Below are 57,671 nucleotides of genomic sequence, written 5' to 3' on the forward strand. Positions count from 1 at the left end.
AAGAACGATGCTGCGCGTGTCGTGGCCGCAGGTATCGACCTGCGCCCCCTCGGCAACGGCGCGGGCCGCCAGCGCCTTGCGCTGGTAGGCGCCCAGGGCGGCCGGCGTCGCGAACACCTCCAGCGGACCGGAACGGTAGTCATGCAGCTCGATGTCGACGCGATACAAGGCCGCCGGCGTCGCATCGACGAAGGTCACCCGGATCAGCGACTCGTCGATTTTCTCGGAGACGGCGGTGACCACGCGATCATCATGGGTGAACGTGCGGCTGGCCTGCGCGCGCCGCTGCGCCGCTGCCAGCGCGCGATCGTGCTGGAACAGCAGGTGGCCGCGTGCCTGGATGTCCGCCCAGCTTGCCGCTGGCATGGCATGGCTCTCGCCGGCCTGGATGGAGGGCGCCGCCAGCGACGCTGTCGTGATCAGCAGGGCGGCCATACTGGACTGGATGCGATTCATGGGACGTGTACTCCGTCGTGTCCTTTGCGTTCACGTCAACCGTGGGCGGCGCGCACGTCCAGCGTGCGGTTCTCGCCAAGGTCCTGGGGTCCGTCGCCGGCGATTGCACGCACCAGCTTCAGTGCCTGGCCCACCAGTCCGCCGGTGCTGCGCCAGTATTCGGCGCTGTCGACCTCGACCCTGAGCAGCGCGAGGTCCGGATCATCCTTGCCACCGGGGAAGAAGATCTTCGACTGCGTGCTCCACAGGTCATCGATCTTCGCGCGGTCACGGATGACTTCGGCGCGCCCGGTGACGGAGACGTACAGGTGCTTGCCCGGACGGGCATAGCTCAGGTTGATCCGCGGATCCCCGGCGATGTCGTCGACCTTGCCGCTGCTGGCGTGGGTGAAGAACCAGAGGGCGCCGTCCGGATCCGCCTGCAGCGTCGCCAGCGGCCGGCTGACAAGACTTCCGTCCGGCGCGCGCGAAACAAGCATGGCCACCTCGATGTCCTCGATCAGTTCGGCGAGGGTCTGCACTTCGGCGTTCGCGTTGCGGGTATCGTTCTGCATGGCCGTTCCTTCCCTCATTCCGGATCAATGAATTCGAGCGCGGCGCCGGCGGAACGCGCCGAGGCATCGGCCTGGCGACGGACCAGGCTGGCCAGTTCGTCGTTGTCGTCGAACTCGACCAGCAGCTCGCCAACGCCGCCGTAATCGTTCTCCGCCAGGCCGGCCGAGCTTGAATCGGCGTCGTCCATGCGCGGCATCAGGTCGGCGACTTCGTCGACGCGCTGCACGCCCTCGATATCCATCAGGCTTTCGGAAACGCTTTCCAGCGCCTCTTCCGGTCCGGTAACCCGCAGTCGCAGCTGGGCCATGTCCTGATCCTCGATCCAGTTGTCCCGATGGGACGAATGGCCTCTTGCAGCATGCGGCGTGCCATACGGGTTCAGCGCGGATTTACGCCGATGAACGCCGGCCGGCGGCCGCAATCCGCCCGAACGGACGGACACGGTCATGCAAGATGCACGATCTGGCGAGGCGGAAGGTCGCGAAATCCCTGGCCCCGGAACTGGCAGCCCGCGTGCTTGGGGAGCTGGCGACCTCCATTGCCCGATCACTTGACCATGCCCATGCCCCGCCCACGTACCGCAGTGCTGGCCGTTCTCGTCATCGTCCTCGTCCTGCTGGCCTTGCGACTGGCCCTGCCGACCCTGATCGAGCGCTCGGTCAACGCCCGGCTCGCGGCGATGGCGAATTACAGCGGCCACGTCGCCGACGTGGACGTGGCCCTGTGGCGCGGCGCCTACGTACTTCGCGACCTGCGCATCGACAAGCGCGACAGCAACCTGCCCGTCCCCATGCTGGTGGCGCCACGGGTCGATATCGCGCTGGCCTGGCGCCACCTGTTCCGGGGCTCGATCGTCGCGCTTGTCGAATTCGAACAGCCGGTGCTGCATTTCGTTGACGGTCGCGGCCGTGACGACAGCCTGACCGGCGCCGGCGAGGACTGGCGCCAGCGCCTGGAGGAGCTGGTACCGATCCGCATTGACGAGGTGCTGGTGCGCGACGGCGAAGTGGTCTTCCACAACTTCGTGTCGGATCCGCCTGTCGACCTGCGTGCCGCCGCCGTCAACGCCCGCCTCGAAAACCTCACCAACGTACGCGACGAGGCCGGCGGGCGTGTCGCCGACCTGCAGGCCACCGCCCTGCTGTTCGACAGTGCCGACCTGGAAGCGCAGGCACGCTTCGATCCGATCGGCCGGATGGAAACCTTTTCACTGGCGTTGCGGGTGCTGTCCATCGACTTGACGCGCATCAACGACCTCGCCCGCGCCTACGCCAACATCGACTTCGAGTCCGGTAATGGCGAGTTCGTGCTTGAGCTGGAAGCCGAGGACGGCAGCCTTTCCGGTTACGCGAAACCGCTGTTCCAGAACCTGAAGATCTTCAGCTGGCGCAGTGACGTCGTCGAGTCTGAAAAAAATCCCTTCCGCATCGCCTGGGAAGCCGTGGTCCAGGGCGTGACCACCCTGTTCCGCAACCAGCCCGCCGACCAGTTCGGCACCCGCATCGAGATCAGCGGGCGCATCGACAATCCGGAACTGGGCGTGTTCGGCGCCGTGATCGGCGTGCTCCGCAACGCGTTCGTGCGCGCGCTGGAACCGTACTTCGAGGGCACGCATCTGCCGCTGCGCGACGACGGTTGAGCCGCTCCGCGGTATCTGGCACGGATCCTGCAATTCCCTTTCCGACTTCAACCGGACAAGGAGCCGAAGGATGAGCAGCAAGGAAAAACGACCCAACCCGCCGCAGTCGCAGGATCAACAGCCCGGCCACGAATCGGAAATGCGTCCGCGTCCGGTGTTCATCCGCGACGACTACCGCGGCAGCGGCAAGCTGGAGGGCCGGGTCGCGCTGATCAGCGGCGGCGACAGCGGCATCGGTCGTGCCGTGGCCGTGCACTTCGCCCGCGAAGGCGCGGATGTCGCCATCATCCACCTTGAGGAAAACGAGGACGCGCGCGAAACCCGACGGCTGGTGGAAGCCGAGGGCCGACGCTGCCATGTCATCCGTACCGACCTGTCCAAAGCCGGAAACGGCCGCAAGGCGGTCAGCGACACCGTGTCCGCCCTTGGCGCCCTGGACATCCTGGTCAACAACGCCGGCGAACAGCACGAATCCGACTCGCCTGCCGAACTGGACCGCGCGCAGATCGAGCAGACCTTCGCCACCAACCTGTTCGCCTGCTTCGAGCTGGTCGATGCAGCCCTCCCGCACCTGAAGAAGGGCAGCTCGATCATCAGCACCGGTTCGATCACCGGCGCCCGCGGCCACGAAACCCTGCTGGACTACGCGGCCACCAAGGGCGCCATCCACGCCATGACCTTCTCGTTCGCGCAGAGCCTCGCCAAGCGCGGCATCCGCGTCAACGCGGTGGCGCCTGGCCCGATCTGGACGCCGCTGATCCCGGCCAGCTTCGATGCCGACAAGGTCGCCAAGTTCGGCGCCGATACGCCGATGGGCCGGCCCGGCCAGCCGGCGGAAGTGGCTCCGGCCTATGTCCTGCTCGCCAGCGAGGACGGCGCCTACATCACCGGGCAGGTCATCCACATCAACGGCGGCGGCTACATGGGCGACTGAACGCCCCGCCCACTGCAGCAACGAGGACCGCACCATGCCTTACGACAAGCGCAGCGACCTGCCCGACAGCGTTCGCGACAACCTGCCGGCACATGCCCAGGACATCTACAAGGAAGCCTTCAACAGTGCCTGGGACCAGTACCGCGACCCGGACGAACGCCGGGACGACGCCTCCCGCGAGGAAGTCGCCCACCGCGTGGCCTGGGCAGCGGTGAAGCGCGACTACCACAAGGACAAGGACGGCCACTGGCGGCGTTCCTGAACCCGCCGGCGCCCGACTGGCGCCAGGCCCGGCCCGCACGACGGGCCGAAAGTTGCCGCTGAGCGCCGGCAGCGACTAGAATGCGCGACCCGCCGGACCTGCCGGCGGCAGGCGGACAGTCCGCCGAATTCGCACACGCATCGTCACCCTGGTGGGGTGCCCCGGCCGAAAAACGGGGTCGCCAGCGGCGGATGCGTGGAGGATGAACCCCGGAGCACGACCTGCCTGGCCAGGCGCCAGCGGCGTGTTCCCTGTTGCAAGGAACATTGAAAATGCCTCAGGTCACGATGCGCCAGATGCTCGAAGCTGGCGTCCACTTCGGCCACCAGACCCGTTACTGGGACCCGCGCATGTCGCCGTACATCTTCGGCGCCCGCGGCAAGATCCACATCATCAACCTCGAAAAGACCCTGCCGCTGTTCAGCGATGCGATGAACTTCATCAGCAAGCTGACCTCGCGCCGTGGCACCGTGCTGTTCGTCGGCACGAAGCGTTCGGCCCGTGAAGCGATGAAGGAAGAAGCAACACGTTGCGGCATGCCTTACGTGGCTTCGCGCTGGCTGGGCGGCATGCTGACCAACTTCCGTACCGTCAAGCAGTCGGTCGCGCGCCTCAAGGAACTCGAGGCGATGGAAGCCGACGGCAGCATCAACAAGTTCGTCAAGCACGAGATCCTGCAGCTGCGTCGCGAGCGCGAGAAGCTGGAAGCCTCGCTGGGCGGCATCAAGAACATGGGCGCGCTGCCGGACTGCCTGTTCGTGATCGACATCGGCCAGGAAAACATCGCCGTCGCCGAAGCCAAGAAGCTGGGCATCCCGGTGGTGGCCGTGGTTGACACCAACTACGACCCGAACCTGGTCGACTACGCGATTCCGGGCAACGACGACGCCATCCGCGCCGTGCAGCTGTACGCCCGCGCCGCCGCCGACGCCGTACTGGAAGGCAAGGCCACCGCGCCGACGTTCGCCGCCGACACCGAGTCCGAGTTCGTCGAGCTCGACGCCCAGGGCAAGCCGGTCGACAACCGTCGCCGCGCGCCGGGCAACAAGCCGGCCGGCAAGCCGGGCGCCAAGGCGCCGGCCAAGGCCGCTGCCAAGCGTCCTGCCGCCAAGCCGGCCGCCAAGGAAGAAGCGCCGGCCGCCGAGGCGCCGGCGGCTGAAGCTCCGGCTGCCGAGTAACAGGCGCAGCCCCGCGCCGGCCCTTTCCCGGGCCGGCGCACTTCCCCCCGTTTGACGCGCCGGCCGGACAGGCTGGCGCGACACTCCCAGATCACCCAGATTCCGAGGACTCCCATGACGATCACTGCCAACCAGGTGAAGGAGCTGCGCGAGCGGACCGGCGCCGGCATGATGGAATGCAAGAAGGCGCTGACCGAGAACAGCGGCGATATGGACGCGGCCATCGAGTGGCTGCGCAAGCAGGGCCTGGCCAAGGCCGACAAGAAGGCCGACCGCGTCACCGCCGAAGGCCGCATCGCGCTGGCCCAGGAAGGTGGCAAGGCCGTGCTGGTGGAAATCAATTCCGAAACCGACTTCGTGGCCAAGGACGAGAACTTCGTCGGCTTCTGCGAAACCGCAGCCAAGGCGGCGCTGGCCGCTGGCGCGACTGACGTCGAATCGCTGAAGGCGGCCAAGCTGGCCAGCGGCGAAACCGTCGAGGAAGCGCGCTCCGCGCTGATCCAGAAGGTCGGCGAGAACGTGCAGATCCGTCGCATGGCATCTATCGACAGCGCCAACACCGTCGCCGCCTACGTGCACGGCGGCCGTATCGGCGTGCTGGTCGAGGTCAAGGGCGGCGACGCCGACCTCGCCCGCGGCCTGGCCATGCACATTGCGGCAATGAACCCGCCGTACGTGCGCGCCAGCGACGTGCCGGCCGACTTCGTGGCCAAGGAAAAGGAGATCGAGCTGGCCAAGATGTCGGACAAGGACAAGGCCAAGCCGGCCGACATCCTGGACAAGATCATCAGCGGCAAGATCGCCAAGATCGTCAACGAAGTCACGCTGTACGGCCAGCCGTACGTGCTCGACACCAACCAGACCGTCGAAGCGGCCGTCAAGGCTGCCGGCGCCGACGTCGTCGGCTTCACCCGCCTGGTCGTGGGCGAAGGCATCGAGAAGGTCGTCGAGAACTACGCTGCCGAAGTGATGAAGCAGGCCGGCCTGGCCTGATCTTCGCGACATCGCTGCAGCGAAAAGGCCGCCTCCGGGCGGCCTTTTTCATGGCAGGATCAGGCGCCGGCGAGCAGTCGCGGCAGAATCTTTTCAGCGCTCAGGGGCGCCACCTTCACCGCGTGCGGAGCGCGAGGATCCACCCAGGCCAGCTCCTCGATCTCGGCGCATGCCTGCGGCTCACCGTCGATCTCGACGCGGAACACCTCGGCCTGGACGCTTCGCCCCGGCTCGTTGACGGCGACGTGTTCGAATTCGCCCAATCTCTTCGCGCTGCCGACGCGCAGGGTCACGCCCAGTTCCTCGTCCAGTTCGCGCGCCAGCGTCACCAGCGAAGCCTCGTCGGGTTCGCGCTTGCCGCCGGGCTGGATGAAGAACGTCGAGCCGCGTTTGCGCACCAGCAGCACGCGTCCCTGGCCGTCGACGATCACCGCGGCGACCGTGCGCACCCGTGCGTCCTGCCTGTTTGATCCGCTTTGCATTCGCGGATTCTCTCAAACGCCGCCGCATTCCTTCCATCAATCCGCCGCGGCGCTCCCCTATCCGCCGCCGCTCCGTTACAATGCGGCGGTTTTGTTTCCCCTGCCGGAGTATCGGGATGAGCCTGAAGTATTCGCGTGTCCTGCTGAAACTCTCCGGTGAAGCGCTGATGGGCGAAGCCGATTACGGCATCGACCCGCAGACGCTGGCCCGCATCGCCGGCGAGATCCACGACGTCGTCAACCTCGGCTGCCAGGTCGGCGTGGTCGTCGGCGGCGGCAACATCTTCCGCGGTGCCGGCCTTGCCGCCAAGGGCATGGATCGTGTCACCGGCGACAACATGGGCATGCTGGCGACGGTGATCAACGCGCTGGCGATGCAGGATGCGCTGGAACGCCGCGGCGCCGTCGCCCGCGTGATGAGCGCGATCAAGATCAACGAGGTCTGCGAGGACTTCATCCGCCGCCGCGCCATCCGCCACCTCGAGAAGCGCCGCGTCGTGATCTTCGCCGCCGGCACCGGCAATCCCTTCTTCACCACCGATTCGGCCGCCGCCCTGCGCGCTGCCGAGATCGGCGCCACGCTGCTGCTCAAGGCGACCAAGGTCGATGGCATCTACAACGTCGATCCGGCCCGGGACAGCAGCGCCGTGCGCTATGACAGCCTCAGCTACCAGCAGGTGATCGAGCTGGACCTGAAGGTCATGGATACGGCCGCCTTCGCCCTCTGCCGCGACCACCGCATCCCGATCCGCGTCTACGACCTCGAGCGCGAAGGCGCCCTGCGCCAGATCCTCGAAGGCCAGTCCATCGGCACGCTGGTGCAAGAGGCGCCACGCGCCGCCTGACCGGCGCCACCGCCCGGACAGCGCCGCGAAGGCCCACGTCCCAGGCTCCGGAAAGCTGCCCGCTCCGCCTTGCCGCGGGTCGGCAATGCCCGCGTCATGCCCCCTTGAGCTGCGCCGGACGGCCGGAGCGCTAACGCAAACTCAACACAGGCCCCGCGGCCATCCCGTTATACTTCGCGGTCACCTGTCGATCCCGAGGCCGGACATGATCAACGATATCAAGAGCGATGCGGACAGCCGCATGAAGAAGAGCGTGGAATCGCTGCGCCAGGACCTGACCCGCCTGCGTACCGGGCGCGCTTCCACGGCCCTGGTCGAGCATCTGAAGGTGAACTACTACGGTTCCGACATGCCGCTGACCCAGGTCGCGAGTGTCGCCGTCAGCGATGCCCGTTCGCTCACCATCACGCCGTGGGAAAAGACCATGGTCGGCCCGATCGAAAAGGCCATCCTCGCCTCGGACCTGGGCCTGACGCCGAACACCGCCGGCACCACGATCCGCATCAACCTGCCGCCGCTGACCGAGGAACGCCGCAAGGAGCTGTCGCGCCACGTCAGCCAGGAAGGCGAAGCGGCCAAGGTCGCGATCCGCAACATCCGGCGTGACGCCCTGCACCAGGTCAAGGAACTGCTGAAGGAAAAGATGATCTCGGAAGACGACGAGCGTCGCGCCGAGGACGACGTCCAGAAGCTGACCGACACCTGGGTCAAGGAGGTCGACAGCGTGGTCAAGGCCAAGGAAGAGGAGCTGATGGCGATCTGAGCGCAACCGCGCTGCGCGCCATGCATACCCACCTGGACATCGCGGCCGGCAACGGGACCGCGGACGCCGGCAACGCGCCCGCCGCCCTTCCGTCGCGGCTGCCGCGGCATGTCGCGATCATCATGGACGGCAACGGCCGCTGGGCCCAGCGACGCGGCAAGCCGCGCAGCTTCGGCCATCGCGCCGGCCAGAAGGCGGTACGCGCGACGGTCGAGTTCTGCCTGCGCGAGGGAATTCCGGCGCTGACGCTGTTCGCGTTTTCCAGCGAGAACTGGCGCCGGCCCGCCGACGAGATCGGCGTGCTCATGGAACTGTTCCTGCGTGCCCTCGACCGTGAGGTCAAGACGCTGCACAAGAACAACGTGCGCCTGCGCTTCATCGGTGACCTCGACGCCTTCCAGCCGCGACTGCGCGACCGCATGCGCCAGGGCGAGGCGCTCACCGCCGGCAACACCGCACTGGCCCTGAACATCGCCGTCGGTTATGGCGGCCGCTGGGACATCGCCCAGGCCGCGCGCGCGCTCGCCGAAGAGGTGAAGGCCGGCCGCCTGGAGCCGTCGCAGGTCGACGAAGCCGCCGTGCACGCACGCACCGCGCTGTCGGACCTGCCGGCGCCCGACCTGTTCATCCGCACCGGCGGCGAACAGCGGATCAGCAATTTCCTGCTGTGGCAGTGCGCCTACAGCGAACTGTATTTCACCGATGTGTTGTGGCCGGATGTCGACGCCGCCCTCCTGCGCGAGGCCTGTGACGATTACGCACGACGCGAACGCCGTTTCGGCTTGACCAGCGCCCAGGTGGCCTCATGAGTTCCGGATTGCGTACCCGACTGCTGACCTCGCTGGTGCTCGCGCCCTCGGTCGTCCTGGCGATCCTCTACCTGCCCCGATGGGGTTTCGCGATCCTGGTCAGCGTGATGATGCTGGCCGCGTTCTGGGAGTGGAGCCGCCTGTCCGGCGTGCCCGGCCGGCCATTGCGCGCGGTGTTGACCATCCTGCTTGGCCTGGCCTTCGTTGGGCTGGCAATGCAGCCGCATGAACGGCTGCTCTGGCCCGCCGCCGTCGCGGTCGCCTTCTGGGCGCTGGCGCTGTTCTGGCTGTTCGCACCGCAGTTCGCCGCCAGCGATACGCCGACCCACCGGATCCTGAAGACACTGGCCGGCATCATCCTGCTCTGCGGCGCCTGGGCCGGGGCCGTCCATATCCGCGACGGCCTGCCCGGCGGACCGACCTGGCTGATCGTCTGCCTGGCCGTCATCTATGGCGGCGATTCCTTCGCCTATTTCGTCGGCAGCCGCGTCGGCGGTCGCAAGCTGGCGCCACGGATCAGCCCGGGCAAGACCTGGGCCGGACTGTCCGGCGCCGTGGCCGGGGTGGCGCCGCTGGCGCTTGCCCTGGGCTGGCTGAAGGGCCTTGAAGGGCGCACGCTGGCGCTGTGGATGCTGCTGGCCATGGCCTGCCTGCTGCTGTCGGTGCTGGGCGACCTGGTCGAAAGCATCATGAAGCGGCACCGCCAGGTGAAGGATTCCGGCCGCCTCTTCCCCGGCCATGGCGGCGTGCTGGACCGGGGCGACAGCCTCTTTGCCGCGCTTCCCGCCTTCGCCCTCGGACTGGCCTGGCTGCTGTCGTGAAACGCATCGCGCTGCTCGGCGCCACCGGTTCCATCGGTACATCGGCCCTGGATGTCATCGCCCGGCACCCCGGGCGTTTCGCCGTGCAGGCGCTCACGGCGGGCACGCAGGTCGATGCGCTGGTTGAACTGTGCCGGCGCTTCCGTCCGCGCTACGCCGTGATCGCGGACGCCGCGCGCGCCGTCGACCTGGCCGCCGGCCTGGCCCGGCACGGCCTCGACACCGAGGCGCTCGCCGGTCCCGGGGCGCTGGATTTCGTCGCCGCCGACACCGGTGCGGATACGGTCATCGCGGCCATCGTCGGTGCCGCCGGCCTGTCCTCGACACTGGCCGCGGCCGAAGCCGGCAAGACCCTGCTGCTGGCCAACAAGGAAGCCGTCGTCATGGCCGGGCCGCTGCTGTTCGCGGCACTGGCCCGAGGTGGCGGCCGCCTGCTGCCGGTGGACAGCGAGCACAATGCGATCTTCCAGTGCCTGCCCAACGGCTATGACCGCGATCCTGGCGCCGCCGGCGTGCAGCGGCTGGTGCTCACTGCTTCCGGCGGTCCGTTCCGCGACTGGTCGGCCGGGCAGCTGGCGCAGGCGACACCGGAGCAGGCCTGCGCCCATCCGAACTGGCGCATGGGCCGGAAGATCTCGGTCGATTCGGCCACCCTGATGAACAAGGGCCTGGAGGTGATCGAGGCGCACTGGCTGTTCGGCATGCCGGCGGAAAGGATCGACGTGCTGGTGCATCCGCAGAGCCTGGTCCATTCGCTGGTCGAATACGTGGACGGCTCGCTGCTGGCCCAGCTGGGCAGCCCGGACATGCGCACCGTGCTGGCGCACGCCCTGGCCTGGCCCGAACGCATCGACGCCGGGGTCGAGCGCCTGGACCTGCTGAAGGCCGGACGCCTGGACTTCCAGGCCCCCGATCGCGCCCGGTTCCCCTGCCTGGACCTGGCCTATGCGGCGCTGCAGGCCGGCGGCGGCGCGAGCTGCGTGCTCAATGCCGCCAACGAAGTGGCGGTCGAGGTCTTTCTGGCAGGGCGGCTCTCCTTCCCCGACATCGCCGCCGTGGTCGCGGACACGCTGGCGGCCGTGGACGCTGGACCGATTCAGGACCTGCCCGCGATACTTGAACTGGACGCACGGGCGCGCAGGGTCGCCGAACGGGAAACCGCTCGACGGTCCGGCGTGCCGGCAACCGCTGCAATGGACCGGACGGCATGGGCGAGATAATCGGATCGATCTGGTGGCTGCTGGTCACCCTGGGCCTGCTGGTGACCTTCCACGAGTACGGCCACTACTGGGTCGGCCGCCGCTTCGGGGTGAAGGTCCTGCGCTTTTCCATCGGCTTCGGCAAGCCGCTGTGGACGCGCCGGAACGCAGACGGCACCGAATTCGCGCTGGCGGCCATTCCGCTGGGCGGCTACGTGAAGTTCCTGGACGAGCGCGAGGACACCGTCGCCCCCGAGGACCGGGCCGCCGCCTTCAACAACAAGCCGGTCCTGCAGCGCATGGCGATCGCCGCCGCCGGACCCGCCGCGAACCTGCTGTTCGCGCTGCTGGCGTTCTGGGCCATGTACCTGGTCGGCAAACAGGATTTCGAACCTCGCATCGGTCGCGCCGAAGGCATTGCCGCCGAGGCGGGCCTGCGCGCCGGCGACCGCATCGCCGCCGTCGATGGTGAACCGGTCGCCACCTGGACCCATGTCGCCCTGCGCCTGGTCACCGCCGGTGTCGATCGCCGGCCCCTCCACCTGACGGCGGTCGATGGCGACGGCACGCCCCGCGACCTGACCCTGGACCTGGGCGGTTTGCCCGATGGCACCCGCGAGGCGGCGATGCTGCGCACCGCCGGCCTGATGCCGCGGCACCTGGTCCTGCCCGCCGTGCTCGGCGAAGTCAGCGCCAGCAGTCCGGCCGCCCGTGCCGGCCTGCGCGCCGGCGACCGCATCATCGCCATCAATGAAACCGCGGTCGCCGACTGGACCGACGTGCCGGCGCTGATCCAGCGCGGCGCCGTGAACCAGGGCGAGCTGCGCTTCACCATCGACCGCGCCGGCGAACGCCAGCGCCTGCGTGTCCAGCCCGAGAGCGTCGTCGGCGACGACGGTGGCACGCAGTTCAAGGTCGGCATTGGCGTCAAGCGCGAGGTCTACGACTACGACGCCCTGCTGCGCTATGGCCCGCTTGACGCCATCGCCGCCTCCGGCCGGGAAGCCTGGACCATGACCAGCGCGACGCTGGGCATGCTCTGGCGCATGGTCGTCGGCCGCGCGTCGCTGGAAAACCTCTCCGGCCCGATCAGCATCTCGCAATACGCCAATGCCTCCGCGCGCAGCGGCCTCGGACATTTCCTGTGGTTCCTGGGCGTGATCTCGCTCAGCCTCTGCATCATCAACCTGTTACCGATCCCGATCTTGGACGGCGGTCACCTGCTGTATTACCTTATCGAGCTGGTCAAGGGCTCGCCCTTGAGCGAGCGGGCGATGATCGCCGGCCAGTACATCGGCCTGGCCGCCCTGGCCGGGCTGATGGGATTGGCCTTCTACAACGACATCGCGCGGCTGGTTTCCTAGCATCGCGCGCACCACGATTCCCGACTTGGATTGACGATGAAGAAAATCGCCGCCGCCGTTCTGCTTGCCCTCGCCACCCAGGCGCAGGCGCAGAGCCCCGACCAGTTCGTGATCCAGGACATCCGCATCGACGGACTCAGCCGCATCACCGAGGGCACGGTCTTCAACTACCTGCCGCTGGAGCGTGGTGACACCGTGGACCGGGCGCGCGTCGCCGAAGCCATCCGCATCCTCTACCAGACCGGGTTCTTCGATGACGTCGAGCTGTCGCGCCAAGGTGACATCCTGGTGGTCCAGGTCAAGGAGCGCCCGGCGATCGCCAGCCTGAAGCTGAGCGGCAACAAGGAAATCAAGGAAGACGACCTGCTCCGCGGCCTTGCCGACATCGGCCTGGCCGAGGGCGAGGTGTACAACCGGCTGGCCGTCGCGCGCGTCACCCAGGAACTCACGCGCCAGTACAACAACCGCGGCAAGTACAACGTCTCGATCACGCCGGTCGTCAACGAGCTGGATCGCAACCGCGTCGAGATCTCGATCGTGATCGCCGAGGGCAAGGCCGCGCGGATCCGCCATATCAACGTGATCGGCAACGAGACCTTCAGCCAGAAGGAAATCACCCGAAGCTTCGACCAGGAGCCGACCAACTGGACGTCCTGGTACAGCCGCGACGACCAGTACTCGCGCGAGAAATTCACCGGCGACCTGGAAAAACTGGTGTCGTATTACCAGGACCGCGGCTACCTGGACTTCGACATCGACAGCAACCAGGTCACGATCAGCCCGGACCGCCGCAACATCTACATCACCACCAGCATCCGCGAAGGCGAGATCTACACGGTCAAGGACGTGCGCCTGACCGGTGAACTGGTGCTGGAGAAGGAAACGCTGGAGGGCATGGTCCGCATCAAGCCCGGCGAGGTCTACTCGCGGGCCAAGATCGAGCGCACCTCCGACACGATCACCGCGGTGCTGGGCAACATCGGCTACGCCTTCGCCGAAGTCACGCCGATTCCCGACGTCAACCGCGACACGCGCGAAGTCGGCCTGACCTTCCTGGTCAGTCCCGGCAAGCGCGTGTATGTCCGCCGCGTCGTGTTCAAGGGGAACACCCGCACCCAGGACGAGGTGCTGCGCCGGGAGATGCGCCAGTTCGAGGGAGCATGGTTCTCCCAGGCCGCTGTCGACCGCTCCCGGATCCGCCTGCAGCGACTGGGCTACTTCGAGAACGTCGAGATCGAAACGCCGCGGGTCCCCGGCAGCGAGGATCTCATCGACGTCGAGGTGTCGGTGGAAGAGCGCCCGACAGGCGCCTTCCAGTTCGGCGTCGGCTACTCGCAGCTGCAGGGCATCATCACCAACCTGTCGGTCGAACAGAACAATTTCCTGGGCACGGGCAACCGCGCCGCGGTCAATCTGCAGAACAACCGCTACTACAAGCAGATGGACCTGAGCTACACCAATCCCTATGTCACCGACGACGGCCTGAGCATCGGTTACAACGCCAGCTACCGCGAACTGGATTTCGGCGAGCAGAACCTCGCCGCCTACAGTACCGACACGGCGGAATTCAATGTCTATTTCGGCCTGCCGCTGACCGAGACGGACACGGTGTCGATGTCGCTGGGCATCGACAGCACGCGCATCGATGCCATTCCGGGCCTGACGCCGGATTTCATGTTCGACTACCTGCTGCGCGTCGCCGCCGCCAACGACAACCTCGACCAGCGCACCTTCCATGCCTGGCGCCTCGAGGCCGGCTGGTCCCGCGACAGCCGCAATCGCTTCTTCAACCCGACGCGCGGCGGCTTCCAGCAGGTCGGCGCCGAAATCGTGCTGCCCGGTTCGACGCAGGAGTACTACAAGCTGTACTACCGCTTCGGCCGCTATTTCCCGGTCAACTCCTGGCTCACCCTGCTGGCGAGCGGCGACATCGGCTACGGCGACGGCTACGGCAATGCCGTGCCGATCCGCGACTGCACGCCGCTGATCGACGATCCGGGAACCGTCGGGCGCGAGGAACCCTGTTCCGAGGGCTCGCGACTGCCGTTCTTCGAGAACTTCTACGCCGGTGGCGTCCGCTCCATCCGCGGCTTCGAGGACAACTCGCTGGGTCCGCGCGATCCGCAGTATGGCCGCCCCATTGGCGGCGCTTTCCGCACGATCGGCACCGTCGAGGCGATCCTGCCGACGCCGTTCCGCCAGGCCGCCGACAGCACCCGAATCTCCTGGTTCGTGGACTTCGGCAATGTCTATCCTTCGGTCCGCGACTGGGAAGCCCGCGAGTTCCGCATATCGACCGGCCTGTCCTTCCAGTGGCGCGCGCCGGTCGGCCCGATTGTCCTGAACTTCTCCTACCCGATCCAGAAGGACCGGAACGACGAAGTCGAGCGGTTCCAGTTCACGTTCGGCTCGATGTTCTGAGGACGTCCGGCCCGGAACGACATGGTGCGCAATCAGCACGAAGACCACCACCCGGCAAGCCGCCGTCGCCGATGGCGCTGGCTGCTGGGCGTGGCGGTATTCGCGCTGGCCACGCAGGCCTCGGCGCAGACCCGTATCGGCTACATCGACCAGAAGCGCCTGCTCGACAATGCGCCACAGATGACGGCCGGCAGCGAGCGGCTGCGCATCGAATTCGCCGAGCGGGACCGGCAGCTCAAGGCCGACGAGGCGCGGCTGGCACAACTGCAGGAACGGCAGCGCAACGCCACGACGCTGGATGAGCCCCTGGGCGACGAGATCGAGGCGCTGGCGCGCAAGGTGCGGCGGACGCGGGAAACCCTGCGCGACGAGCTGGGCCGTCGCAGCCAGGAGGAAACCGCCGAGCGGTTCCGCGAGATCAACGAGGCGGTCGCCGCCTACGCGCGCGAAAACCGCTACGACCTCATCGTTTCCAGCCCGGTCTTCTACGCCAGTCCCGATATCGACATCACCGACCAGGTGCTGGCGCGTCTGCGCCAGCTCGCACGGCAGGACAGCGCAGGCAATGACAATGACGAATGAAGGCCACCGCCTGGCCGACCTGGCCGAACGGCATGGCCTGCAGCTGCAGGGTGATCCCGGGCAGCGCATCACTGGCGTGGCGCCGATCGGTCGCGCCGGCCCCGGTGAAATGGCCTTCCTTGCCAACCGGAAGTTGCGGGCGCAACTTGCCAGTACCCGGGCCGGCGCAGTGATCATGGACGCGAAGACGGCGGAAGGATTCGCCGGCAACGCGCTCATCGCCGCGAACCCGTCCGCCGCCTTCGCAAGGATCGCGGCGGAATTCGAGGACCGGCCGCTGCCGCCACCCGGCGTGCACCCGACCGCGGTGATAGCCGTGGACGCGGAAGTCGATCCCTCCGCCTCGATCGGGCCCTACGCCGTCATCGGCGCGCGCAGCCGCGTCGGGGCCGGCGCGGAGATCGGCCCGCATTGCGTCATCGGCCACGACTGCGTGGTCGGGCCGCATTCGCGCCTGGTGGCACGCGTCACGCTGGTCGAACGCGTCCGCCTGGGTGCACGGGTACTGGTCCATCCCGGCGCCGTGCTCGGCGCAGACGGTTTCGGCCTGGCTTTCGAGCAGGGCGCCTGGCTGAAGGTGCCGCAGCTGGGCGGCGTGCGCATCGGCGACGATTGCGAAATCGGCGCGAATACCACAATCGACCGCGGCGCCCTCGACGACACCGTGCTCGAAGAGGATGTCCGCCTCGACAACCAGATCCAGATCGCCCACAACGTCGTCATCGGCGCGCACTCGGCGATGGCCGGTTGTTCGGCGATCGCCGGATCGGCGAAGATTGGACGCTATTGCCTGATCGGGGGCGCCGCCGGGATCGCAGGCCACATCGAGTTGTGTGACCGGGTCACGGTGACGGCGATGAGCCTGGTCAGCCATTCGATCCGCGAGCCGGGCGAGTATTCGTCCGGCATCCCCGTACAGGAAAGCAGGCGCTGGCGCCGGAACGCCGCGCGCATCCATCGACTCGACCGGCTGGTGCGCCAGCTCGACAGCAAAGACAAGGACGATCCGACATGAGCGAAACCACCGCTCCCATCGCCGACATCGAAGCCATCCACCGGATGCTGCCGCACCGCTATCCGTTCCTGCTCGTGGATCGCGTCGTCAGTTTCGAACCCGGGCGCAGCATCCGCGCCCTGAAGAACGTCACCGGCAACGAGCATTTCTTCCAGGGCCACTTTCCCGGCCATCCGGTGATGCCCGGCGTGCTCATCATCGAGGCGCTGGCCCAGGCTGCCGGACTGCTGGCCAAGCTGTCCGCGGATGCGGCGCCGCCCGAAGAAGCCGGCAAGCAGGCGCTGTTCTACCTGGTCAAGATCGACAACGCCCGCTTCAGCAAGCTGGTTGTGCCCGGCGACCAGCTGTCACTGGAGGTCGAGCAGAAGCGCATCATCCGCGGCATGGGCCTGTACCACGGCGTGGCGAAGGTGGACGGCAATGAGGTCGCCTGTGCCGAAGTGCTGTGCGCGGGTCGCTCGGGATGAGCAGCCGGATCCACCCTACTGCCATCATCGATCCGGCGGCCAGGCTCGGTGTCGACGTCAGCGTGGGCGCGTATACGGTGATCGGCGCCGACGTCGAGATCGGCGACGGCTGCGTGATCGGCTCCCACGTCAGCATCCTCGGCCCGACCCGGATCGGACGCAACAACCGCATCCATTCGCACGCCGCCCTGGGTGACGATCCGCAGGACAAGAAGTTCAAGGGAGAACGCACCGAACTGGTGGTCGGCGACGACAACGTCATCCGAGAGTTCTGCACGCTCCACCGCGGCACCGGCACGGGCGGCGGCATCACCCGCATCGGCAACGACAACTGGCTTCTGGCCTATGTCCATGTCGCCCACGACTGCGTCGTCGGCAACCACTGCGTGTTCTCCAACAACTGCGCCCTGGCCGGCCACGTCATCGTCGGCGACTGGGTGGTGCTCGGCGGCTATACGCTGCTGCACCAGTTCTGCCGCGTCGGCGACCACGCCTTCACGGCGATGAATGCCAAGATCAACGCCGACGTGCCGCCCTACGTGCTCGTCGGTGGCAACTATGCCGTCCCGCGCGGGATCAACAGCGAAGGCCTCAAGCGCCGCGGCTTCGATGGCGACCGCGTGCGCGCGATCAAGCGCGCATACCGGGCGCTGTACGCCAGCGGCAAGAGCCTTGCCGATGCCAAGGCCGAGCTCGCCAGACTGGCCGAAGACGCCCCGGACATCGCGGCGATGCTGGCATTCATCGAAGGCTCGGAACGCTCGCTGCTGCGCTGAACGTTCCGTCACGACTGCGCCGGACGTCCAATCGCCGGCGCCTCTCGCGTACCATCGCACCATGGCCAGTTCCCCGACGTCTGTTCCACGGCAGGCACCCCGGCGTGTCGCGCTGATCGCCGGCGAAGCCAGCGGCGACCAGCTCGGCGCCAGCCTGGTCACCGCGCTGAAGGCGCGCTGGCCGGACGCGGTGTTCGCCGGTGTCGGCGGAACGCAGATGCGCGATGCCGGCATGGAACAGTGGTCGGATTACGCACCGCTCGCGGTGATGGGCATTGCCGAAGTCCTGCGCCACCTGCCGCGCCTGCTGCGCTTCCGGCGAAAACTTGTCCAGCGGCTGGCCGACTGGTCGCCCGACGTCGTCATCGGCATCGACGCACCGGACTTCAATCTCGGTGTCGAGAAGCGGCTGAAGCGTCGCGGCATCGCCACCGCGCACTATGTCAGCCCCTCGGTCTGGGCCTGGCGTCGCAAGCGCGCCCAACGCATGGGGCGGAGCGCCGATCGCGTCCTCTGCCTGTTTCCGATGGAACCGCCCATCTACGCCGGGTACGGCGTCGATGCGCGCTTCGTCGGCCACCCGCTCGCCGACCGTTTTCCCGATCGACCGGACCGCGATGGCGCGCGCAGGCAACTGGGCATCGGGGAGCGGGAGAGCGTCCTGGCCGTGCTCCCGGGGTCCCGGCTGGGCGAGATCGAGCGCCTGGCCGGCGCGTTCCTCGAAGCCGCGCGACGCGTCCAGCGGCAACGACCCGGCCTGCGCCTGATCGTCCCCGCCGCCAACGCCGCCTGCCGTCAGGCGCTGCAGGCGCATATCGATGCACTCGACGGTGGCGCCGACATCCAGCTGCTCGACGGCCAGGCCCACCAGGCGATGGTGGCCGCCGACGTGCTGCTGCTTGCCTCCGGTACCGCGGCACTGGAGGCGCTGCTGGCCAAGCGCCCGATGATCGTCGGCTACCGCATCGCGCCGCTCACCTATTTCCTGGTCAAGAAGCTGGGCATGCTGAAGATCGAGCGCTATTCGCTGCCGAACATCCTGCACGGTGGCGACCTGGTGCCCGAATTCATGCAGGACGACTGCACCGCCGATGCCATCGCGCCGGCGCTGCTGTCACTCCTGGATGACGAAGCGTTGCGTCAACGGCAGATCGCCGGCTTCGATGCCATCCACGCCTCGCTGCGCGCGCCGGGTGGGTCGGCCGTGGCTGCGGCCGGGGCCGTGGCCGGCCTGGTGGAGTCGCGCGCACCATGAGCTCCTGGCCGCCGCTGACCGCCGGTGTCGATGAAGCCGGACGTGGGCCCCTTGCCGGACCGGTGGTCGTTGCCGCGGTAATCCTGGATGCCCGGCGGCCCATAGAGGGACTGGCCGATTCAAAGAGACTCAGCGCCAGCCAGCGTGAAGCGCTGTACCCGCTGATCCTCGAACGCGCCCGCGCCTGGCATGTCGTCGTCGTGGACTGCGAACGCATCGACTGCCTCAACATCTTCCACGCCACCATGGCCGGCATGTGCGAAGCGGTCGCCGGACTGGCGCTGCGCGCGGAACTGGCCCTGATCGACGGCAACCGCCTGCCCAGGGCGCTGCCCTGCCCCGGCCACGCCGTGGTCGGCGGCGACGCCATCGAGCCGGCGATCAGCGCCGCATCCATCCTCGCAAAGGTCACGCGCGACCGGCACATGGTGGAACTCGACCGCATCCATCCCGGCTACGGATTCGCCGAGCACAAGGGTTACCCGACACCGGACCACCTCGATGCCCTGCGCAGGCTCGGGCCCTGCCGCGTCCACCGCCGCAGCTTCGCGCCGGTGCGCGCACTGATGCAGCAGGAACTGTTCGCCTGAGGGGAAGCGCGCGGTCAGCGCAGCGCGTCCAGCGCCGCAATCCGCCGAAGGGTCGGGCCGTGCTCGCTGAAATGCTTCGCGGCGATGTCGCGCGCGGCATCCAGCAGCGCGAAGGCCTCGCGGCGTTCACCCTCGTCACCCTCGACCAGGATCGACGCCAGCTCGATACCGAGGCTGGCGATGCGCGGATGCCCTTCGGGCATGGCCGACTGCAGGGCTGCGAGTGCCGCGCGGAATTCGGCGATCACGGCGCCGCGGTCGCCGCTGCGGACGGCGAACTCCGCGAACATGCGGTGCATGGCCACGCGCCGGTTCGGCGCCAGCGTCACCTGCGTGGCAAGGGTTTTCCAGGATGCCAGGTGCGATTGCGCGGCCACGTCGTTGCCCGATGCGTTCTCGATGCGGGCCAGCATGGCCAGTCCGTCCAGCCGTTCCACATGGTGGGCGGGCTCAAGTGCTCCACGCACCGTCCAGGCCTCTTCGGCGAGTACGCGCGCCTCGTCAACGCGTCCCGTCGCCAGCAGCAGGCGGGCGAGATTGTTCTGCGCGCGCGCAATCGCCCAGGGACCGCTTTCCCTGCTGATGCGCAGGGCCAGGCTGTGGCGGAACATGGCCTCGGCGTCGGCCAGGCGTTCCTGGTCCTCGTACAGTGACGCCAGGTTGTTGACCGGCACGGCATAACCCGGTTGCGAATCGCTGCCCAGGGCGGCATAGGTGTCCATGGCCGCCCGGTATTGCGCCTCGGCCTCTTCGTAGCGACCAAGGTCGTGCAATGCGCTGCCGAGGATGTTGCGGGTGTCCGCGACCGTGGTGTTGTCTTCTCCACGCAGCAGGATCGATCGGCGCAACAGCTCGGACAGCCGCTCCGCGGCCTGGCGTGGACGCCCGGTCGCCTGCTCCAGCTGGGCAACGACCTGCAGCGTGCGCAATGTCGAGGGATGGTTCGGCCCGAGCAGCTGTTCCTTTTCCGCCACCGTCTGCAGCAGGATCGGCTCGGCGTCCTCATAGCGCGTGATCATGTACATCGACCAGCCCTGGTTGTGCATGGACGAGAGGACGTTCTCGCGGTATTCCTCGCCGGCGGCTGAGAACAGCGCCTGCGCCGCGTGGAAATGTTCGAGTGCTTCGCGGTGGCGGCGAAGATGCTGCTTGGCGACGCCGAGGTTCATCAGCGTGTGGCCGATCTCCGGATGACCTGGCGGAAAGACCTTCGTGTTCAGTGCCAGTGCCTGCTCGGCAGCATGCAGGCCATCCTCGTGGCGGCTTGCATCCAGGTAGGCCAGCGCAAGCAGACGCAAGCCCTGGCCGAGTACGCGCGGATCGCCATCCGGGCTGCGCGCGCGTTGCACCGCCTTTTCCAGCAGTTCGATGGCGGCTTCGGCACGACCCAGGCTGATCTGGATGTCGGCGAGCGCCATCTCGAGGCGCGCCTTCACCTCCGGGCGGCTGAACTGGCGGACCTCCAGCGACTGTTCGGCCTGTTCGAGCAGGCCGCGCACGGTCAGCGTTTCGCCGCGTGTCGCTTCCGGCGCACTGCTTTTCAGCAGGTCGACCAGGAAGATCGCCGCCTGGTTCGCGCCCTCCGCTTCCAGCCGCGCCTGTGCCCGCTCTTCGACCAGGCGCAGCGACAGCACCGCAAGTGAGATCAGGCCGGCCAGCGAAGACGCGACCGCCACCGGATGCCGCGCGACGAACTTGCGCATGCGGTAGGCCCAGCCGTCTGCCGCGGCGGTCACAGGATGACCGGCGAACCAGGCCTGGATGTCCGCCGACAGCGCCGCCGCGCTCGCGTAGCGGCGGTAGGGATCGTCGTGCAGCGCCTTGCGCGCGATGTTGTCGAGGTCGCCGCGAAGCAGGCGCGCATCGGCGCGCAGCCAGTGCTCGCCGGTCTCGGCGACCCGACTGGGCGAACGCACGGAGGTCGTGCCGGAGACATGCCGCAACGGTTCGCCCGCCAGCAGTTCGAAAAGGATCAGGCCCAGGGCGTAGACGTCGCTCAGCGTCGAGGCCGCTTCGCCGCGCAACTGCTCCGGGCTGGCATAGGCCGGGGTGAACATGCGCGTGCGCGTCGCCTGCAATGCGGAATCGTCCTCGTCGAGCAGCTTGCCGACGCCGAAATCCAGCAGCACCGGCTGGTCGTCCTCGCGCACCAGGACGTTGCCGGGTTTCAGGTCGCGATGGATGATCAGCTTCTGGTGCGCATGCTGGACCGCCGAACACAAGGCCTGGAACAGGCGCAGGCGACGTTGCAGCGACGGTTTCTCGTTGCGGCACCAGTCGTCCAGCGGCTGGCCTTCGATGTACTCCATCGCCAGCCATGGCTGCCCGCCCATTGTCGTGCCGCCATCGAACAGCCGCGCGATGTTCGGATGGCGCAGGGTGGCCAGCAGCTCGCGCTCGCGTCGGAACCGTTCCAGCAGTTTCTCCGAGGGGAAACCGCGCACCAGCTTGATCGCCACCTGGTGCCGGAATTGCGCGTCCTCGCGTTCGGCCAGCACGACGCTGCCCATCCCACCGTGGCCGATCTCGCGCAGCAGCCGGTAACCGGGGATGTCCGGCCACGGTGAATGGTCGCTGCGACGCCGGGCCAGGCGCGCCGCCGACGGCAGTACACGATCGACGATGGCGCGTTCGGCCGACGGCGTGTCCTCGTCGTGGGCCAGCAGCGCCGCCAGTTCGACGGCAAGCGCCGGATCCCCGGCGCGCAGCCGTGTGAGGAATTCCTCGCGCGCTGGCGGCGCCAGGCCGACCGCTTCCTCGAACAGGGACTGCAGGCGCTGGATGCGCGCGGCGCCGCTCATCCGTCCAGCGCCTGCTTCAGCCAGGCCCGGCCGAAACGCAGCGCGCGATCCACGGTGGGCACCGAAATGGACAGCGCCTGCGCCACTTCGTCGCGCTGCAGTCCGCCGAAATACGTCAGTTCGACCACCCTCGCGGTACGCTCGTCCGCCTCCTGCAGCGCCGTAAGCGCGACGTCCAGCGCCAGCAGTTCGGCGTCGCCGGAGTCCGGGGCCTGCAGGTCTTCCGCCAGGGTCACCCGGACCTGGTCGCCGCCGCGCTTCCCGGCAAGCCGGGCGCGTGCATGATCGACCAGGATCGACCGCATGTGCAGCGCCGCGGTGGCGAAGAAATGGATGCGGTCGTTCAGCGACACGCCCCCCTGCACCAGGCGCAGGTAGGCCTCGTTGACCAGGGCCGTGGGCTGCAGGGTGTGGTCGCCGCGTTCACCGGCCAGGCGCTGGCGGGCCATCTCGCGCAGTTCCTGGTAGACCAGCGCGCCGAGCTGTTCGCCCGCCACGGCGTCGCCGCTGCCCCAGGCATGCAGCAGCATGGTGATGTCGTGTTCCCCGGGCACGCTTCGACCACTCCGGTTGTCGAATGCGGACAGTCTAGCCCAGCCGCGTCCACCCGAACCGGACCTGCCGCACAACTGCGGGCGACCTTTCGCCGAAGGGCGGCCGGGAGGCATCGGCTATCATCTGCCGACAATGCCGGCCCGCTTCGTTCATCTCAATACGCACAGCGAGTATTCGCTGGTGGACTCCACCATCCGCATGCCGGGCAAGCCACAGCTGGGCCTGCCGGCCAAGGCCGGCGACCGCCCGAATCTGGTCAGCCGCTGCGTCGAACTGGGCATGCCGGCACTCGCGCTGGCCGACCAGGACAATCTCTTCGGCTTGGTCAAGTTCTATCGCGCCTGCCAGACCGCCGGCGTGCAGCCGATCGCCGGCTGCGACCTGCGCATCGGTGCACGTCGCGAACACGAGGCGCCGACGCGCGCCTCGGTGCTCTGCCGCAACGGCAATGGCTACCGGTCCCTGTCGCACCTGCTGACGCGCGCGTGGATGGAAGCGCCGAGGCAGGACAACCGGCCGCTGCTGCCGCCGCAATGGCTGGCGGAACATGCCCAGGAGCTCTTCCTGCTGCTCGGCAGCCAGAGCGATGTCGCCGCCGCGCTGGCCGCCGGCCGCGACAGCGAGGCCGAACGGCTGCTGCAGCGCTGGCAGCAACACTTCGGCGACCGCCTGTACCTCACTCTGAGCCGCACCGGCCGTGCCCACGAGGCGGCGTGGGAGCCGGCTGCGCTCGCGCTGGCGCACCGGCTGGGCCTGCCCGTAGTGGCGCAGAATGACGTGCGCTTCCTCGACCGCGAGGACTACGAGGCGCACGAGGCGCGCGTCTGCATCGCCACCGGCCGCGTGCTCGGCGATCCCAAGCGCCCGCGCGAGTACAGCCCCGAGCAGTACATGAAATCACCGGCGCAGATGGCGGAGCTGTTCGCCGACCTGCCCGAGGCGCTGGACAACACGGTCGAGCTGGCGCGGCGCTGCACGCTGGAACTGCAACTGGGCACCTATTTCCTGCCGGCGTTCCCGGTCCCGGAACAGGAGACGCTGGACAGCTGGATCCGGCAGGAGGCCGAGCGCGGGCTCGAGCGCCGCCTTGCGCGCCAGGCGCTGGCGCCGGGCCGCAGCCGCGAAGACTACGCGGCGCGACTGCACCGCGAAGTCGATGTCATCGTGCAGATGGGCTTCCCGGGCTACTTCCTGATCGTCGCCGACTTCATCAACTGGGCGAAGAACAACGGCATTCCCGTCGGCCCCGGTCGTGGCTCGGGCGCCGGCTCGCTGGTCGCCTGGTCGCTGGGCATCACCGACCTGGACCCGCTGCCCTACGACCTGCTGTTCGAACGCTTCCTCAATCCGGAACGCGTGTCGATGCCGGACTTCGACATCGACTTCTGCATGGACCGCCGCGACGAGGTCATCGACTACGTCGCACGCAAGTATGGCCGCGACCAGGTCAGCCAGATCATCACCTACGGCACCATGGCGGCGAAGGCCGTCGTTCGCGACTGCGGCCGCGTGCTCGGCCATCCCTACGGCTTCGTCGATGGCGTCGCCAAGCTGATCCCGATGACACTCGGCGTCACGCTGGAGGACGCCCTCGGCCGTTCCGACAAGGCCCGGGCCGACAGTGAGCTGTCGTCACCGGAACTGATCCAGCGCTACAACGACGAGGACGAAGTCCGCGACCTGCTGGACCTGGCGCTGAAGCTGGAAAGCCTGGCCCGCAACGCCGGCAAGCACGCCGGCGGCGTGGTCATCGCGCCCAAGCCGCTCAGCGAGTTCTGCCCGATGTACGCCGAAGCCGGTGGCCTGAATCCGGTAACGCAATTCGACAAGGACGATGTCGAGTCGGTCGGCCTGGTGAAGTTCGACTTCCTCGGCCTGCGCACGCTGACCATCATCGACTGGGCGGTGAAGTCGATCAATGAACGGCTGCTGCTGGGCGGCGGTTCGCCCGTGGACCTGTCCACACTGCCCCTCGACGACCGCGCCAGCTACGAGCTGTTCGCGCGCGCCGACACCGTCGCCGTGTTCCAGTTCGAATCGACGGGCATGAGGCGCATGCTCAAGGACGCGAAGCCCGACCGCTTCGAAGACCTGATCGCGCTGGTGTCGCTGTACCGACCGGGCCCGATGGACCTGATCCCGGACTTCATCGAGCGCAAGCACGGGCGCCAGCGCGTCGAGTACCTCGATCCGCGCATGGAGCCGATCCTCGGTCCGACCTACGGCATCATGGTCTACCAGGAACAGGTCATGCAGATCGCCCAGGCACTGGGCGGCTACACGCTGGGCGGCGCCGACCTGCTGCGCCGCGCCATGGGCAAGAAGCAGCCCGAGGAGATGGCCAAGCAGCGCGAGATCTTCCGCGAGGGCGCGGCGAAGAACGGCATCGCACAGGCGGTTGCCGACGCCGTCTTCGACCAGATGGAGAAGTTCGCCGGTTACGGCTTCAACAAGTCACATGCCGCCGCCTACGCGCTGGTCGCCTACCACACCGCATGGCTGAAGGCGCACTACCCGGCCGACTTCATGGCAGCGGTGCTGTCCTCGGACATGGACAAGACCGACAAGCTGGTCGGTTTCATCGGCGAAGCACAGGCGATGCGGCTGGCGATCGAGCCGCCGCATGTGAACCGCTGCGACTACATGTTCAAGGCGCTGGATGCCAGGCGCATCGCCTATGGCCTCGGCGCCATCCGCGGCGTCGGCGAAAACGCGGTGCACGCGATCATCGAAGCGCGCGCGCGCGGCGGCGACTTCCGCGACCTGGCCGACCTGTGCCGGCGCGTCGACAGCGGCAAGCTCAACCGGCGCGTGCTGGAAACGCTGATCCAGTCCGGCGCCTGCGACGGTCTTGGCGGGAATCGCGCAACGCTGATGGCGCAACTGCCAGAGGCCATGCGCCTGGCCGAGCAGGACCATGCCAACGCGGCAGCCGGCCAGCACGACATGTTTGGCATGTTCCAGGCTGACAGCGTGCTCGGGACCGCCACGCTCAATGTGCCGGCGCAGCCGGAGTGGCCGCTGCGCCAGAAGCTCGCGGCGGAACGCGACACGCTGGGCTGGTACCTGAGCGGCCATCCGACGAGCGAATACCGGCCGCTGCTCGAGCAGCTCGTGGGCGTGCCGCTGGAACGCGCCGAAAGCCTGCTGCAGGGGAGCGGCGACAGCCGCGGCGACAACGGCCGCAGCGAGTACAGCCGGGGCGTCACCGTCGTCCTCGCCGGCATGGTCGTCGACGTGCGCCAGCGCGGCGCCAGCCAGGGGTTCGTCTCGATCGAGGACTGGAGCGGACGGGTCGAAGCGAGTTTCTACGCCGAAGGCTGGCTGGACAACGCGCCGCGGCTGTCGCGCGAGCGCATCGTCCTCGTCGAAGGCCAGCTGCGTCCGGACAACTTCAATGGCGGCGGCGTCAGCCTGCGTGGTCGTGGCGTACTCGATCTCGACGAGGCGCTGGCACGCTTCGCGGAGTCCCTGCACCTGACCATCGACGCCGAACGCTGCGACTTCCCTTCGCTGGCCGCCGAGCTGCGCGCCGCCCTGCCCGGCCGCTGCTCATTGCGCCTGCATCTGCGCACCGGATCGGCCCGGGGCGACCTCGTACCCGCTTTGGACTGGCGCCTTCGTCCCAGCCTCGACCTCCTCGACCGGCTGCGCACGCGGACCGGCATCGTCGAACTGGACCTGCGCCTGCGTCGCGCCAGTGCCCTGTCCACCGGGAACACGCCGCCGCCGGATACGCGCGACCACGACGAAGCACTGGCACTGCGCTACACAGCCGAAGCCTGAGCCACCGCGCCGCCAAGGTGTCGCAAGGCCAATCCCGGCACCAGACTCGGAAAATCAACCGGTTGCCGGATTGTTTGCGCAATCCCGGTGGAAGGCGACGTGGCGGCTTACACGCTGGAAAACGTCCCCCGATACAAGGGGGCACACTCCGGACCATCCAGACTACGAAAAAAATCTCGGTGGTTCAAAAACTTGCGTCCGGATCTGGCGCTTGAATATCCGGGCGCCGCGATCGTTTCGTGGCGCAGCACGCTGGCAGGCGGCAACATGATTGACGGATATCGCTGCAAACGTTCGCGAGATTGAGACTTGTGGCCGCTTGTTTGGTTAATATTCACGCGGCCCTGTCAGGTTGTGGCTCGTTCAGGCTAGGGGTGGGGCTCCACCGATTACAAGTTCTTAAGCCTTTTTTGGAGGGAAAAATGAAGCTGAGAAGATCCAAGCTCCACGAAGCGATCGTGGCGTCCTTCGCCTTGGGCCTGATGTCGCTCGCGTCCAGCGGCATTGCCGTCGCCCAGGATGAAGAGGCCGAACGCCTTGACGAGGTCACGGTCACCGGCACCCGCATCAAGAGCCAGACCATGACGGCCTCCGCGCCGATCACCGAAATCAGCACCGAAGAATTCAAGTACTACGGTGCGACGACGGTCGAGGATCTGGTCAACCAGTATCCGCAGGTCGACCTGTACTTCGACAACTTCCAGAACAACCCCTCCTACGGCCACTCGGTGGTGTCGCTGCGCTCGCTGGGTCCGGAGCGCACGCTGACCCTGGTGAATGGTCGTCGCCTGCCGGCCAGCCGCAACGAGCTGGCGGACACTTCGATTGTTCCGCCGGCGCTGATCAGCCGCGTGGACATCCTCACCGGTGGTGCTTCGGCCATTTATGGCGCCGACGCCGTCGCGGGCGTGGTCAATTTCATCCTCGACGACAAGTTCGAGGGTATCAGCGTGACCTACGGTTATTCCGCCTACCAGCACAACAACGACAACAAGGAAATGCAGCGCCTCAACGAAGAGGCGGGCTACGAGGCACCGACGGGTGATTCCGGTTTCGACGGCATCAGCCGCAGCGCCGACCTGATCGTCGGTGGCAGCTTCGGTGGTGACCGCGGTCACGCCGTCGGCTGGATCACCTGGCGCGAGAACGACGCGCTGTACCACGGCCAGCGCGACTACACGCACTGCTCGGTGTGGTACGACGAGCCGGTGTGCGGTGGTTCGGGCACGGCCGACCCGGGCCGTTTCACCGTGGCCGAAGTGGGCGGTGCCAACCTGGGCAACTTCATCTACAACGGTTCCGGCTATGAGCCGGGCATCCACCTCTACAACTACGCGCCGGTTAACTTCTTCCAGCGCCCCGACAAGCGCATCACCGCCGGCTTCAGCTCGAGCTACGAGATCAACGAGTACTTCACGCCGTATGTCGAAGCGATGTTCCTGGAGCGTCGTTCCGAAATGCAGATCGCCGAATCCGGCGCCTTCGGCGTGCCCGTCACCGTGGACTGCAACAACCCGCTGATCGGCAGCCTCTGCGCCGACGCCGGCGTCACCACGGAGCAGGCGCGCATCACGATGTGGAAGCGCAACGTCGAAGGCGGCCCGCGCCACCACGCCTCCGACGACAGCATGTACCGCCTCACCGCCGGTGTTAAGGGCGCGATCATGCCGGAGTCCACCTGGACCTACGACATCTACGCGTCGTCGGGTCGTTACAAGACCACCGACATCGGTGTCAACGACTTCCTGATCAGCCGCATCGCCGCTGCCGCGCTGGGCTGTGAGGATCCGGTGTACGGCACCTTCGGTGGCTGCCAGCTGTGGGACATCTGGAACGACAACATCTCGCCTGAATCCGCTGCCGCAATGGCCGGTACCAGCTTCGCCATCTACAAGAACAGCTTCACCTCGCTGTCCGGCGTGGCCAGCGGCGAACTGGGCTTCGGCTTCCCGTCCGCCGACGGTGAGCGTATCGGCCTGGCCGTCGGTGCGGAGCGTCGTTCGTATTCCTACTCCAGCGTCTACGACACCGATTCCTCCGCCGGCAACTTCGCCGGTGCCGGCGCCGCCGACCTGCCGGTGAATGCCAGCAACTCCGTGACCGACCTGTTCCTGGAAGCCGGCGTGCCGATCTACGTCGGCGACGGCGTGCTGAACCGCTTCGATGCCTCGCTGGGCTACCGCTATTCGGACGACGACACCTCGGGCTCGAACGACACCTACAAGTTCGGCCTGTCGGCCCTGTTCCTGGACAGCAAGCTGCTGCTGCGCGCCGGCTACAACCGCGCTGTCCGTGCGCCGAGCCTGAACGACATGTACTACCCGCAGCGCATCGCTCTGGGTGGCACGCGCGACTTCTGCGCCGGTCCGAACCCGGAGTACACCGCTGAGCAGTGCGCACGCACCGGCCTGCCGACCTCGGCCTACGGCAACGTTCCGGAAAACCCGGCCAACCAGTACAACGCCCTGACCGGCGGCAACCCCGACCTGCTCCCGGAAATCGCCGACACCTACACCGTCGGTTTCGCCCTGGAGCCGATCAGGAACCTGAACCTGGCGCTGGACTGGTACCGCATCAAGATCGAAGACGCGATCGGCGGCATCGGCTACAACAACATCCAGATCCTGTGCATGGAGCAGGGCCTGTACTGCGACCGCATCCATCGTGACGGCCGCTTCGGCGACTACGACCTGTGGATCGGCCTGGCCGCGGACCCGGGCACCGGCCACATCCGCAACCTCGCCGGCAACATCGGCATGGACGAGCGTGAAGGCCTCGACCTCAGCGCGAGCTACACCTGGAACCTCGGTCCGGGTCGCCTGAGCACCACCTTCGTCGGCAACTACATCCTGTCCGAGTACACGATGTCCCTGGCGAGCGATGCCAGCACGGCATACGAGTGCAAGGGCCTGGTCAATGACACGCAGGGCTGCCAGACGCCGAAGTGGCGCCACATCGCCCAGGCGCGTTATTCCTGGGACCGCTACGGCGTGGGTCTGCGCTGGCGCCATATCGGCAGCGTGGATTACAAGGACGCCGCGAACGGTTCGCAGCTGACCGACGTGATCTGGCTGGGTTCGGGCGTGAAGTCCTACAACTACCTCGACCTGACCGGAAGCGTGAGCTTCGGCGCTGCCACCGTGTCGCTGGGTATCAACAACATCTTCGACAAGGAACCGCCGTTCGTCGGTGACGCCGATGGTGGCTTCGGCTCGCACGCCAACTCGCTGGGTGGCTACGACCAGGCCGGTCGCTACATCTTCGGCAGCATCACCCTGACGTTCTGATTCGTCCAGGACGTTCACTGCAACACCTGGCGGCGGACTTCGGTCCGCCGCTTTTTTTACCTGGTGGATACCGCGCTTGCTGCGCCCTGCGTGACCTGGCGGGTGCCCGTCGGCGGTGGGCCGTGATTACACGCCGCCAGCCGTCCCGCGACGTGTCGACGGTTGCATGTCGAAGGCGATCGTGAGCCGCGGCTCCGTATCTTCAAAGGGCACGGTGCCGTGCCAGAGATACGAAGGAAACAGCGCCAGATGGCCCGGCCGGGGGCGGATCACGCGCCGGGGCGGCAGATCCAGGCCCAGGTCTTCCAGCGGTTGCCCGAACTGGATCCAGCCCGCGTGGCCCGGGTCGTCACCCGCGAACACGTGCCGGGGCAGTGCGACGTAGAACGCCGAGCTGGCCCAGCCACTGCTGTGGATGTGGTTGCTGTGGTGTCCCGAGGCGTTGAGCCTGACGGACCACGAGCCGACGAAACGTACGCCGCCCTGTTTGCGTGAAAGAAACGGATGCGAAGGATCGTCCGGCAGGACACTCAGCCAGCGCTCGACCGCCGCGCGCAAGGCGGACTCCGCTGCGCCGATCACCGCGACATCGCGGCCAAACAGGCGTCCGGCTGTCTGCGTGCCACCGCGGACACTCTGGCTTACCGGCTCCCGACTGGCGTTGTGCATGGGGTGCAGGGCTTCCGCCAGTTCCTGCAGAAAGTCTTCCAGGTCACCGAATCCGGGCGGCGGATCGATCGCCATGTAACCGACCAGCGTCTCGTAGTCGCACAACCAGTGCTCTTTCTCGTTTGCGGTCAGCCGCCACGCCAGCCCAAGCAGGCTCCATGCATCCTGGTCGTCCGGCGCTTGCGCAACGGCCTGCCCGGCACACCGTTGCGCCAGTTCGACATCCCCACAGCGGAACGCATGTCGCGCCCGCGCGTTGAGAAAGGCGGGCAAGGCGCCCAGTGACGTCCGGCTCGCGGCGGCATACAGGGCGCCAGCCTCTGCGTGGTGTCTCAATGCGTCCTGCGCATCGGCGGCAAACCAGGCCAGCACCGGATCGTCCGGATCGCGATGTCGCAAGGGCTTCAGCACCGCCAGCGCTTCCTCGGGCCGGCGGGTGGCCAGCAACATCCGCGTGAAGGCCAGTTGCAGCGCGCGGTTGCCCGGCTGCGCTGCCGCGGCGGTCCTGAATTCAGCGAGGGGATCTTCTCCTGGCGCCAGCTCGGCGCCGTTCTCCCACAGCAGATGGCTCAGGGTCTCATGGCCCGCGGCATGGGCGGGATGCGCGGCGACCAGCTTGCGTGCGCCGGCCAGTGCCTCGGCCGTGCGTCCGGCGTCGGCAAGCACGCCGTTGATTGCGTCCTGCACCTCCGGCAGGGGCTCACCGCGCTGTGCGGTCAGCAGCTCCGCATGCCGGTAGGCCTCGAGTGCTTCGTCGATCCGCCCCAGCGAGCGCAGCACCGTGCCCAGGTCGATCCATACGGACAACGGCGCCTCGCGCAAGGCCAGAGCCCTGCGCAGGACCTGCTCCGCCGACTCGAGCTCTCCCTGGACGCGAAGCGTCCTTCCGTAACGCGCGAGGAACACGCCATAGTTGCGGGCCAGCACCGGGTTGTCGGGCAACAGCGCCAAGGCGCGCTGGAAGGCGGAATCGGCCTCGCCGGGGCGATCGTTTGCAGCCAGGCACATCCCCAGGAGCTGCCATGCATCGGCAGCGCGTGGCACTTCCGAGCTGAGCGCTGCGGCAATGCGCAAGGCCTCGGCCGGCTGCCCAGCCTGCAGCAGTCGCTGTGCTTGCAGGAACCGGACGGCCTGCGTGGCGTCGAGTCGCTGGCCGGCCACGGGCCTGCGGACCCTCAGCGGACCCGCCGAACCCGCACGGCCACGCCATTGGCCGTCGTCATGATGTAATTGCCGACCATTCCCCGGCGTACGCTGACGGTGTCGCCGGGCCTGACCTGGGCATTGACCTTGGCATCCGTCTGCACCCAGACATGGCCGTTTTCGAGGGTGACACTGCGTGCGCCCCGCGCGTAGTCCACCGACGACACGCGACTCTCCACGCGTCCGGGTTCGACGGACTTCTCGAGGCCGAAGTCGCTGCGGGCGGCATCCGGGGCGCTCATGACCGCGCCCGGATCAGGCGGGAACGCCGCGTCATAGCATTCCAGGCGCGCCGAAGGGTCGGCAACCCTGGCGCAGGGATGACTGGAGGCCAGCGCCGGCAGCGGCGAAGCGAGCAGGCAGGTCAGCAGGATCGTGAACGGGCGCATCAGATACATGGCGTGAGTTGATGTGGGCAAAGCATACCTTGCGATGGCGTGCCACGCGGCCCTTGCGCAAAAGCCGGCCCGGCCCGTAACGCGGCCATCAAGCCGGCTCGGCGCGCCCACAGCGTGCATCAAGGCGTGAACCGGTCAGCCGGCCGAACGCCACTTGCTCATCGCGCCTGCGAGCGCCGAAGCCATCTCGCGCTCGGCCAGCGACAGCAGCGGATTCCAGACATCGAACATCAGGATCACGCGGGTCTGGCCGCTGTCGTTGCGCGCCTCGTGTTCGATGGTGTCATCGAACACCCAGCACTTCCCTTCCCGCCAGGGCTTCCAGTCATAGCCGACCCGAAACCTGCAGTCTTCGGGAACCACCAGCGGCAGGTGCGCGACCAGCCGCGCATTGGTTTCACCGGTATGCGGCGGGATGTGTGCGCCAGGTGCCAGGGCGGAGAACATCGCGTTCGGACACAGCCCAGGAATGTCCACCGCATCCACGAGCGCCAGCGCTTCGGCGGTGCGGGGGCACTCGGCGAGATGTTCCTCGACGGGTCTGCCATGCGCATACAGGTGGAACCCGCTCCAGTTGCGCGAGTGGTTGAGCTTGTCCCACTGGTTGACCGGATCGTCGGGACCGTACTGGATGTACGGAACGAATTCCTCGCCCCGCCGGGCGAGCATGTCCTGCAACTCGGCCTTGATCACCCCGGTGCGGGATTCCAGATCCTGCAACCAAGGGAACAGCGCCTCGTCGTAGAACGTGACTGCCGGCAGGCGCGGGACGTGCAGCTGGTTGCAGATGGATGGGAACGGCCTTGTCTTGCCGGCCAGGATCGAGATCGCCTCGTCCCACCGGCCGTCCTGCGCCGCTTCCACGCCAGACCGCTCGGCTGCGACCTCGTGTCTCAGAAAGTCGACCAGCTCCTCGCTGTCGCGTCGCACCGCTTCACGCGCATGTTCCAGGCGACGGCGCAGCGCCGGCGGCCAATGCGGCTCCTCCGGAGCGACCTTGAGTGCATTCCGGAATACGGTTGCGGCGACGCGTGGCTGGCCCTCGCTTTCGAGGAATTCGCCCTTTTCCAGCAGCCCGGGCAGGAAATACGGATCGATCGAAAGAGTGGCAATGATCGCGTTCCACTGCTCCTTGCCGCGACCGGCATCACGATGCACGCGCGCGATGCTGAGCGGGATCATCGGATCCTTCGGGGCACGCTGATGCGCCGCGTGCAGCAGCTCCAATGCGCCTTCACGATCACCGCGCTGGAATGCGTGGACACCCAGGCTGAAGAGTGCCTGGACGTTGTCGGGGTCGATCTGGCGAACCTGCTGCCAGAGTCGCTCGGCCTCCTGCCAGCGGCCCGCCGACATGGCTGCACCCGCCGACTGGATCAGTCCCCTCAGATCGCTCGTGCCCATCGGATCAGCCGCGCCGCCAACGTATTTCCGGGAGTATAGGCCAACCAGGTTGGCACCAGACAGCCCGTAAACGCCCTGGAAACAGCGTCGCGCGCCTGTTGCACGACGCGTGCACCCCGGATCCTGTCGAGCGGAGTCCCGTCGCGGGAACTGCCGGCCCGCGACCTGCGGATCGCCTGGAGCGGTCGCGGCGCGCTTCAAAGCGGCCGGCCCGCAGGCGGGATCCGGCCCAACGGCAAAACTTGCATATTTTGCATCGCAAAACATCTCCATTACCCTGATGCCGTAAAAAGGATCCCGACAGCACGGACAGGGGGTGGCTGGCGTGTCGACTTCAAACTGGTGGTTGGCGCTTGCACTTGCAATCGGATCGTCGGGCATCGCCTTGGCGGACGGCGCCGAATCCGCAGCGTCGCGCGTCCCGGAGCACCCGCTTTTCCGGCAGTTCGGCACCGCGCAAGGCCTCCCCTCGGCCACGGTCTTCAAGCTCGCGCAGTCCCGCGACGGCAGCCTCTGGATTGCCACGCTCGACGGCCTGGCGCGATACGACGGCGTCGGCTTCCACATCTGGCGGCACGATCCCGCCGATCCGCGAAGTGTTCCGGACAACGACATCGAATACGTGCTGGTGGACAGCGACGACCGCGTCTGGATTGCCGCGCAGAACGCCGGCATCGCCCGCTACGAGCCCGACACGGACAGCTTCCTCCGCTGGCAGCACGATCCCGCCGACCCGGACAGCCTGCCGGGCAATCGCGTCTGGGCACTGGCCGACGATGGCGACGGTGGCCTGTGGATCGGAGGCTTCCGCATCGGCCTGGTGCGCATGCATCGCGACGGCCGCTTCGAATCCCTGCGCGAGGCGATGACGGCCGGGCCGGACGGCTGCGACGACATCGTGCTGGCGATTGCCCGCGGCAGCGACGGCGTCGTCTGGGCCGGCACCAATGCCGGGCTCTGCCGCTGGCATCCGCAGGCCGGATTCAGCCGCGTGGATATCGATGACCTCAATCCGCGACAACGCGTCATCGCCCTCCGGCTTGCCGACGATCGTCCGTGGCTGGCCACGCAATCCGGGCTGCGCGGTGCCGCGGGCCTGGGCATGCCGACACCGCCGATCGACGACAGCCGCGGCAGCCTTTCCGTCGAGCTGGAACCGGACGGCTGGATCTGGCTGGGCACGCGAAATGGCGCCTGGCGCTGGCATCCGTCCTCCGGCGCCACAGCCGTCCATCGAGCCAGACCTGGGCACGTGATGAGCCTCCCGGCGCACAGCATCGAGGACATCCTCCGCGACCAGGAGGGAAGCCTCTGGTTCGCCACGCACGGTGGCATCGCGCAGCTGGTGCCGCACTGGCGCGCCATCCGGGTCTACATGAGCGAATCCTCGCACCAGGGCGGCCTGCCCGAAGGCCGACCCCGGTTCGTCACGGCCGGCGGTGATGGACAGCTGTGGGTCACTTCCGATACCAGCCGCGGCCTCAGCCAGCTCGATCCTGCCAGCGGCAAGGTGACTCGCCGGTTCGTCGAAGGCGATGGTGCAGCGGCGCCTGATTCGAACATGCGTGCGGTGCGGGTCGACCGACGCGGACAGCTGTGGCTGGGCCATCGCGCAGCGGTGTCGCGTGTGCTTCCGGACGGAAAGGGATACCGACGTTTCGACCGCGACATGGATGGACAGCCCCTGCCGCAGACGCTGGTGCGCGTCTTCGCCGAGGTGGACGACGGGCTGGTGCTTGCCGGCTTCGGCGGCGGCGGCGTTGCCTGGATCGATGACGACGCGGGTACGCTGCAGTTCGATCCGCTGGGCGTGGCCGCCGGCCTGCCGTGTGCGCAGGCCGCAGACCTCCATGTCGACGAAAGTGGCGGCGTGTGGCTGGCCTGCGAACAGGGCCTGCTGCGCGCGCAGGCCGGCCAGCGCCGGTTCCGCGCCGTTTCCGGGGCACCGGCGCAGTCGGTGCATGGCTTCGCCTTCAGCCGCGACGGATCGATCTGGCTGCACACGCTCGGACACCTGGGTCGCTACCGGCTGGTCGATGGCGCCGTCCAGATGCTCGACAGCGTCGGTGCGAGCGATGGCTGGCCCGTCGTGGATGCGGGCGGCGTCGCCATCGACCCGGCCGGCCTGGTCTGGGTGAACACCCGGCGCGGACTGCTGGTTTTCGATCCGCAGACACGGCGCATCTCGTCGTATGGCGAGGCGCATGGCCTGCCCTCGTCTGAATTCATCTCGGTGCCACCGGCGTGGCTGGCACCGGGACTGCTGGCGGCCGGCACCACGGCCGGTGTCGTGGTGGTTGACACCTCCCGTATCCGCGCCCACCTGCCCCAGTCCACTTTGCGATGGCGCGACGGCAGTGTGTCGCGGCGGGGAACACTCCACCCACTCCGGCCGGGTGACGGGCAGGCCTGGCAGCTGGCGTATGATGACCGCGACCTGCGCGTGTCGGTGCGACTGGGCAGCCTGCTGCAACCGGATGCCCACCGCTACCGCTTCCGTCTCGACGACGAGCCCTGGCAGGAACAGGCCGGTCAACCCGAACGGATCATCGACCGCCTGCCCAGCGGTCGCCATGTCCTCGAGGTCGACGCCTTCGGCAGCGACGGACAACCGGCGGCCAATCGCCTGCGCCAGGTGATCGAAGTCGGGCAGCCGCCGTGGCGACAGCCCTGGGCACTCCTGCTTTATCTGCTTGCATCGATAGCAGCCATGCTGCTGGGTCAGCGGCTCTATCGTCGTCGCCTGGAGCGGCGCCATGCCCTGGTGCTGGCCGACGAACGACGGCAATGGGCGGAACAGGCCAGCGCCGCAAAGACGCGCTTCCTCGCGGCGGTCGGCCACGAACTGCGCACGCCGATGGCCGGGCTGCTGGGCATGAACGAACTGCTGTCGGCGACGGATCTGGATGCACGGCAGCGACATTTCTCCGCGTCGATCCAGCGCGCCGGCGGCCACATGCTGACGCTGGTCAACGATCTGCTCGACCTTTCACGCATCGAATCCGGACAACTCACGCTTGAGCCGCGCGACCTCGACCTGGTGGCCTGCCTGGACCAGGTCATCGGCGACGTCGCCGCGAATGCAGAAAGCAGGCAACTACGACTGTCGCTGCGCATCGAGCCGGGAACGTCGCTCTCCGTGCGCGCCGATGGCAAGCGGCTGCACCAGGTGCTGCTGAACCTGGTCAACAACGCCATCAAGTTCACCGCGCAGGGCCATGTCCGCGTGTGCGTGTCGCGGCACGACGGCAGGCACCGCTTCGAAGTCATCGACAACGGACCGGGCATCTCGGACGAGCTGCGCCATCGTCTTTTCGAGCGCTACAGCCAGGATGAGGCCGGCCGCCGTTCCGGTGGCAGCGGCCTGGGCCTGGCCATCGCGCGCGAGCTGGTAGAGTTGATGGCCGGCAGGATCGATGTGGACGCCGCTCCGGGCGGCGGCAGCCGTTTCTGGTTCGAGGTGGACATCGGCCCGGTACATGCGGCGGCGCCCCGGGACGGCGCCGCGCGCGCACCGCGCGTTGTGGTGCTGGATGACGATGCGACGCGACGCGACGATCTGCTGACCACGCTGCGCGCACTGGGCATCGACACGGCCACCGAGGCCGATGCCGATGTGTCGGCCCTGCTGGTGGCCGACGTCAGCGCACAGGTCGCGCAGTGCCTGGAACACGCGCGCCGGTTCAAGCGCGCGGTGATATCGATTCCCCTCGCCTGTCCCGTGCCCGCGCTGCCGCCTTCGATCTTCCTCCAGCACGGCCCCTGGGCGCTCCGCCCTCTGCTCGCCACCCTGCACCGCACGACACCGATGGAGCGCATCGACAACCGGCGCGGGGAAAAGCCTCTTGCCGGGCATGCACCCCTCTATGGCCGCTGCCTCCTGCTGGTCGAAGACGACGCCATCCTCGGCGAGGTCACCGCCAGCCAGTTGCGCCGCCGCGGCGCCCATGTCGATGTCGCCAGCGATGGCCTTGCCGCGCTCGTGGCCATCGGCAGCACCACCTATGACGGCATCGTGCTCGACCTCGACCTGCCTGAACTGGATGGCCTGCAGGTGATGGAGCTGATGCGGAACACGCTGCAGGCGATGCCACCCGTCGTCGTCGTCACCGCTCGCCAGCAGGACGAGGACCAGTCGATGTGCCGCGCGCGCGGCGCGCGCGCGTTCTTCCGCAAGCCGGTTGACCCGGACCACCTGGTGGCGGCTCTGGGGACGGTCATTTCGGATGAGGGCGGCGATTCCAGCCTCACGAACAAGTAATATCCCTTCATCGCGATAAAGGGATTGACAGGCGGATGGCGACCGCCCTAACCTGCGGCCACCATCGAGACCGGCTGAGGGACAGGCCCGAAGAAGCCGGGGCAACCCAGGACTGCGCAAGCAGGCCGAAGGTGCCAATTCCTGCGTCGCGCATCCGTGCGACGGCAGATGGAACGTGTCATCCCAGCGCGCTGCCCTGCGCGTGGGGGTCCACGAACATCCGCACCCTCGATGGCCTTCCTGCCACCACTTGAGGAGTGCCAACGATGAGCCTGCACCCCACCGGATCCCGCGACACCCTGGTCCCTTTCGCTGCCGGGAGCCCTCCTTCGTCCTTTCCCGACTGCCGCCCAGCCCATGTCACCGCCGAACGCGGCGAATGCTGGTTCAGCCTGCCCCTGCGCCACGGCGGCACGCGCGCCGTGCGTATCAGCTACGAATCCCAGGGGCCGCAGAACGCGCCCTGCGTGCTGGTGCTCGGCGGCATTTCAGCGCATCGCCATCTCGCATCCAGCCGGCGCTATCCGGAAGCCGGCTGGTGGCCGGGCCAGGTCGGCATCGGCAAGTCGCTGGATCCGCGACGGCTGCGGTTGCTCGGCATTGACTGGCTGGGCGCGGACGGACAGATCGATGCACCGCTCGATACGGCCGACCAGGCCGACGCCATTGCGTGCGTACTGGATGCCCTCGGCATTCGCCGCCTGCGTGCGCTGATCGGTGCATCGTATGGCGCGCTGGTCGGACTGCAGTTCGCCGCCCGCCACGGCGAGCGCCTTCGCCACCTGCTGGCAATCAGCGGTGCCCATCGGCCGCATCCGTTTTCCAGCGCCTGGCGCAGCGTGCAGCGCGCCATCGTCCGCCTCGCCACGAACGGGGAAGATCGACGCAACGCGGTCGCCGTCGCCAGGCAGCTGGCCGTTCTCAGCTATCGCAGTCCGGAAGAGTTCGCCGCGCGCTTCGATGCACCTGCGACTCGCAACGGTGATCGTTTCGAAGTGGCGGCCGAGAGCTACCTGCGCCACCAGGGCGATCGCTTCAGCGCCGCCTTCTCCGCTACCGCCTTCGAGCGCCTGTCCGAATCGATCGATCTGCACCACGTCGATCCAGGCAGCATCCGCGTGCCGACCACGGTCGTCGGCGTCCACGAGGACCGGCTGGTGCCGCTCGACGACCTGCGCCAGCTGGCCGCTTCGCTTGCCGGCCCGGGCCGACTGGTCAGCCTGCACTCGCTGTACGGCCACGACGCCTTCCTCAAGGAAGACGATGCGATCGCCGGCGTGATCACCTGGGTCCTGGCGGAAGGCGAAACGGAGGTGGCCGCATGAGCCGGCCGCGCAGTTTCGCCACCGCTGCGGTGCGCGCCGGCATCGACTGCGACAGCCAGCATGGTGCGGTCACGCCGCCGCTGCACCTGAGCAGCAATTTCAGTTTCGACGGTTATGGCGGCAAGCGCCGATACGACTACACGCGCAGTGGCAATCCCACCCGCGACTTGCTGGCCGAAGCGCTTGCGGAACTGGAGGGCGGCGCGGGTGCCGTCGTCACCGCCAGTGGCATGGCGGCGATCACCACTGTGCTGGCGCTGCTGGAACCCGACGACCTGATCGTCGTGCCGCACGACGGCTACGGCGGCAGCTGGCGCCTGTTCACGGCCCTGGCACGCAAGCGGCACTTCCGGCTGGCCGTGGTCGATTTCCAGGATCCGGTCGCCCTCGGCGAAGCGCTCGCGCGTCGGCCGCGACTGCTGTGGATCGAGACGCCGAGCAATCCGCTGCTGCGCCTGACCGACATCCGCTTCGCCGCCGAAGTGGCGCATCGCGCCGGCGCCCTGGTCTGCGTTGACAACACCTTCCTGTCGCCGGCGCTGCAGCAACCGATCACGCTCGGCGCCGATCTGGTGGTGCATTCGACAACCAAGTACATCAACGGCCACAGCGACGTGGTCGGTGGTGCGGTGATCGCGAAAGACGCGGCCCTGCACGAACAGCTGGCGTGGTGGGCGAACGCATTGGGCGTCACCGGCAGCCCCTTCGACAGCCTGCTGACGCTGCGCGGCCTGCGCACGCTGCCGATCCGGCTGCGCCAGCACGAGGACAACGCCTGCAGCATCGCCGAACGGCTGCAACACCACCACGCCGTCTCGGCCGTGCATTACCCGGGCCTGGGAAGTCATCGCCAGCATGCGCTGGCCGGCAGGCAGCAGTCCGGATTCGGTGCCATCGTCAGCCTGGAACTCGAAGGCGGCGAACGGGCCGTGCGCGCCTTCATCGACGGCCTGCGATGTTTCACGCTGGCCGAATCGCTGGGTGGCGTCGAAAGCCTGGTGGCGCACCCGGCCAGCATGACGCACGCCGCGATGTCCGCCGAGTCACGCGCTGCCGCCGGCATAAGCGACGGCCTGTTGCGCCTCTCGGTGGGCATCGAAGACATCGGCGACCTGCTGGCTGATCTTGACGACGCACTAGGTCGGGCCAGCGCCACCCCGGAGCGGCAGGCGCAGATCGGACGGGTGTCATGACGGCGGCGCTTGACCCGGTTCCGTACAAGACGGGCCCGACGGGAACGGTGCAGCTTGCGTTGTTGGGCACGGGTACGGTCGGGTCTGCCCTGCTGCAGCGGCTGCAGCGACTTGAAGCCATCGGCCCGGACATACGCCTGCGCCTGGTGCATGTCGCCAATTCACGCCAGGCGGTCAGCTCGATGGCCGGCATCGATGCCGGCCGCACCGCCGGACTGCTGGCGACCTCACGCCGGTCCCCCGACATGTCCGACCTCGAAACCGTCTTCGGTCCGGCTGTCACCCGCATCGTCATCGATGCGACCGCCTGCGCGCAAACCGCAGCGCGGCATGCGCGGTGGCTGCAGGATGGCATCCATGTCGTGACCGCCAACAAGCTGGCCCTGGGGGGCAGCCAGGCACAATGGACGCAGCTGCGCCACGCGCAGGCCATAGGCGGAACACGCTATGGCGACAGCGCGACGGTCGGCGCCGGCCTGCCGCTGTTGCGGACGATCCGCGCTCTGCGCGAAGGGGGCGACCGCATCCATGCGCTGGCCGGCATCCTGTCCGGATCGCTGGCCTGGCTGTTCGACCGGTTTGATGGCGCGCAGCCGTTTTCGCGATGCGTTCGCGAAGCCTGGAAGGCGGGCTATACCGAGCCCGATCCCCGCGAAGACCTGTCCGGCCAGGACGTCCGGCGCAAGCTGCTGATCCTCGTGCGCGCCGCCGGATGGGCCCTGGAACCCGAACACATCGACGTCGAATCGCTGTCCACCGGTGCGCTGTCGAAGGGCCGGCCTGAAGACGTCGCCGGTCTGCTTGATGGCCTTGATGACGCCCTCGGTGCCCGCCTTGATCGTGCGCGCGCCGCGGGGACGGTGCTGCGTCATGTCGCGCGCCTCGAAGCGGACGGCCGGGCAAGCGTGGGCCTGGTCGCGCTCGCGCCCGACGATCCGCTGACCTCCGGCCGCGGCACCGACAACCGCGTTGCGATCTGGAGCGAACGCTACAGCGAGCGTCCGCTGGTCATCCAGGGCCCGGGCGCCGGCGCCGGCGTGACGGCCGCCGCCCTGCTCGACGACGTGCTGGCGATTGCACGCGTGGCTGAGCCGGTTTCCCGGGCAGGATGGAAGCGGACACGCGGATCACATGCTGCAGGGCGGCACCTCAGCACTCGATGACGTTGACGGCCAGTCCGCCGCGACTGGTTTCCTTGTACTTGTCCTGCATGTCACGCCCGGTATCGCGCATCGTCCGGATGACCTTGTCCAGCGAGACGGTGTGCGTGCCGTCGCCGCGCAAGGCCATGCGCGAGGCATTGATCGCCTTGACCGAACCCATCGCGTTGCGTTCGATGCAGGGAATCTGCACCAGGCCACCGATGGGATCGCAGGTCAATCCGAGGTTGTGTTCCATGCCGATCTCGGCAGCGTTCTCGACCTGTGCCGGCGAGCCGCCGAGCGCCGCGGTCAGGCCGGCGGCCGCCATCGAACAGGCGACGCCGACTTCACCCTGGCAGCCGACTTCGGCGCCGGAAATGGATGCGTTCTCCTTGTAGAGGATGCCGACCGCGGCCGCCGTAAGCAGGAAGTCGCGCACGCCCTGCAGGCTGCTGCCGGGCGTGAAACGTTCGTAGTAATGCAGCACAGCGGGAATGATGCCTGCCGCGCCGTTGGTGGGTGCGGTGACCACGCGGCCCCCGGCTGCGTTTTCCTCGTTCACGGCAAGCGCGTAAAGGTTGACCCAGTCCAGCGTCGTCAGGGGATCACGCATCGCCGCCTCCGGACGTGACGACAGTTCCGCATGCAACGCCGGCGCGCGACGTCGCACATGCAGGCCGCCTGGCAGGGTTCCATCCTGGCGGATGCCGCGTGCAACGCAGGCCTGCATCGCCGCCCAGATCTCGTCGAGGCCGGCATCGATGTCGGCACGGTTGCGCCACACTTCCTCGTTCGCATACATCAGCGCGGCCATGCTCAAGCCGTTGTCCGCGCAGCGGCGCAGCAGTTCGGCACCGGAACGGAAAGGATGCGGCAGCTCGGTGGTGTCGGCGACGATTCGGTCCTCGGCCGCCTCGTCCTGGTTGACCACGAAGCCGCCGCCCACCGAATAGTAGTCGCGCGTCGCGATGACGCCTCCGTCCGCGTCATAGGCGGTGAAACGCATGCCATTGGTGTGGAACGGCAGCTTCTGGCGCTTGTTCATCACCAGGTCGCGCTTCTCGTCGAACTCCAATTCGCGCTGCCCCTGCAGCCGGATGCGCCGAAGCGAACGGATGCGTTCCAGTGCCTCGGGAATGATGTCCGGATCGATCAGGTTGGGCAGATGGCCTTCCAGTCCCATCAGCACCGCCTTGTCGGTACCGTGGCCGCGCCCGGTCAGCGCCAGTGAACCGAACACTTCGGCGCGCACGCGCGCGGTGCGCTCCAGCTCGCCCGCCTCGGCCAGCCAGCGCTGGACGAATCGCGCAGCCGCGCGCATCGGTCCCACGGTGTGCGAGGAACTGGGTCCGATGCCGATCTTGAACAGGTCGAATACGCTGACTGCCATGTGCGGGAAAAGTGCGAGTGGGAAGGTCAGGCTAGAATGGCGGCAGCATGGGACAGTTACAAGCCGACGCAGCCGAAGACCGCTCCGAGTCGCTGCAGCTGCTGGTGCGGCCTTCCTGCATGCTCTGCCTGGAAGCCGAGCACGTGCTGCTGCTCGCCGGCATCGACCGCTTCGAACGCATCGACATCGAACGCGACGCGACCACCGAATCGCTCTATGGCGCACGCATTCCCGTACTGCGCCGGCCCGGCGACGGCCGTGAGCTGGACTGGCCGTTCACCCCGGAAGCGGCGCGCTCGCTGGCCTGAACCGGGACAGGCCCGGATCGACACGCGGCAGCCGCGGCACCGGACGGGCGGCAGGGTTCCGCTAAAATAGCCGGCTGTCCCCGAGTTCCGCCTGCAATGACCACACCTGCCCAGGAAGCTGCGCGCCGGCGCACCTTCGCCATCATTTCGCATCCCGACGCCGGCAAGACCACGCTGACCGAAAAGCTGCTGCTCTTCGGCGGCGCCATCCAGATGGCCGGCTCGGTGAAAGGCCGCAAGGCCGCGCGCCACGCCACGTCCGACTGGATGGCGCTGGAAAAGGAGCGCGGCATCTCGGTGACCAGCTCGGTGATGCAGTTCCCCTACGAGGACCGCATCGTCAACCTGCTCGACACGCCCGGCCATGCCGACTTCGGCGAGGACACCTATCGCGTCCTGACCGCGGTCGACTCGGCGCTGATGGTCATCGACGTCGCCAAGGGCGTCGAGGAACGCACGATCAAGCTCATGGAGGTGTGCCGCATGCGCGACACGCCGATCATGACCTTCATCAACAAGCTCGACCGTGAGGGCAAGAATCCCATCGAACTGCTCGACGAGGTCGAGTCGGTGCTGAAGATCCAGTGCGCGCCGGTGACCTGGCCGATCGGCATGGGCAAGCGCCTCAAGGGTGTCGTCCACCTGCTGACCGGCGAGGTCCACCTGTACGAGGCCGGGCGCAACTTCACGCGCCAGGATTCGACCATCTACCCGTCGCTGGACACACCGGAACTGGCCGGGAAGCTGGGCCCGGCGATGCTGGCCGAACTGCGCGAGGAGCTGGAACTGGTGGAGGGCGCCGCGCATCCCTTCGATGTCGAGGCCTATCTGGCCGGCCGGCAGACGCCGGTGTTCTTTGGCTCGGCGGTCAACAACTTCGGCGTGCAGCCGCTGCTGGACTTCTTCGTCGAACATGCGCCGTCACCACGGCCACGGGCAACCACGACACGCGAGGTTGCCGCCGACGAGGAACGCCTCTCTGGTTTCGTGTTCAAGATCCAGGCCAACATGGATCCGCAGCATCGTGACCGCGTCGCCTTCATGCGGGTCTGCTCCGGCCGTTTCAACGCCGGCATGAAGGCCTTCCATGTCCGCAGTGGCAAGGAAGTGAAGCTGGCCAATGCACTGACCTTCATGGCATCCGACCGTGAGATCGCCGCCGAAGCCTGGCCCGGTGACGTCATCGGCATCCACAACCACGGTACGGTGTCCATCGGCGACACCTTCACCGAAGGCGAAGCGCTCAGCTTCACCGGCATTCCCAACTTCGCCCCGGAGCTGTTCCGTCGTGCCCGCCTGCGCGATCCGCTCAAGCTCAAGCAGCTGCAGAAAGGCCTGGCCCAGTTGTCCGAGGAAGGCGCGACGCAGTTCTTCAAGCCACTGATGAGCAACGACCTCATCCTCGGCGCGGTGGGCGTGCTGCAGTTCGATGTCGTCGCCTATCGCCTGAAGGATGAATACGGCGTCGACGCCAGCTTCGAGGCGGTCAATGTCGCCACCGCGCGCTGGGTGCACTGCGACGATGCGAAGAAGCTGGAGGAATTCCGCGAGAAGAACGCCATGAACCTGGCGCTCGATGCCGCCGGCGAACTGGTCTATATCGCGCCCAGCCGCGTCAACCTGCAGCTGGCGGAAGAGCGCTGGCCCGACGTCCGCTTCGCGGCGACCCGCGAACACGCCAGCGCCGTCGACGCCTGAGCCCGGCCCGAACGACAACGGCGACCTTCCGGTCGCCGCTGTTGGTACTGCTGGAGGAAACGAAGTCGGGCGGCATCGAGGAGCAACCGCCGCCCGACCTCAGGAACCGCCGCCGAAATCCTGTCCGAAGATGCCGTCACGACCGTCGGCAGTGCGTGACGTACCGAAGCTGAAGATACGGTCTTCGCCCGCACGCCCGGCGTCGAACGAGGCCACGGCGATGCTGTCCTCGCGGGTCTCGACGATCCGGGCCAGGTCCTCGGCAAATGGATCCACCGGCGCCTGCAGGCGCTGGCCGACGAACACGGCACCAATGGCCATGGCCGACACCGCAGCCGCCATCGCGAGGGGATGGCGACGGAAGGCGACCACGCGCGCCGGCTGTGCCTTGACGACATCCGTCTGCCTGCGCCGCGTCTGCGCCAGATCGGTCGACAGGGCCTGCGCCCAGTCGCCGCTGGCCCTGGCCACGCGGTAGGCCGCAGCGAGCGACGGCGACGCAGCGATGGCTGCGACGAGTTGCTGACGCTTCTCGCCGGCCAGGCGACCTTGTGCCAGGTCGACCAGGTCGCGCGGATCCACGCTGCCCAGCAGCGCCGGATCTTCCACGCAGGCGTCGCGGTAAAGTCGGGCCAAAGTGTTGTCAGTCATCGTCGAGGTCATCCAGTCCAGCTGCCTTGAGGCGTTCACGCAACTCATACAGACCGCGATACATCAGGTTTTTCGCCATCGTCGCGGTCATGTCCAGCAGCTCGCCAATCTCTTCGGGCGTGAAGCCCTGGAGCGCCAGCTGCACGGGTTGCCTGCGGCGGGGCGGCAGTTCCGCGATGGCGGCACGGACGAGGTCCATGCGTTGTCCATCGCTGGCACTGCGCACCGGTCCGACCCGATCCAGCAGGGCTTCGATCCCTGCCTCCTGCCCTTCCTCGGGCAGCGCCGTGGTCTGTTCCGGTTTGTCCCGCCTCAGGGCGTCGATCACTGTCGTGACCACCACCCGCTGGATGTAAGACGCAGGCAATGCCGGATTTTTCTCACGCTCCACCGCCTTCCACAGGCGGATCCTGACCTCCTGCTCGATATCGTCGGGGTCAAGTCCCTGATTTGCCGAACAATGTTGAGCCACCAGGACGCGCAGCCGGGCACTGTGGCGCAGCAGCAATTCGTTCAGCATGGCGTCGATATTGGACGGCGGCAGGCTCAAGCCGTGCGGTTCCGGTCAGGATGAATCCGGAATGGTCGGCCCTGCCGCACCGCCTTGGCAAGCACGTGGTCACGCAACGGCAGCCTGGTGGATGCCGGCAACGGCGCGTCCGGAGGGGTCGGCCGCCGCGGCGAAGGCGGGATCCCAGGCCAGCGCGGCCGGCGAGCTGCAGGCGATGGACTTGCCGCCGGGCACCGTCGCGGCACAAGCGTCACCGGGAAAATGCTGCTCGAACAGGCTGCGGTACCAGTACGCCTCCCTGGTCTGTGGCGTGTTGAACGGGAACCGCTCGGCGGCAGCGGCGAACTCGTCGTCGCCGACAACCTGTTCCGCGTGTGCCTTGAGGCCGTCGATCCAGCTGTAGCCGACGCCGTCGCTGAACTGCTCCTTCTGCCGCCAGAGGATGGGATCGGGAACAACGCCGGTGAAGGCCTGGCGCAGGATGGCCTTCTCCATGCGTCCGTCGCCCGCCATCTTGTGCCGCGCATCCATGCCCATGGCGACACGGATGAATTCCAGGTCCAGGAATGGCACGCGTGCCTCCACGCCCCAGGCCATCATCGCCTTGTTGGCGCGGAGGCAATCGAACTGGTGCAGGGCGTCGATCTTGCGCACGCATTCCTCGTGGAACGACCGTGCATCCGGGGCCCGGTGGAAATACAGGTAGCCGCCGAAGATCTCGTCGCTGCCCTCGCCGCTCAGCACCATCTTCACGCCCATGGCCTTGATCCGGCGCGCGAGCAGGTACATCGGCGTCGAGGCGCGGATGGTGGTGACGTCGTAGGTCTCGACGTGGCGGATCACCTCCGGCAGGGCGTCCAGGCCTTCCTCGAAGCGGAAGGTGAAACCATGATGCACGGTGCCGAGGGCATCGGCGGCCAGCTTCGCCGCCGCCAGGTCGGGCGATCCCTCCAGTCCGATCGCGAAGGAATGCAGGCGCGGCCACCAGGCCTCGCCGCGATCGTCGTCCTCGACGCGACGACGGGCGAATCGCGCCGCGCATGCCGCGACCAGCGAGGAATCCAGGCCGCCCGACAGCAACACGCCATAGGGCACGTCCGTCATCAACTGGCGATGCACGGCCTGCTCCAAGGCCTCGCGCAGGACCGCCAGCGATACATCGGCACCGGCCACGCGGTCGTAGTCGCGCCACGCCGGCTGCCAGAAACCGCGTAGTTCGCCGCTGGCACTGTCGTAATAGTGGCCCGGCGGAAAGATCCCGACCTCATCGCAGTCGGCGACCAGGGCCTTCATTTCCGACGCGACCCATCTTCGCCCGGCACGATCACGTCCCCAGTACAACGGACAGACACCCAGCGGGTCGCGCGCGATCAGATAGCGGCCCTGCTCGCGGTCCCACAGCACGAAGGCGAAAATGCCGTTGAGGCGCTGGAGGCCCTGCGCGCCGCATTCCCGCCAGAGGGCGTTGATCACCTCGCAGTCCGATCCGGACTGGAAGCGATACGGCCGCGCCAGTGAGGCCGCCACCTGGCGATGGTTGTAGATCTCGCCGTTGACGGCCAGCACCAGGCTGCCGTCTTCGGAACGCAGCGGCTGGGCACCGCCGGCCGGATCGACGATGGCCAGCCGTTCGTGGACGAGGATCGCGCGCCCATCGACATGCACGCCGCTCCAGTCGGGCCCGCGATGTCGCTGCCGCGCCGACGCGGCCAGGGCGTTGCGTCGCAGCTCGCCCAGGTCGGCGCCCGCCGCGATGTCGAAGATTCCCAGGATCGAACACATGCCACGCACTCCTCTTGGTCTTGATGACGCGGATTGGTTGTTCATGAGGCGGAAAAACAAACGGCCCGCTCGAGGCGGGCCGTTTTTCTGCTGATTGATTGCGCGCACGCAACTATCCGCCGGCCCCCGGTTGTCGGCGACGATTATTGCGATTGACGATGTTGACGTTCATCTGGCGCATGGCCCGCATCCTAGCGCACATCCCCGGCCAGCGCGCAAGTGCGGCGTCTTCCACCGCCGGCGGTGGCCTATCATGCCGCCATGAAAGACGACACCGACCCGCGCCCGCAGCCGCCCGAACCGCCACTGCCCGGCGAGTGCTGCGACAGCGGCTGCGATCCGTGCGTGCTGGACACTTATGCGGAAGAACTGCGCTACTACCGCGAGCAGCTGGCGAAGTGGTTCGAGCGCCATCCGGAAGCACGCGACGACTGACACCGGAAGTCCGCTGCTCCCGGCCCGGGAACGACAGGAGCCGCGAACATTGCCAGGGCGGCAAGCCGCTTGCCCGTCAGGTGTTCCGAAAGGGAAAACGCCGCAGTATCAAGGTCCGAAGCAGTTCGGCGACACCGGGGCGGTTACTGCACGGTGCCGATCAGACGGGCATTGCCCGGATTGCCACCGTTGGCAGCGGCCGATGCGGTCGCCGGCAGCACGCCGGCAGCGGCGTCGAGCGCGGCACGATAGCGCCCGTGCAGGATCGCCACGCGTTCGACGTAGACCTGGGTCTCCGCATACGGCGGGACGCCGCCATGGCGATCGACGGCGCCCTCGCCGGCGTTGTAGCCGGCCGTCGCCAGGCGCACGTCGCCATTGAAACGGTTGAGCAGCCAGGCCAGGTACTGCACCCCGCCGGCGATGTTCTGCGCCGGGTCGTAGGGATCGGTCACGCCGAAGCGCGCGGCGGTGGCGGGGATCAGCTGCATCAGGCCCTGGGCGCCCTTGTTCGATCGTGCATTCGCCCGATAGGCGGACTCGGCGTGGATCACGGCGCGGACCAGCGCCTCATCGACGCCGTGCGCCATGGCGGCCCGGGCGATCTCCGACCGGTATTCATCCAGCTTCAGCGCCACGCTGTGCCAGTCCACGCTGGAACGGATCTCGCAGGCGATGCAGTTCTCGATGGCATAGGTGAAAACCAGTTCCGCCTTCGTTCCCGGCGCCGTCGGACGGACGTTGGTGTAGTGGATGACGCCATCGCGGTCATAGCGATACACCGCACCGCGCTTCACGCTACCCGGCGCCGGCGCGGCGGCGGGGCTCGCGATCGCGCCCGCGGCGGGCGGCGGTGCGGCCTCCACGGGCGGCGGCGCACTGCGCGTCGGCTCGATGGCCGTGACCCGGGTGGCCGGCGTGGCCGGTTTCGGAAAGCGCCCGACTTCACGACAATCCTGATAACCCTGCCGTGAATTGCTGAAAACAACGGTGCCCTGCGAGTCGGCGCAGCGGAACAGCACGTTGTCGTCGGCCTGGGCAACCCCGGCGCCGGCCGGGCCCAGCAGGGCGAGCAAAGCGGTAATGCGGACGATGACCATCGGTTCCCCTCGACCGAGGCAGCGGGCAATTAGTTTCCGACAAAAGCGCCTGCGCGTAAACTACCGCCCCGCCGCGGCTTTTTCCCCGCACCTGTTCAGTTTCGCCCGGCTACCGGCCGGGCCTTCCACGGGCACCGCCCAGCAAGATACCCGCATGGCCAAGATCTTCGTCAAGACCCATGGTTGCCAGATGAACGAGTACGATTCGGCGAAGATGGCCGACGTTCTCGGCGTTTCGCATGGCCTGGAGCCCACGCAGGACGAGGCCGAAGCCGATGTGATCCTCATCAACACCTGCTCCATCCGCGAAAAGGCGCAGGAGAAGGTATTCTCCCAGCTCGGCCGCTGGCGCGAGCTGAAGCAGGCCAAGCCCGACCTGATCATCGGCGTCGGCGGCTGCGTCGCCAGCCAGGAAGGCGAAGCCATCCTCAAGCGGGCGCCGTTCGTGGACGTTGTGTTCGGCCCCCAGACGCTGCACCGCCTGCCCGAGCTGATCGAATCGCGCCGGCACTCCGGCAAGCCGCAGGTGGACATCTCCTTCCCGGAAGTCGAGAAGTTCGACCGCCTGCCCCAGCCACGTGCCGAAGGTCCGACCGCCTTCGTGTCGATCATGGAAGGCTGCTCGAAGTACTGCACCTACTGCGTGGTCCCCTACACCCGTGGCGAGGAAGTCAGCCGTCCGCTCGAGGACGTCCTTGTCGAAGTCGCGCAGCTGGCCGCGCAGGGCGTGCGTGAAGTGAACCTGCTCGGCCAGAACGTCAACGCCTACGCCGGCCCGGTCGGCGACGGGGGCGAGCCAGCCGACTTGGCGCAGCTGATCCGCTACATCGCCCAGATTCCCGGCATCGGCCGTATCCGTTTCACCACCTCGCATCCGGTGGAATTCACCGACCGCCTGATCGAGGCGTATGCCGAGGTGCCGCAGCTGGCCGGCTACCTGCACCTGCCGGTGCAGGCCGGCTCCGACCGCATCCTGGCGGCCATGAAGCGCGGCCACACCGCGCTTGAGTACAAGCAGAAGATCCGCAAGCTGCGCGAGGCGCGCCCGGGCATTTCCGTCAGCACCGACTTCATCGTCGGATTCCCGGGCGAAACCGACCGCGATTTCGAGGCGACGATGAAGCTGATCGAGGACGTCGGCTTCGACCAGAGCTTTTCCTTCATCTATTCGCGGCGCCCAGGCACGCCTGCCGCCAACCTTCCCGACGACGTCGATGCCGCGACCAAGCACGCGCGCCTGTCGCGCCTGCAGGCGGCGATCAACGAGAACGCGGCGCGGATCTCGCGCGAAATGGTCGGCACCGTGCAGACCGTCCTGGTCGAAGGCCCCAGCCGCAAGGATCCGTCCGAGCTGGCGGGCCGCACCGAGAACATGCGCTTCGTCAACTTCCCCGGCCCGGCGCGCCTGATCGGCCAGTTCGTGGACGTTGAAATCACCGAGACGCGCACGAACTCGCTGCGCGGCCGCGTCGTCACCCGCGACGATCTCGCCGCCTGAATCCGCCCACCTGCCGCGGCCGCCACATGGACGGACCTGCGACTGGCCTGCGTGGGTGGCTGCCTGCAGGAATGCGGCGGTGATCGTAGTCCGGCGAGCGGGCCTGCTGCGATGCAGTCCGCGCGTCCGGGCCCGGGACAACGCCACGTTTTCTGGCTGAATCAACCAGCGGCCAGCGCCTGCCCGGCCCTTGGCGCCTCCTGCCGCGGGCAGTAGGCTTCGACGCATGAGCAAACCCGCAGAAGTGACGTTCGCACTCGAGCCCGATGACACCGAACGGCTCGCCAATCTCACCGGTCCGATGGATGGCCATCTGCGCCAGGTGGAGCTGCGCCTGGGCGTGGAGATCAACAACCGCGGCAACCTGTTCCAGGTGATCGGCGATGCCGGCGTGGTCGGCATCGCCGAGCGCGTCCTTCGCGGCCTGTATGCCGCCACCGCAAGCGAAACGCTGACGCCGGCGCGATTGAACCTGCACCTGCAGGACTCGGGCGTCGAACAGGTGGCGGCCCAGGAGGCGGCCAACGTGCAGACCGTCACCATCAAGGTGAAGCGCGGCGTGATCAAGGGCCGCGGACCCAACCAGCAACGCTACCTGCACGCCATCGCCACCAACGACGTCAACTTCGGCATTGGACCAGCTGGTACCGGCAAGACCTACCTGGCCGTCGCCAGCGCGGTCGAAGCGCTGGAAAGCAACCGCGTGCAGCGGCTGATCCTGACGCGCCCTGCCGTCGAGGCCGGCGAACGACTGGGCTTCCTGCCCGGCGATCTCAGCCAGAAGATCGACCCTTACCTGAGGCCGCTGTTCGATGCGCTGTACGAAATGCTCGGCTTCGAGCGCGTCGCCAAGCTGATCGAGCGCAGCGTCATCGAGATCGCGCCGCTGGCCTTCATGCGCGGACGCACGCTCAACGATGCCTTCGTGATCCTGGACGAGGCGCAGAACACCACCGCCGAGCAGATGAAGATGTTCCTGACGCGCATCGGCTTCGGCTCCATTGCCGTGGTCACCGGCGACGTCACCCAGGTGGACCTGCCGCGCAACCAGACGTCCGGCCTGCGCCAGGCCATCGACATCCTGCGCGACATCGACGGCGTCTCGTTCACGTTCTTCAACGCCAAGGACGTGGTGCGCCACCCGCTGGTGAAGAAGATCGTCACCGCCTACGAAGCACACGAACGCGGCTCCGGCCTGCCGGCGGAATAGAAAAGGCGCGCCACGCCGGGCGCGCCTTTCAACCGGATCCGCAGTGTGCCGCCAGCGTTGCCGGCGTGCGGCTTCGCGGTGATCAGCCCGGCGCGGGTTGCGCTTCCATCGCTCCTTGCGCCGGTTCGTCGAGCTTGTCGCCCAGCAGTCGGCGGACGACGACGTAGAACACCGGGATCATCAGCAGGCCCAGGAAGGTCGCCGCAAGCATGCCGCCGATCACGCCGGTGCCGATGGCGTTGCGCGCGTTGGCGCCGGCGCCGGTGGAAATCGCCATCGGCAGCACGCCCATGATGAAGGCGAACGAGGTCATCAGGATCGGACGCAGTCGCAGGCGGGCGGCCTCGACCACGGCGTCACGCAATGACTTGCCCTCGCCGCGCTGCTGCACCGCGAATTCGACGATCAGGATCGCGTTCTTCGCTGACAGGCCGATGATGGTGATCAGGCCGATCTTGAAGAAGATGTCGTTAGGCATACCGCGCGCCATCGTCAGCAGGATGGCGCCGAGCATGCCCAGCGGCACGACCAGCAGCACCGCCACCGGTATCGACCAGCTCTCGTACAGCGCGGCCAGGCAGAGGAACACGATCAGCACCGACAGCACCATCAGGATGGTCGCCGACTCGCCGGCAAGGATTTCCTGATAGGACATGCCTGTCCAGCTCAGGCCGAAACCCGCCGGCAGCTTCTCGTTGACGATCTCCTCCATCGCCTGCATCGCCTCGCCGGAGCTGCGTCCCGGTGCCTGCGAGCCGACGATGTTCACTGCCGAGTAGCCGTTGTAGCGCGAGCGCTCCGGCGACGCCGTCGTCCACTGTGCGGAGACGACGTTGCTGAGCGGCACCATTTCGGTGCCGCCATGTCCATCGGCGGCATCGGCAAGACGGCGCGGCGTGTAGAACTGCCCCAGCGATTCCGGACCGGTGCGATAGGGCGCGTCGGCCTGCATGGTCACGCGCTTGATGCGGTCCTGGTAGAAGAAGTCGTTGACGTACACCGGCGCCAGCATGAGCTGGATGGCGCTGTAGATGTCACTGACCGAGAGGCCCATTGCCAGTGCCTGCACGCGATCGACCGCCAGGCGCAGCTGCGGCGCTTCTTCCAGTGCGTTCGGACGGACCGCCATGAGCGATGGATGCTGGTTGGCCTGTGCCAGCAACTGGTTGCGCGCATCGACCAGCGCCTGGTGGCCGGCGCCGGAGCGGTCCTGCAGGTACATGTCGAAGCCGCCGAACCGGCCCAGTCCGTTGATGGTCGGCAGGTTCACGGTGAAGATCTGCGCGTCGCGGATGCCCTGCAGGTCGCGATTGGCGTTCTGGATGAACTGCGCCGCCGTGACCTTGCGCTCATCCCAGGGCTTGAGGCGCACGAACGCCATGCCGACGTTCTCGCCCTGGCCGACGAAGCTGAAGCCGCTGATCTGCATCACGCTGTAGAAGCCTTCCTGCTTCTCCAGCACCTTGCGCACGTCTTCGAACACCGCATTGGTGCGCGTCAGCGAAGCACCCGGCGGCAGCTGCACCACGACCATGGCGTAGCCCTGGTCTTCTTCCGGCACGAAGCTGCTCGGCATGCGCGTGAACATGAAACCGCACAGCACCATCAGCAGCACCGCCATCATCATCCAGCGCGGTGCGTGGCGCACGGCGCTGGCGATATGCCCGACGTAGGTCCTGCTCATCCAGTCGTAGCCGCGATTGAACGTCCGGAAGACGATGTTCGGGTTGGCGTTGTGGCTGGGCTTGAGGAAGGTGGCGCAGAGCGCCGGCGTGAAGCCCAGGGCGAGGAACGCCGAGAAGCCCATCGCCATGGCGATGGTGACGGCGAACTGCTTGTAGATCTGGCCGGCGGCACCGCCCTGCAGCGCGCTGGGAATGAACACCGCGGCGAGCACGACCGTGATCGCCACCACTGCGCCGGTGATCTGCGCCATGGCCTTGCGCGTGGCTGCCTTCGCCGGCAGCTTCTCGTCGGTCATGATGCGTTCGACGTTCTCGATCACCACGATCGCGTCGTCGACGACGATGCCGATGGCCAGCACCATGCCGAACATGGTGAGCTGGTTGATGGTGAACCCGAGCAGCTGCAGCCCGAGGAACGTACCCAGCAGCGCCACCGGGATGACCAGCGTCGGGATGATGGTGGCGCGCAGGTTCTGCAGGAAGATCAGCATCACCAGGAACACCAGCACCATCGCCTCGAACAGCGTCTTCACCACTTCCTTGATGGCGACGGATACGAAGGTGCTGCTGTCGTAGGGGGTGATCCAGCTGACGCCGGCCGGGAACGAGCTCTCCAGCTCGACCATGCGCTCGCGCACCGCCGTGGCGACGCTCAGTGCATTCGCACCGGGCAACAGCTGCACGGCGAAACCGGCGGCCGGCACGCCGTTGAAGCGGTTGTCCATGCCGTAGGCGGAGGCGCCGAAGGCGACCCGGGCGACGTCGCGCAGGCGCACCGTCGTGCCATCCACGTTGGCGCGAAGGATGATGTTCTCGAACTGCTCCGGCGAATTGAACCGGCCTTCGGCCGACACCGTCGCCGTCAGTCCCTGTCCTTCGGGCGCCGGATCGGCACCGACGGAACCGGCTGCGAACTGCACGTTCTGCGCGCGCACGGCGGCCATCACTTCGCTGGCCGACAGGCCAAAGCCTTGCAGTCGTGTCGGATCCAGCCAGATGTTCATGGCGTATTCGCCACCGAACTGTTGCACGCTGCCGACGCCCGGCACGCGTGCGACCTGGTCGAGGATGCGCGAGGCAATCAGGTCGTTGAGCGCCTGGCGATCAATGCTGGGATTGTCCGACAGCAGCGAAACCACCATCAGGAAGCCGGCATTCGCCTTGGCCACCACCACGCCCTGCTGCACCACTTCGGTGGGCAGGCGCGGCGTCGCCAGTGCGACCTTGTTCTGCACCTGGACCTGGGCGATGTCGGGATCGGTGCCCGTTTCGAAGGTCAGCGTGATGGATGCACGACCCGAAGAGCTGGACGACGAACTGAAGTACAACAGGTTGTCGATGCCGGTGAGCTGCTGCTCGATGACCTGCGTGACAGCCTGCTCCGTCGTCTGCGCGTTGGCGCCCGGATAGGCGGCCGACACCGTCACCTGCGGCGGCGCGACGCTGGGATAGGACTCGACGCCCAGGTTGAGGATCGCCAGGACGCCGCCGAGGGAAATAAGGATGGAAACGACCCATGCGAAGACGGGCCGATCAATGAAGAACCGTGGCATCCGCTGATCCTCAGTCGTTGTCGGCGGCAGCGTCCACGGCGTCTTCGCCGTCGTCCGCTCCGGCTGCCGGTGCGGCACTGCCGGTGGCCGGCTGAACCGAGGCCACCGCCTTCGCTCCGTCTGCGACCTTCTGCAGGCCGGAGACGATCACGCGGTCACCCGGCTTCAGGCCGTCAGTGATCAGCGCATTGCCGTCGCGCTGCGAATCCAGCGTCACGCCGCGACGTGAGACGGTTCCGTCGGGTCCCAGCACCCAAACGTAGGGTCCGACGGCGTCGCGCAGCAGGGCGGCCTGCGGCACCGCGAAGACGCCGTGGCGCTCGCCCAGACGCACCTTCAGGGTCACGAATGCGCCGGGCAGCAGATTGAGATCGGGATTGGCGATCTGCGCCCGCAGCGACACCGCGCCGGTCGCCGGATCAACCGAGGTATCCGAGAAATCGACCATGCCTTCATGTGGATACTCGACGCCACCCGGCAGCACGATGCGGATGGACGCGCGACCGGCACCGGCAAGGTCCACCGAGCCCTGCGCCTGCGCACGGCGCAGTTCGGCCAGCTCGGACATGCCCATGGAGAAGTTCACGAACACCGGATCGATCTGCTCGACCGTGGTCAGCAGCGTGGCGGCACCCTGGCCGACCAGCGCGCCTTCCGTCACCTGCTGCTTGCCGGCGCGACCGGCGATCGGTGCGCGGACGGTCGCGTAGTCCAGGTTGATGCGCGCCGTGGTCACGGTCGCGCGCGCCTGTTGCACGGCGGCTGCGGCACTGCGCTCGGCCGCCTCGAGATTGTCGAGATCGGCGCGGGAAATGTAATTCTTCGGAGCCAGCTCGCGGCCGCGTTCGGCGGCGATGTGCGCATTGGTGTAGGACGCCTGTGCCTGCGCGAGCGCGGCTTCGGCGGCACCGAGGGCGGCGCGCAGCGGCGCCGGATCGATGCGGAACAGGATGTCGCCTTCCTTGACGTCGCTGCCTTCCTCGTAGGTTCGCTCCAGCAGCACGCCCGCGACGCGGGCGCGCACGTCGGCGCTGCGGAACGCGGACAGCCTTCCGACCAGTTCGCGCTCGAGCACTTCGGTCCGGGGTTGCATGTCGAGCACGCCGACCTCGGGCGGTGGCGGCGCCGGGGGCGGTGCGGATTCGGAGGAACAGCCGGCAATGATCGAGGCAACGAGGATCGGGGCAAGACGAAGTGCGTTCAAGCGCATGGACGTGGCTGTCTCTGTTTTACCGGGTATCAGTGGCTCATCAGCGGCTGAAAGCACGCAGGAAGGCGTCGACGGCATACGTGGCCCACTCGGCGCGCGCTTCCTCGCTGGTGCGGTGGCCATCGCCGATGTTGCGGCGTTCGACGTCCAGCCCGCGGATCATGCCCAGCAGGATCTCGGCCATCGCCTCGGCATCACCGTCGCGGAGCTGGCCCTGCCGTATGGCGGTATGCAGACGCGCAGACAGCTGCCGCTGCAGGCCATTGATGGCGACGTCGAAGATCGCCGACGCTTCCGCGGTATAGCGGCGTGCCTCCGCCAGGATCAGCCGGCGGGCGGCCACCGTGGCGTCGTTGGCGAGGTATTCGACGTGGTCGAGGGCGAACGTCAGCAACGCCGAACGCAGGTCGTTCTTGTCGGCATCCCAACGGGCGGCGGTCGCGTCAAGGCGGTCGATGAGCACCCTGCGCACCAGCTCCTGCTTGTTGCCGTAGTTGGTGTAGAGGGTCTGCTTGGAGCAGCCGGCACGGGCGGCAACCGCCTCCATGCTCAGGCGCAACCCCTGTTCAGCGACCAGGCTACGCACCGCTTCGGCGATGCGACGATGTCTTTCGATGCGGGCAGGACTTTTCATGGACTTTACTATACCGTCCAGTTTATGAACTGATCCAGCATGGAACCGTTCGCCTCGTCCTGTCCGCGCGTCAACTGGACGCAGGCGGAAATTCCGGTCCTGCGGTGGCCCCTCGGGATCACCGCCAGACGCGACTGCGGCGCCATTTTTCCGTTGCGACGCCACGCCTTCCAGGGATCGCCGGCCTGACCGATGCGGGCCCGCCATTGTAGGCACCGAGCGCATCCAGCGCGCTTCGGACCGCCGGCGTTCACCGCATCCGACCGGCACTCCGGCCCGGATCCGGACCCTGCCGGTTTCCGTGTGCGCGGCCTTGGCGGGTATCAGACGCGTGGACCCGACGAGTCGGTCAGGCATCTGTGCGTCCGGACCGGGCAACACGATGGACCCGTCCTGCGAGGGCGCGGGTGGCGCGCTGTCGCCTGGCTACGCCTGTCGCCGGGTGTGGCGCCAGCCGCGCCACAAACCCGGCAACCCTCGCGGGCCGGGACGGCATGCGCGCACTCAGGGGCTGGAGGCCGTTGCCCGCGTTCCGATGTGGCGGTCCAGGAAGTCCAGCAGCTGCGTGTACAGGCC

General features: G+C 67.5%; 45 protein-coding genes, 2 pseudogenes and 1 riboswitch (2 of these 48 cut by a window edge). Of the genes and pseudogenes, 29 read left to right on the forward strand and 18 right to left on the reverse strand.

Going from position 1 to position 57,671, the window contains the following annotated elements; all coding sequences use genetic code 11:
• The 3 genes in view from EDC25_RS04315 to EDC25_RS04325 are tightly spaced (at most 35 nt apart) and all read right to left on the reverse strand, a layout consistent with a single transcriptional unit that may run on beyond the window.
• Positions 1 to 456, reverse strand: partial view of a hypothetical protein gene (locus tag EDC25_RS04315; protein WP_132577264.1) — the 5' portion only. 402 nt of this gene lie to the left of the window's left edge; 456 of the gene's 858 nt are visible here — the first part of the coding sequence; it begins with the start codon at positions 454 to 456; its stop codon lies off the left edge, out of view.
• A gap of 35 nt (positions 457 to 491) precedes the next feature.
• Positions 492 to 1,010: a pyridoxamine 5'-phosphate oxidase family protein gene (locus EDC25_RS04320; protein WP_123523150.1), complete on the reverse strand. Its 519-nt coding sequence runs from the start codon at positions 1,008 to 1,010 to the stop codon at positions 492 to 494.
• Positions 1,011 to 1,024: 14 nt separating this feature from the next.
• Complete coding sequence (locus tag EDC25_RS04325; protein WP_123523151.1) at positions 1,025 to 1,318, reverse strand: hypothetical protein; 294 nt, start codon at positions 1,316 to 1,318, stop codon at positions 1,025 to 1,027.
• Positions 1,319 to 1,573: 255 nt separating this feature from the next.
• Here EDC25_RS04325 and EDC25_RS04330 point away from each other — a divergent pair, with 255 nt between their 5' ends.
• From EDC25_RS04330 to tsf, 5 genes are all read left to right on the forward strand, one after another.
• Entirely contained in the window at positions 1,574 to 2,650 is a 1,077-nt protein-coding gene (locus EDC25_RS04330; protein WP_205985042.1) for an AsmA family protein, read from the forward strand.
• Between the two features lie 70 nt (positions 2,651 to 2,720).
• A complete protein-coding gene (locus EDC25_RS04335) occupies positions 2,721 to 3,584 on the forward strand; it encodes an SDR family oxidoreductase (RefSeq protein WP_123523153.1) in 864 nt (287 codons plus the stop codon).
• A gap of 34 nt (positions 3,585 to 3,618) precedes the next feature.
• On the forward strand, positions 3,619 to 3,846 hold the full coding sequence (gene chaB, locus EDC25_RS04340) for a putative cation transport regulator ChaB (RefSeq protein ID WP_123523154.1): 228 nt from the start codon (positions 3,619 to 3,621) through the stop codon (positions 3,844 to 3,846).
• A gap of 272 nt (positions 3,847 to 4,118) precedes the next feature.
• Positions 4,119 to 5,024, forward strand: coding sequence for a 30S ribosomal protein S2 (rpsB, locus tag EDC25_RS04345; protein WP_123523155.1), 906 nt, complete (start codon positions 4,119 to 4,121; stop codon positions 5,022 to 5,024).
• A gap of 114 nt (positions 5,025 to 5,138) precedes the next feature.
• Positions 5,139 to 6,017, forward strand: coding sequence for a translation elongation factor Ts (gene tsf, locus EDC25_RS04350; protein WP_123523156.1), 879 nt, complete (start codon positions 5,139 to 5,141; stop codon positions 6,015 to 6,017).
• A 59-nt stretch (positions 6,018 to 6,076) separates the two neighbouring features.
• Here the strand turns inward: tsf and EDC25_RS04355 are convergent, their stop codons facing one another.
• Positions 6,077 to 6,499 (reverse strand): NUDIX hydrolase, encoded by a 423-nt coding sequence (locus tag EDC25_RS04355; RefSeq protein WP_123523157.1) that lies wholly within the window; start codon positions 6,497 to 6,499, stop codon positions 6,077 to 6,079.
• A gap of 116 nt (positions 6,500 to 6,615) precedes the next feature.
• On the opposite strand from EDC25_RS04355, the gene pyrH reads away from it, so the two are divergent.
• The 13 genes from pyrH to rnhB all read left to right on the forward strand — a co-directional run bounded on the left by pyrH (position 6,616) and on the right by rnhB (position 19,406).
• Positions 6,616 to 7,344 (forward strand): UMP kinase, encoded by a 729-nt coding sequence (pyrH, locus tag EDC25_RS04360; protein WP_123523158.1) that lies wholly within the window; start codon positions 6,616 to 6,618, stop codon positions 7,342 to 7,344.
• A gap of 205 nt (positions 7,345 to 7,549) precedes the next feature.
• Positions 7,550 to 8,107 (forward strand): ribosome recycling factor, encoded by a 558-nt coding sequence (frr, locus tag EDC25_RS04365; RefSeq protein ID WP_123523159.1) that lies wholly within the window; start codon positions 7,550 to 7,552, stop codon positions 8,105 to 8,107.
• A 98-nt stretch (positions 8,108 to 8,205) separates the two neighbouring features.
• Positions 8,206 to 8,916 (forward strand): polyprenyl diphosphate synthase, encoded by a 711-nt coding sequence (uppS, locus tag EDC25_RS04370; protein ID WP_276312357.1) that lies wholly within the window; start codon positions 8,206 to 8,208, stop codon positions 8,914 to 8,916.
• Positions 8,913 to 9,737, forward strand: a complete 825-nt coding sequence (locus EDC25_RS04375; RefSeq protein ID WP_123523161.1) for a phosphatidate cytidylyltransferase — start codon at positions 8,913 to 8,915, stop codon at positions 9,735 to 9,737. Before uppS ends, EDC25_RS04375 begins: the two co-directional genes overlap by 4 nt.
• Positions 9,734 to 10,957, forward strand: coding sequence for a 1-deoxy-D-xylulose-5-phosphate reductoisomerase (locus tag EDC25_RS04380; protein WP_123523162.1), 1,224 nt, complete (start codon positions 9,734 to 9,736; stop codon positions 10,955 to 10,957). The genes EDC25_RS04375 and EDC25_RS04380 overlap by 4 nt, the downstream gene beginning before the upstream one ends.
• Positions 10,945 to 12,300 carry an RIP metalloprotease RseP gene (rseP, locus tag EDC25_RS04385; RefSeq protein WP_123523163.1) on the forward strand — a complete coding sequence of 452 codons (1,356 nt, stop codon included), beginning with the start codon at positions 10,945 to 10,947 and terminating at the stop codon, positions 12,298 to 12,300. The genes EDC25_RS04380 and rseP overlap by 13 nt, the downstream gene beginning before the upstream one ends.
• Positions 12,301 to 12,336: 36 nt before the next feature.
• On the forward strand, positions 12,337 to 14,721 hold the full coding sequence (gene bamA, locus EDC25_RS04390) for an outer membrane protein assembly factor BamA (RefSeq protein WP_123523164.1): 2,385 nt from the start codon (positions 12,337 to 12,339) through the stop codon (positions 14,719 to 14,721).
• Positions 14,722 to 14,745: 24 nt separating this feature from the next.
• Positions 14,746 to 15,303, forward strand: a complete 558-nt coding sequence (locus EDC25_RS04395; protein WP_165910875.1) for an OmpH/Skp family outer membrane protein — start codon at positions 14,746 to 14,748, stop codon at positions 15,301 to 15,303.
• Positions 15,293 to 16,318: a UDP-3-O-(3-hydroxymyristoyl)glucosamine N-acyltransferase gene (gene lpxD / locus EDC25_RS04400; protein ID WP_123523165.1), complete on the forward strand. Its 1,026-nt coding sequence runs from the start codon at positions 15,293 to 15,295 to the stop codon at positions 16,316 to 16,318. The genes EDC25_RS04395 and lpxD overlap by 11 nt, the downstream gene beginning before the upstream one ends.
• A complete protein-coding gene (fabZ, locus tag EDC25_RS04405; RefSeq protein ID WP_123523166.1) occupies positions 16,315 to 16,785 on the forward strand; it encodes a 3-hydroxyacyl-ACP dehydratase FabZ in 471 nt (156 codons plus the stop codon). Before lpxD ends, fabZ begins: the two co-directional genes overlap by 4 nt.
• On the forward strand, positions 16,782 to 17,561 hold the full coding sequence (lpxA, locus tag EDC25_RS04410) for an acyl-ACP--UDP-N-acetylglucosamine O-acyltransferase (RefSeq protein WP_123523167.1): 780 nt from the start codon (positions 16,782 to 16,784) through the stop codon (positions 17,559 to 17,561). Before fabZ ends, lpxA begins: the two co-directional genes overlap by 4 nt.
• 61 nt (positions 17,562 to 17,622) lie before the next feature.
• On the forward strand, positions 17,623 to 18,816 hold the full coding sequence (lpxB, locus tag EDC25_RS04415) for a lipid-A-disaccharide synthase (RefSeq protein WP_123523168.1): 1,194 nt from the start codon (positions 17,623 to 17,625) through the stop codon (positions 18,814 to 18,816).
• Positions 18,813 to 19,406 (forward strand): ribonuclease HII, encoded by a 594-nt coding sequence (rnhB, locus tag EDC25_RS04420; protein WP_123523169.1) that lies wholly within the window; start codon positions 18,813 to 18,815, stop codon positions 19,404 to 19,406. The genes lpxB and rnhB overlap by 4 nt, the downstream gene beginning before the upstream one ends.
• Positions 19,407 to 19,420: 14 nt before the next feature.
• On the opposite strand, the gene EDC25_RS04425 is transcribed toward rnhB, so the two are convergent.
• Together EDC25_RS04425 and EDC25_RS04430 are read right to left on the reverse strand one after the other, a co-directional pair.
• A complete protein-coding gene (locus EDC25_RS04425; protein ID WP_123523170.1) occupies positions 19,421 to 22,207 on the reverse strand; it encodes a serine/threonine-protein kinase in 2,787 nt (928 codons plus the stop codon).
• The gene (locus EDC25_RS04430; RefSeq protein ID WP_205985043.1) at positions 22,204 to 22,761 is read right to left on the reverse strand and encodes a sigma-70 family RNA polymerase sigma factor; all 558 of its coding nucleotides are present in this window, start codon (positions 22,759 to 22,761) and stop codon (positions 22,204 to 22,206) included. Before EDC25_RS04430 ends, EDC25_RS04425 begins: the two co-directional genes overlap by 4 nt.
• Before the next feature lie 133 nt (positions 22,762 to 22,894).
• Between EDC25_RS04430 and dnaE the strand changes: the two are divergent.
• Positions 22,895 to 26,422: pseudogene (dnaE, locus tag EDC25_RS04435) on the forward strand (DNA polymerase III subunit alpha); the annotation flags it as partial.
• Between the two features lie 548 nt (positions 26,423 to 26,970).
• Positions 26,971 to 29,835, forward strand: coding sequence for a TonB-dependent receptor domain-containing protein (locus tag EDC25_RS04440; RefSeq protein WP_123523172.1), 2,865 nt, complete (start codon positions 26,971 to 26,973; stop codon positions 29,833 to 29,835).
• Between the two features lie 126 nt (positions 29,836 to 29,961).
• On the opposite strand, the gene EDC25_RS04445 is transcribed toward EDC25_RS04440, so the two are convergent.
• From EDC25_RS04445 to EDC25_RS04455, 3 genes are all read right to left on the reverse strand, one after another.
• Complete coding sequence (locus EDC25_RS04445; RefSeq protein ID WP_123523173.1) at positions 29,962 to 31,665, reverse strand: putative 2OG-Fe(II) oxygenase; 1,704 nt, start codon at positions 31,663 to 31,665, stop codon at positions 29,962 to 29,964.
• Between the two features lie 14 nt (positions 31,666 to 31,679).
• Positions 31,680 to 32,105 (reverse strand): hypothetical protein, encoded by a 426-nt coding sequence (locus tag EDC25_RS04450; RefSeq protein ID WP_123523174.1) that lies wholly within the window; start codon positions 32,103 to 32,105, stop codon positions 31,680 to 31,682.
• 135 nt (positions 32,106 to 32,240) lie between these two features.
• Complete coding sequence (locus EDC25_RS04455; RefSeq protein WP_240639739.1) at positions 32,241 to 33,890, reverse strand: aspartyl/asparaginyl beta-hydroxylase domain-containing protein; 1,650 nt, start codon at positions 33,888 to 33,890, stop codon at positions 32,241 to 32,243.
• Positions 33,891 to 33,894: 4 nt separating this feature from the next.
• On the opposite strand from EDC25_RS04455, the gene EDC25_RS04460 reads away from it, so the two are divergent.
• From EDC25_RS04460 to EDC25_RS04475, 4 genes and pseudogenes are all read left to right on the forward strand, one after another.
• Positions 33,895 to 37,770: an ATP-binding protein gene (locus tag EDC25_RS04460; RefSeq protein ID WP_164484223.1), complete on the forward strand. Its 3,876-nt coding sequence runs from the start codon at positions 33,895 to 33,897 to the stop codon at positions 37,768 to 37,770.
• A gap of 58 nt (positions 37,771 to 37,828) precedes the next feature.
• Positions 37,829 to 37,945: riboswitch (SAM riboswitch) on the forward strand.
• A 91-nt stretch (positions 37,946 to 38,036) separates the two neighbouring features.
• Positions 38,037 to 39,095 carry a homoserine O-succinyltransferase MetX gene (metX, locus tag EDC25_RS04465; protein WP_123523177.1) on the forward strand — a complete coding sequence of 353 codons (1,059 nt, stop codon included), beginning with the start codon at positions 38,037 to 38,039 and terminating at the stop codon, positions 39,093 to 39,095.
• Positions 39,092 to 40,288 (forward strand): cystathionine gamma-synthase, encoded by a 1,197-nt coding sequence (gene metB, locus EDC25_RS04470; RefSeq protein ID WP_132577266.1) that lies wholly within the window; start codon positions 39,092 to 39,094, stop codon positions 40,286 to 40,288. Before metX ends, metB begins: the two co-directional genes overlap by 4 nt.
• Positions 40,285 to 41,364 (forward strand): annotated as a pseudogene (locus EDC25_RS04475) (homoserine dehydrogenase family protein); the annotation flags it as partial. The gene metB and the pseudogene EDC25_RS04475, both read left to right, overlap by 4 nt.
• Before the next feature lie 73 nt (positions 41,365 to 41,437).
• On the opposite strand, the gene EDC25_RS04480 reads toward EDC25_RS04475, so the two are convergent.
• Positions 41,438 to 42,820, reverse strand: a complete 1,383-nt coding sequence (locus EDC25_RS04480) for an L-serine ammonia-lyase (protein WP_123523179.1) — start codon at positions 42,818 to 42,820, stop codon at positions 41,438 to 41,440.
• A gap of 47 nt (positions 42,821 to 42,867) precedes the next feature.
• Here EDC25_RS04480 and EDC25_RS04485 point away from each other — a divergent pair, with 47 nt between their 5' ends.
• Both EDC25_RS04485 and EDC25_RS04490 read left to right on the forward strand, forming a co-directional pair.
• Positions 42,868 to 43,128, forward strand: coding sequence for a glutaredoxin family protein (locus EDC25_RS04485; protein WP_123523180.1), 261 nt, complete (start codon positions 42,868 to 42,870; stop codon positions 43,126 to 43,128).
• Positions 43,129 to 43,224: 96 nt separating this feature from the next.
• Positions 43,225 to 44,826 carry a peptide chain release factor 3 gene (locus EDC25_RS04490; protein WP_123523181.1) on the forward strand — a complete coding sequence of 534 codons (1,602 nt, stop codon included), beginning with the start codon at positions 43,225 to 43,227 and terminating at the stop codon, positions 44,824 to 44,826.
• 99 nt (positions 44,827 to 44,925) lie between these two features.
• Here EDC25_RS04490 and EDC25_RS04495 read toward each other — a convergent pair whose 3' ends face one another.
• The 3 genes from EDC25_RS04495 to asnB all read right to left on the reverse strand — a co-directional run bounded on the left by EDC25_RS04495 (position 44,926) and on the right by asnB (position 47,770).
• Entirely contained in the window at positions 44,926 to 45,477 is a 552-nt protein-coding gene (locus tag EDC25_RS04495) for a hypothetical protein (RefSeq protein ID WP_123523182.1), read from the reverse strand.
• The gene (locus tag EDC25_RS04500) at positions 45,470 to 46,027 is read right to left on the reverse strand and encodes an RNA polymerase sigma factor (RefSeq protein WP_123523183.1); all 558 of its coding nucleotides are present in this window, start codon (positions 46,025 to 46,027) and stop codon (positions 45,470 to 45,472) included. The genes EDC25_RS04495 and EDC25_RS04500 overlap by 8 nt, the downstream gene beginning before the upstream one ends.
• A gap of 69 nt (positions 46,028 to 46,096) precedes the next feature.
• Positions 46,097 to 47,770, reverse strand: coding sequence for an asparagine synthase B (gene asnB, locus EDC25_RS04505; RefSeq protein WP_123523184.1), 1,674 nt, complete (start codon positions 47,768 to 47,770; stop codon positions 46,097 to 46,099).
• Between the two features lie 261 nt (positions 47,771 to 48,031).
• On the opposite strand from asnB, the gene EDC25_RS04510 reads away from it, so the two are divergent.
• Positions 48,032 to 48,205, forward strand: coding sequence for an oxidoreductase-like domain-containing protein (locus EDC25_RS04510; protein ID WP_123523185.1), 174 nt, complete (start codon positions 48,032 to 48,034; stop codon positions 48,203 to 48,205).
• Positions 48,206 to 48,348: 143 nt separating this feature from the next.
• Here the strand turns inward: EDC25_RS04510 and EDC25_RS04515 are convergent, their stop codons facing one another.
• A complete protein-coding gene (locus tag EDC25_RS04515) occupies positions 48,349 to 49,305 on the reverse strand; it encodes a lytic transglycosylase domain-containing protein (RefSeq protein ID WP_132577267.1) in 957 nt (318 codons plus the stop codon).
• A 154-nt stretch (positions 49,306 to 49,459) separates the two neighbouring features.
• Here EDC25_RS04515 and miaB point away from each other — a divergent pair, with 154 nt between their 5' ends.
• Positions 49,460 to 50,803, forward strand: coding sequence for a tRNA (N6-isopentenyl adenosine(37)-C2)-methylthiotransferase MiaB (gene miaB, locus EDC25_RS04520; RefSeq protein WP_132577268.1), 1,344 nt, complete (start codon positions 49,460 to 49,462; stop codon positions 50,801 to 50,803).
• Positions 50,804 to 51,029: 226 nt separating this feature from the next.
• Positions 51,030 to 52,013 (forward strand): PhoH family protein, encoded by a 984-nt coding sequence (locus EDC25_RS04525; RefSeq protein WP_123521704.1) that lies wholly within the window; start codon positions 51,030 to 51,032, stop codon positions 52,011 to 52,013.
• 82 nt (positions 52,014 to 52,095) lie between these two features.
• On the opposite strand, the gene EDC25_RS04530 is transcribed toward EDC25_RS04525, so the two are convergent.
• From EDC25_RS04530 to EDC25_RS04545, 4 genes are all read right to left on the reverse strand, one after another.
• Positions 52,096 to 55,251: an efflux RND transporter permease subunit gene (locus EDC25_RS04530; protein ID WP_132577269.1), complete on the reverse strand. Its 3,156-nt coding sequence runs from the start codon at positions 55,249 to 55,251 to the stop codon at positions 52,096 to 52,098.
• A 10-nt stretch (positions 55,252 to 55,261) separates the two neighbouring features.
• Positions 55,262 to 56,461: an efflux RND transporter periplasmic adaptor subunit gene (locus EDC25_RS04535; RefSeq protein ID WP_123521703.1), complete on the reverse strand. Its 1,200-nt coding sequence runs from the start codon at positions 56,459 to 56,461 to the stop codon at positions 55,262 to 55,264.
• Positions 56,462 to 56,501: 40 nt separating this feature from the next.
• Positions 56,502 to 57,095: a TetR/AcrR family transcriptional regulator gene (locus EDC25_RS14660; RefSeq protein WP_164483998.1), complete on the reverse strand. Its 594-nt coding sequence runs from the start codon at positions 57,093 to 57,095 to the stop codon at positions 56,502 to 56,504.
• A 504-nt stretch (positions 57,096 to 57,599) separates the two neighbouring features.
• Positions 57,600 to 57,671, reverse strand: the 3' portion of a protein-coding gene (locus tag EDC25_RS04545) for an alpha/beta hydrolase family protein (RefSeq protein ID WP_123521701.1). It continues 1,926 nt past the right edge of the window; 72 of the gene's 1,998 nt are visible here — the last part of the coding sequence; the start codon falls outside the window, past its right edge — the gene reads right to left on this strand; the stop codon is at positions 57,600 to 57,602.

The organism is Pseudofulvimonas gallinarii, assembly GCF_004343305.1.
In the GTDB taxonomy this organism is placed as follows: Bacteria; Pseudomonadota; Gammaproteobacteria; order Xanthomonadales; family UBA2363; genus Pseudofulvimonas; species Pseudofulvimonas gallinarii.

Excerpts from the sequence above, each read along its gene's own strand:
- EDC25_RS04320 (WP_123523150.1), bottom strand. The coding sequence starts at position 1,010 with ATGCAGAACGATACCCGCAACGCGAACGCCGAAGTGCAGACCCTCGCC.
- EDC25_RS04325 (WP_123523151.1), bottom strand. The coding sequence starts at position 1,318 with ATGGCCCAGCTGCGACTGCGGGTTACCGGACCGGAAGAGGCGCTGGAA.
- EDC25_RS04330 (WP_205985042.1), top strand. The coding sequence starts at position 1,574 with ATGCCCCGCCCACGTACCGCAGTGCTGGCCGTTCTCGTCATCGTCCTC.
- EDC25_RS04335 (WP_123523153.1), top strand. The coding sequence starts at position 2,721 with ATGAGCAGCAAGGAAAAACGACCCAACCCGCCGCAGTCGCAGGATCAA.
- chaB (WP_123523154.1), top strand. The coding sequence starts at position 3,619 with ATGCCTTACGACAAGCGCAGCGACCTGCCCGACAGCGTTCGCGACAAC.
- rpsB (WP_123523155.1), top strand. The coding sequence starts at position 4,119 with ATGCCTCAGGTCACGATGCGCCAGATGCTCGAAGCTGGCGTCCACTTC.
- tsf (WP_123523156.1), top strand. The coding sequence starts at position 5,139 with ATGACGATCACTGCCAACCAGGTGAAGGAGCTGCGCGAGCGGACCGGC.
- EDC25_RS04355 (WP_123523157.1), bottom strand. The coding sequence starts at position 6,499 with ATGCAAAGCGGATCAAACAGGCAGGACGCACGGGTGCGCACGGTCGCC.
- pyrH (WP_123523158.1), top strand. The coding sequence starts at position 6,616 with ATGAGCCTGAAGTATTCGCGTGTCCTGCTGAAACTCTCCGGTGAAGCG.
- frr (WP_123523159.1), top strand. The coding sequence starts at position 7,550 with ATGATCAACGATATCAAGAGCGATGCGGACAGCCGCATGAAGAAGAGC.
- EDC25_RS04375 (WP_123523161.1), top strand. The coding sequence starts at position 8,913 with ATGAGTTCCGGATTGCGTACCCGACTGCTGACCTCGCTGGTGCTCGCG.
- rseP (WP_123523163.1), top strand. The coding sequence starts at position 10,945 with ATGGGCGAGATAATCGGATCGATCTGGTGGCTGCTGGTCACCCTGGGC.
- bamA (WP_123523164.1), top strand. The coding sequence starts at position 12,337 with ATGAAGAAAATCGCCGCCGCCGTTCTGCTTGCCCTCGCCACCCAGGCG.
- lpxD (WP_123523165.1), top strand. The coding sequence starts at position 15,293 with ATGACGAATGAAGGCCACCGCCTGGCCGACCTGGCCGAACGGCATGGC.
- fabZ (WP_123523166.1), top strand. The coding sequence starts at position 16,315 with ATGAGCGAAACCACCGCTCCCATCGCCGACATCGAAGCCATCCACCGG.
- lpxA (WP_123523167.1), top strand. The coding sequence starts at position 16,782 with ATGAGCAGCCGGATCCACCCTACTGCCATCATCGATCCGGCGGCCAGG.
- lpxB (WP_123523168.1), top strand. The coding sequence starts at position 17,623 with ATGGCCAGTTCCCCGACGTCTGTTCCACGGCAGGCACCCCGGCGTGTC.
- rnhB (WP_123523169.1), top strand. The coding sequence starts at position 18,813 with ATGAGCTCCTGGCCGCCGCTGACCGCCGGTGTCGATGAAGCCGGACGT.
- EDC25_RS04425 (WP_123523170.1), bottom strand. The coding sequence starts at position 22,207 with ATGAGCGGCGCCGCGCGCATCCAGCGCCTGCAGTCCCTGTTCGAGGAA.
- EDC25_RS04440 (WP_123523172.1), top strand. The coding sequence starts at position 26,971 with ATGAAGCTGAGAAGATCCAAGCTCCACGAAGCGATCGTGGCGTCCTTC.
- EDC25_RS04450 (WP_123523174.1), bottom strand. The coding sequence starts at position 32,105 with ATGTATCTGATGCGCCCGTTCACGATCCTGCTGACCTGCCTGCTCGCT.
- EDC25_RS04455 (WP_240639739.1), bottom strand. The coding sequence starts at position 33,890 with ATGCCCGACGATCCGATTGCAAGTGCAAGCGCCAACCACCAGTTTGAA.
- metX (WP_123523177.1), top strand. The coding sequence starts at position 38,037 with ATGAGCCTGCACCCCACCGGATCCCGCGACACCCTGGTCCCTTTCGCT.
- metB (WP_132577266.1), top strand. The coding sequence starts at position 39,092 with ATGAGCCGGCCGCGCAGTTTCGCCACCGCTGCGGTGCGCGCCGGCATC.
- EDC25_RS04480 (WP_123523179.1), bottom strand. The coding sequence starts at position 42,820 with ATGGCAGTCAGCGTATTCGACCTGTTCAAGATCGGCATCGGACCCAGT.
- EDC25_RS04485 (WP_123523180.1), top strand. The coding sequence starts at position 42,868 with ATGGGACAGTTACAAGCCGACGCAGCCGAAGACCGCTCCGAGTCGCTG.
- EDC25_RS04490 (WP_123523181.1), top strand. The coding sequence starts at position 43,225 with ATGACCACACCTGCCCAGGAAGCTGCGCGCCGGCGCACCTTCGCCATC.
- EDC25_RS04495 (WP_123523182.1), bottom strand. The coding sequence starts at position 45,477 with ATGACTGACAACACTTTGGCCCGACTTTACCGCGACGCCTGCGTGGAA.
- asnB (WP_123523184.1), bottom strand. The coding sequence starts at position 47,770 with ATGTGTTCGATCCTGGGAATCTTCGACATCGCGGCGGGCGCCGACCTG.
- EDC25_RS04510 (WP_123523185.1), top strand. The coding sequence starts at position 48,032 with ATGAAAGACGACACCGACCCGCGCCCGCAGCCGCCCGAACCGCCACTG.
- EDC25_RS04515 (WP_132577267.1), bottom strand. The coding sequence starts at position 49,305 with ATGGTCATCGTCCGCATTACCGCTTTGCTCGCCCTGCTGGGCCCGGCC.
- miaB (WP_132577268.1), top strand. The coding sequence starts at position 49,460 with ATGGCCAAGATCTTCGTCAAGACCCATGGTTGCCAGATGAACGAGTAC.
- EDC25_RS04525 (WP_123521704.1), top strand. The coding sequence starts at position 51,030 with ATGAGCAAACCCGCAGAAGTGACGTTCGCACTCGAGCCCGATGACACC.
- EDC25_RS04530 (WP_132577269.1), bottom strand. The coding sequence starts at position 55,251 with ATGCCACGGTTCTTCATTGATCGGCCCGTCTTCGCATGGGTCGTTTCC.
- EDC25_RS04535 (WP_123521703.1), bottom strand. The coding sequence starts at position 56,461 with ATGCGCTTGAACGCACTTCGTCTTGCCCCGATCCTCGTTGCCTCGATC.
- EDC25_RS14660 (WP_164483998.1), bottom strand. The coding sequence starts at position 57,095 with ATGAAAAGTCCTGCCCGCATCGAAAGACATCGTCGCATCGCCGAAGCG.